The organism is Nocardioides sp. cx-169, from assembly GCF_021083605.1.
GTDB lineage: Bacteria > Actinomycetota > Actinomycetes > Propionibacteriales > Nocardioidaceae > Nocardioides.
Genome location: NZ_JAJNRO010000004.1, coordinates 729,481 through 785,493 on the forward strand (window position 1 = coordinate 729,481; position 56,013 = coordinate 785,493).

Below are 56,013 nucleotides of genomic sequence, written 5' to 3' on the forward strand. Positions count from 1 at the left end.
AGGTGTCGCGCATGAAGCCGATCGCGTCGGCCGCGAACCGGTCCTTTGACCCGAAGGTGTCGCGCCACACGTGCGCCTTGGTCGACAGCCCGGGGACGTCGGCCGCGAACGCCTCGGCGGCGACCCAGCCGTCGTAGCCGATCTCGTGCAGCGCGCGGGCCGTCGCGGCCCAGTGGACCTGGCCGGCACCGAGCACGCCGCGGTTGTTCTCGCTCGCCTGCACGTGCTTGATCGCCGCGCCGTGCGTCGTGATGGCGGCGACCACGTCGTCCTCCTCGGCGTGGGCGTGGTGGGTGTCGTAGAGGACACCGAATGACGGGTGGTCCACGCGCGCGGTCAGCGACGCGGACTGCGCCATGGTGTTGAGCAGGTAGCCCTCGTGCCGGTTGAGGAACTCGACCGCGAGCACCACACCGGCGTCGGCGGCGTGCTCGGCCGCGGACCGCATGACCTCGGCGGACCAGGTCAGCTCCTGCTCGGTCGGGCCGGCGCCGGAGAAGACGGCGTACGCGGTCTGGAAGGGACCGCTGAGCACGGTGCTCCCCAGGGTGTGCGCGGCGTCGATCCCGAACCGGATCTCGTCGAGGCCGCGCCGGCGCACCGCGGCGTCGGGGCTGACCGGGTTCTGCTCGGCGGCGAGGTTGAGGATCGTCGTGCACCCCAGCCCGGCGTCGTCCAGTGCGTGCCGGATCTTCTGGTTGTCGGCGGCGAGTCCCGAGCCGACCGGGATCTCGGCGCCGTCGTACCCCAGCTCGGCCAGGGTCGTGAAGATCGGGTAGTGCTCGGGGGCGACGTCGGTCGTCCAGATGTACATGCCGATGCCGAACTTCATGCGTTTCCCTCCGGGGGAGTGATGGGTGTTCGTAGGGTAGGGCCGGCAGGCCCGCCGGGTGTCCTGAATGCCACCGATCAACCCAGGAGCAGGCGATGCGCGATCCGTACCAGGTGGCCGACGAGACCTTCGTGATCCCCGACGCGGTGCCGGTCCCCGGGATCGGGCTGCTGCCCGTCAACGCGATGGTGGTGCGGGGCGAGCAGCCGATGCTCGTCGACACGCTGGCCACCGTGCACCGGGAGTCCTACCTCGAGCGGGTCTTCGAGATCGTCGAGCCGGAGGACGTGAAGTGGCTCTTCATCAGCCACGAGGACCGCGACCACACCGGCTCGGTCATGCAGGTGATGGAGCGCTGCCCCAACGCCAGGCTGATCACCAACTTCCTCGGGCTGGGCAAGCTGGCCGAGGAGTTCGAGGTCCCGCTCGAGCGGGTCAACCTGCTCAACGACGGCGAGAGCCTCGACATCGGCGACCGCGTCATCGAGGCGATCCGGCCGCCGCTCTACGACTCCTCGGCCACCCGCGGCTTCTACGACCCCAAGACCGACGTCTACTTCTCCGCCGACTGCTTCGGCACCGTGCTCACCGACAACGTGCCGTTCGCCGACGACATGTCGGCGGCCGACATGGAGGAGGGCTTCTACTGGATGAACCGCGCCAACCACATCTGGTTCCACCACATCCCCACGGCGCTGATCGAGGAGCAGGCCGCGCGCATCCGCGCCGTCGACCCGGCGCTGATCGTCACCGGCCACGGGCCGACGTTCCGCCACGACCCGCTGCAGGTCTGCGACTGGATCGCCCGGATCGGGGACATGGAGCCGGTCCCGATGCCCAACCAGGCGGAGTTCGAGAAGTCGCTGGCCGGCGCCTGAGCGTCGTACGACGTCAGCGGCGGCGGCCGCCGAGCCAGCCGAACGCCACGAACTCCGCGAGCAGCAGCCCGACCGAGGCGTAGGGCGCGACGAAGGCCAGCGCCGCGGCGACCAGGGTGACCGCCGGCAGCAGGTACAGGTGGTGGATCCGGCTCCGAGCGAGCAGCTCGGCGGCGTGATCGGGGTGGAGCAGCTGGGCCTCCCGGGTCGCGTGGCGCGCCAGCAGGCCGACGGCGACGGACAGCACGCCGATGTTGACGGCGAAGACCACCGTGGACCATGGCTCGGCGACGCGCTCGGTGCCGATGATGTCGGCGGAGAAGGGCACCAGGGTCACCGCTCCCAGCACCGAGAAGTTGAGCGCCAGCGTCCCGTTGTGGCACTGCCGCAGGTCTGCGGTGATCGAGTGGTGCACCAGCCAGAACCGCGCGATGGCGAGGAAGCTGATCAGCCACGCCAGGAAGACGTGCCAGTCGTCGGCCAGCAGCGCGACGATGGACTCATCCCTCTCGGGCAGCTTCAGCTCGAGCACCAGCAGCGTCAGCACGATGGCGAAGACCCCGTCGCTGAGCGCGCTCATCCGCTCGGTGCCGTAGTGGGCACGAGCCGGAAGGCTCCTGTTCTGCTGCGCCTCGACCGTCATGTCCACCCTCCGTTGTGCGGACCCGCAGTCTAGGAGTCCAGCTGCCCGGATGTGGGCGGATCGTCAGAGACCCGACATGGTGATGATCTGCCTCAGGGTGGTGCCCTCGGCGAGCCGGTCCATGCCGGCGTTGATGTCGGCGAGAGGGATCCGGCTGGAGACGAGCTGCTCGACCGGCAGCCGGCCGGCGCGCCACAGCTCGACGAACCGCGGGATGTCGCGACCGGGGACCGCCGAGCCGAGGTAGCTGCCGACCAGCGAGCGGCCCTCGGCCACCAGCGCGGTGGGGGACAGCTCGATGCGTGCGTCCGGCGAGGGCAGTCCGACCGTGATGGTGGTGCCGCCCGGTCCGGTCAGATCCAGGGCGGTCCGGAGCGCGTGGACGTTCCCGGCGGCCTCGACGACCACGCGCGCCTTCACTCCGGCGGCGACGGAGTCGTCGGCGGAGAGCGCCCGGTGGGCGCCGAGCTCGAGGGCCGTGCGCAGCTTGTCGGCGACCGGGTCGACGGCGACGACGGTGACGTCCTCGTGGGCCAGGGCGGTGAGGACGGCAGCCATGCCGACTCCGCCGAGCCCGACGACCACGACGGTGTCTCCGGGGACCGGCCGGCCGACGTTCACCACGGCCCCGCCTCCGGTGAGCACCGCGCAGCCCATGACGGCGGCGACCTCGGGCGGCACATCCTGGTCGACCCGGACCAGGGAGCGGGCGTCGATGACGGCGTGGGTGGCGAACGCCGAGACGCCGAGGTGATGGTGGACGTCGCCCCCTGCGCGGTGCAGGCGCCGAGCACCCGAGAGCAGGGTGCCCGCTCCGTTGGCCGCCGACCCCGGGACGCAGGGGCGGGTCCCGTCGCCGGCGCACGCCTCGCAGGCCCCGCACCGCGGCAAGAAGGTCGTGACCACCCGGTCGCCCACGGACAGCCCGCCGACCCCCGACCCCAGCTCGGCGACCGTGCCGGCGGCCTCGTGGCCCAGCAGCATGGGCACCGGCCGGACCCGGTTGCCGTCGACGACGGAGAGGTCGGAGTGGCACAGGCCAGCGCACTCCACGGCGACCAGCACCTCGCCGGGGCCGGGCGGGTCCAGCTCGAGCGTCTCGACGGTGATCGGGCGGGAGGCCGCGAAGGGCCGGGCGCGACCGATCTCCTCCAGCACGGCGCCGGTGATCTCCATGGGTGCTCCATCCGTGGGGTACGTGTCTGGGTCAGGCGGGGTGGGGGACCCCATCGTCACATCGGCCGGGTCAGCCCTCTGCGGCACCTTGCCGGTCCGGCAGGTCGCGGGTCCGCCTCACCGCGCGGCCTTCGCGTCGCGGACGAGCGCGCCCCCGATGATCAGCCGCTGGATCTCGCTGGTGCCCTCGTAGAGGCGCAGCAGCCGCACGTCGCGGTAGAGCCGCTCGACGGGCACGTCACGCATGTAGCCGCTGCCACCGTGGACCTGGACGGCCAGGTCGGCGGCCCGCCCGGCCATCTCGGTGCAGAACAGCTTGGCGACGCTCGGCGCGACCCGGCGGTCCGCACCGGTGACGTACTTGCGGGCGGCGTCACGGACCAGGGCGCGACCCGCGTCCAGCCCGACGCGCTGGTCGGCGAGCATCGCCTGGACCAGCTGGAAGTCGCCGATCGGGGTGCCACCTTGCGTGGCGCCGGCGGCGTAGGACACCGACTCGTCGAGCGCCCGCTGTGCGCAGCCCACGGCGAGGGCGGCGATGTGCACCCGACCCCGGGCCAGCGAGGTCATCGCCGCCCGGTAGCCGACCTCGGCGCTGCCGCCGACCAGCGCCTCGGGCCCGACCCGGACGCCGCGGAGCACGACGTCGGCGGTGCTGGAGCCGTCCTGGCCCATCTTGGCGTCCTTGGCCCCGACCGAGAGCCCCGCCGTGTCCGCCGGGACCAGGAACACCGCGATGCCGTTGCCGGACTCGGGGACGGGATGCAGCTTCGCGAACACGACGAAGAGCCCGGCCTGCGGTGCGTTGGTGATGAACTGCTTGGTGCCGTCGAGCACCCAGCCGTCGCCGTCCGGGGTGGCCGAGGTGCGCAGTCCCGCGGGGTTGGAGCCGGCGCCCGGCTCGGTCAGCGCGAACGACGCCAGGATCTCGCCGGAGGCGATCCTCGGCAGCCACCGGGCCTGCTGCTCCTGGGTGCCGAAGCCGACGAGGACCTGCCCGGCGATGCCGTTGTTGGTGCCGAGCATCGACCGAACGGCCAGAGAGGTGTAGCCGAGCTCCATCGCCAGCTCGACGTCCTGGACCAGGTCGAGCCCCAGACCGCCCCAGTCCTGGGGGATCGCATAGCCGAACAGGCCCATGTCGGCGACCTGCGCCCGCAGGTCGTCGGGGACGGCGTCGGACCGCATGATCTCGACCTCGCGCGGCACCACCCGGGTGCGTACGAAGTCGGCGACCTGGCGGTGGACGTCGGCGAACACGTCGTCGGGCACGTCGGGGTTGCCGAGATACATGGGTCCAGCCTCCGGCATCGGACCGCGTGCCGTCGAGCCGCGCTCGGGGAGCGGAAGGCCGGTCACCGGGTCGCGGCGGGCCGGAGCTCCCGGTCGGTGGGCGCGGCCTCGCCGCTGCCCTCGCCCGAGGCGAGGAAAGTCAGGTGGGCGACGTTCGTCGTCTGGCCGTCGACGTCGATGCGGGCCTCGACGAAGCCGGCCGAGCGTCCGCGACGCACCGTGGTGGCGGTGACCGTGAGCCGGGAGCCGCGCACGGGGCGCAGGTACTGCATGCCGGCGTCGGCGAGCTCCAGGCCCTCGCCCATCAGCAGGTCCGCCGCCGTCGCGGCGATGCCGAAGAGCGCTCCGCCCTGCACGTCGCCGATGCGGTTGGCCAGGTGCGGTCCGACCTCCACGGTGCCCACCGCCCGCTCGGCGCTCGTCTCGGACCACTCGAGTCCCAGCAGCTCCCGGGCGACGGGCGAGCCGAGGGCGTTGGCGCGCTTGGCCGCGACCGTGGCGGCGGTGACCGCAGCCGACTCGTCGGGGGTCAGGTCGGCCACCGAGAGCCGCGGCACGGCGCTCGGGCGGCGCTCCCACGGCATCGCCGTGACGCCGGCGCCCGGGGGGATGGGCAAGGTGAGGAACCAGGCTTGGGCCTCCGCGACGGCGCCGTCGCCGGCGTCGGTGAGGTGGGCGTGCACGAGGGCGCGCGTCTCGTCGGCCGAGATCCACACGACCTCACTGAGGCAGGTCACCGCCCCTCGGGGGCGTGAGACCAGCTGGAAGGACAGCGAGGTGGTGGCCAGTCGCTGGTCGCGCGGACCCTGCGCTCGGATGGCGAAGCCCAGGGAGAGGTCGGCCAGCGTCACCAGGGAGGTCACCTCGACGGGCAGGTCGAGCCGGATGTCTCGTGAGAGCACCGTCGACTCCGGGACCAGCCGCATCCGGGTGTGACCCGGCGTGTGGTCCAGCGGGGTCACACCGACGAACTGGCCCCAGAAGTGCAGGCCCAGGGCACGCGTACGGGCAACGGCGCCCAAGGCGGCGGGATGAGGCTCCATGGGCTGATGCTAGAAGTCGCGGACAGGGGGTGCGACGTGCTCGTACCAAAGAATGGAACATCGCATGTGTTCCAATATTTGGAACTCTGGTCATTCAGGGAAGCCCATGGTCCCGCCCGGCCCCTGCGCGGCCCATGAGCCGGAGGGAGTACTCTTCTAGTGGTTGACATCACGTGAAGGCGACTTCCACCGTCAATCGACCGTACGCATATGTTCCGAATAATGGGAGAAAAGTTTGATGGTGGCCGTCACACCCGAGCTCGATGCCAAGCGGTCCGTCCTGGGACGGGCGTTCGACATTCTGGACTGCTTCGTGGGTCCCGAGCCGGAGCAGACCATCTCGACGCTCTGCGACCAGACCGGCCTCCCGCCGGCCACGGTCCACCGGATGCTCGCCACCCTCAGCGAGTGGGGCGCCATCGAGCGCGCCGGACGTGGGCGCTACCGGCTCGGTATGCGCCTGTGGCGCCTCGGCTGGGGCGTGCCAGGGGCTCGCCAGGTCCGCGACGTGGCTCGCCCGTACATGGTCGACCTGTACTCCGCCACCCAGGAGATCGTCGTCCTGGGCTCGCGTGACGGCAACGACGTGCTCCTGGTCGACCAGATCGCCGGCCGCTCCTGCGGGTCGGCCTGGGAGTCCACCCGGCGCTTCCCGATGGGCAGCATCGCCCCCGGCCTGGTCCACCTGGCGCACATGCCCGTCCCGGAGATGCGCGGGCTCGTCGCCGACGGGCACGTGAAGCTGCCCCGGGCGCTTGCCGAGAAGGAGTTCCTCCTGCTGCAGACGCTCGCCGAGATCCGGGCCCATGGCCTCGCGGTGACCCGGGGCCGGCCCGGCGGCCGTGCCTGGATCTCCGCGCCGATCTACGACAGCGGCGGGGAGCTGCGCTCGACGCTCTCCGTCGTGGTGCCCGAGGAGCGCCTGGCCCTGGCGCCCGTGACCCAGCTCGTCCGGCAGGCGGCTCGTGCTGTGTCGCACGGGCTCGGCGCGCGCACCCGACCCGGGCGCCCGAGCGTCACGCCGATCCGGAGGCAGTCAGATGCGTCGTAGCGTCGAGGTGCCCGGCCTCGGGCACGGAGGGCAGCCCATCCCCATGGCATCGGTGGTCAACGGCATCGTCATGACCGGCGGGATCAGCGGCAAGGACCCGGCGACCGGCACCATCCCGGAGGACCCTGCGGCCGAGGTGGCCCAGGCGTTCGCCAACCTGCGCGCCGTGCTCGACGCGGCGGGGGCCAGCCCCGAGGAGGTCGCCAAGGTGACGGTCTTCGTCGGGGACCGGGACATCCGCAGCCACGTGAACCCGCACTGGCTCGAGCTGTTTCCCGACCCCGAGAGTCGCCCCGCTCGGCATACCCTGGAGGCGAACCTGACCGGGATGCGGCTCCAGCTGGAGTGTCTCGCGGTGCTCGGGAGCTGACGCCCCGGTCGGGGGACCCCCCGGGCAGGATCGCTCGACTGCAAAGGAAGACCCGTGTCAGTGCTCGCGAAGGCGACCCAGACCCTCGACTGCCTCGGCGCGGCCGATGGCCCGCTGCGCCTGCGCGACGTGGCCGCCGCGGTCGGCATGCCGAAGTCGTCGACCCACCGGATGCTCAGCGAGCTGACGGCGTTGGGGATCGTCCGTCGCGAGGGCGATCGCTACGCCATCGGCCCCCGCCTTCTGTACTGGGGCGCCATCGCCTCGGAGGGCTACGACCTGCGTGCGTACGCCGAGGCGCCCATGCGGCGCCTCCGGGACCGGCTCGGTGAGAGCGTGCACCTCTACGTGGACGAGGACGGCCACAAGGTGTGCATCGCCTCCGTCGAGTCCCACTACTCCCTGCGCCCCTTCGTGGCGCTCGGCCGTCCGGGCCAGCTCGGGGCCGGCTCGAGCGGCAAGCTCCTGCTGGCCTTCGCAGGCGACGCTCGCCGGCGCGCGGTCCTCGCAGAACTTGCCCGACAGGGTGACCGGCACGCCCCCACGGTGGCCGAGCTGGACCTCATGAGGGAGGATCAGTGGGCAGTCTCCTTCGGTGAGCTCGAGGACGGCGTCGTCGCGGCCGCGACGAGCGTCTGCCACCCGGACGGCCGGCTCGCCGCGGTCATCACCGTCTCGGGGCCCGCGCATCGACTGGTGCCCGAGCGCCTGGGGGAGTTCCGCGAGCCGATGCGCGAGTGCAGCGCGGACATCGCCGCGCTGCTCAAGGCCGACGTCCATCTCGCGGCGGCCGCGAACCGCTGAGCCACGCGCGGGAGCGATCCCCTCGCCCGCCGAGGACGTCACTTCCGCTGGGTGCGAGGACGTCTGGAGCATCGTCGTCGGTCACAGGAGGGTGATCACAACCTGATCGACGATGAGAGAGGAAACCTCGATGGCGGAGATCGTCGTAGGACTCGCTGCTTCACACACCCCCCAGCTGAGCTCCGGCGCGGACCTGTGGGACGACCACGGCGAGCGCGACAAGCGCTCCAGCGCCCTCCTGGGCAGGGACGGCGAGTTCCACACCTACGAGGAGCTGCTCGAGATGGTCGACCCCTCGGTCGCCGACCAGCTGTCCAACGAGGTGTGGGAGGCCAAGTACGAGCGCACCCAGAAGGGCATCGAAGAGCTCAAGCGCCTGCTGGTCGAGGCGAAGCCCGACGTCGCGCTGGTCATCGGCGATGACCAGTGGGAGCTGTTCCAGGCCGAGGGTGTCCCGACCTTCGCGCTGTTCCATGGCGACGAGCTCTGGGACGAGCCACGCACCGGCGAAGCGCTGGAGAAGCTGGCGCCCGGTCTGAAGGCCGCCCAGTGGGCCGCACACGGGGAGACCCGCAACGTCAACAAGACCGACGGCAAGCTGGCCGCGCACCTGACCGCGGCCCTGGCCGAGGCCGAGTTCGACGTCTTCCAGTTCTCCGAGCAGCCGTCCACCCGGTCGCTCGGTCACGCGTTCACGTTCCCGCGCTACCGCCTGGACCTGAGCACCGACATCCCGATCGTGCCGATCTTCATCAACACCTACATCCCGCCGAACGTCCCGAGCGCCTCGCGCTGCTTCCAGCTCGGCCAGGTGATCCGCAAGGCGATCGAGTCCTGGACCCCCGGCGTGCGCGTCGCCGTGATCACCTCCGGCGGCCTGAGCCACTTCGTCATCAACGAGGAGCTCGACCAGCAGGTCCTCGACGGTCTGGTCAAGGGGGACCTGGCGTCCTTCGGCGACCTGCCCCGCAACCAGATGCGCTCCGGCAATTCCGAGATCCTCAACTGGGTCACGGCCGCCGGCATGCTCGAGGGCCTCCAGGCCAGCGTCATCGACTACGTGCCCGGCTACCGCAGCCCGGCCGGCACCGGCACCGGGATGGCCTTCGCCTCCTGGGCGTGACCGGTCACCTCCTCTCCACATACCCCTGAAAGGGAAATACGCATGGCTTACAAGGACACCCTGGTGCTCGACGTGCACGGTCACGTCTCCGCGCCGCCGGCCGCCTACTACATGGCGGTCGCAATGCTCGGCTCGAACCAGCCGATGCCCAGCAACATCGGCAAGCAGGGCGGCAAGGGGGCGACCGAGGAGGAGTTCCGCAAGGCCGCGCAGGTCCACGTGGACTACATCGACGCCCGCAACATCGACGTCCAGGTCCTCGGCCCGCGCCCCTACCTCCAGTTCGGCTGGATGGAGCCGCACATCACGCCGGGCTGGACCCGCTACGTCAACGACATGATCGCCCAGCAGGTCTCCTTCCACCCCGACCGCTTCGTGGGCGCCGCTCAGCTGCCGATGATCGCCGGCGAGCCCGACACCAAGCACGTCCTGGCCGAGCTGGACCGCTGTGTCAACGAGCTCGGGTTCGTGGCGGCCTACGTCTCCCCGGACGTCAGCGGCACTCGTCAGCAGCCCGGCATGGACAGCCGGTGGTTCGACGACCTCTACGCCGCGGCGCAGGACTACGACATCCCGCTGATCGTGCACGGCACCAACACCCTGGACCCGCGCTTCCGCGACGTCCCGATGAACTACCAGCTCGCGTTCCTCACCGAGCAGTACCTGGCCGGGCAGTTCCTCAGTCACGGTGACGTGTTCGAGCGCTTCCCCCGCCTGCGCATCATCATCTGCCACTGCGGCGGCGCGCTGGACCGGTTCATCTCGACCGACCAGCACATCGCGCAGAAGGACCTGTCGGAGAACCTGTTCTACGACAGCTGCGGCTACGACCTGAACTTCCTCGAGGCCGCGATCAAGCAGCGGGGCGTCCCGCGCATGGTCTTCGGCACCGAGGCCCCCGGCTCCGGCGGCGCCGTGCGTCCGGAGACCGGTCGCACGTCGGACGATCTGGTGCCCGTCCTGGACTCCTTCGGGTTCCTGTCCGACGAGGACCGGACCCGGATCCTCCACGACAACCCCCTGAAGGTCGTCCCCGGGATGGCCCGCGCGGGTCGCTACCAGGCATTCCTCGAAGGCGCCGCGGCCGTCGCCCCTTGATCGGCGACCACCGCAGCGACTGCGCCACGGAGGGAGGAGGGGAGGAGGCGACATGCTCAGTGTCGAGGACAACGAGGTGCTGACCCGGACGGGGAGGGGCACGCCGATGGGCGAGCTGTTCCGTCGCTTCTGGATCCCCGCCCTCCTCTCCTCCGAGCTCCCCCAGCAGGGCGGCCCGGCCGTGAAGGTCGGGCTGCTGGGGGAGAAGCTCATCGCCTTCCGCGGCAAGGACGGCAAGCTCAGGGCGTCGAGCCGACGCAGCCGCAGCGGGCCGACGCGTTCCGCCAGCGCTCCCTCGCCGGTGACGGCGCCGCCGGGCAGACCTGGGACGAACTCTTCAACGCCGCGCAACACCAACGACAGGAACTGACCGCATGACATCACCGCTCGAACGCCTCGGCGCTCTCGACAGCTGCGTCGTCTCCGACGCGCTCGACCACCTCGGCATCTCCGGTGCCACCACCGGGATCCGGCCGATGTGGGGGATCCCCAAGGTGGTGGGCTACGCCCGCACGGTCGAGGTCGTCGACGCCGCGGCCGCCGGTGACGTCCGGGGCCGGCACCTGGCCACCCAGACGGTCGTCTCCTCCGGCAGCGAGGACGTCATCGTCATCGCCAACCAGGGGCGTACGAACGTCTCGTGCTGGGGCGACATCCTCACGGCGGCCGCGCAGCAGCGTGGCATCCGCGGCGTCGTCATCGACGGCGCCTGCCGCGACGTCGACGCAATCACCGAGGCGCAGTTCCCGGTCTACGCGCGTGCCGGCGTCCCGGTGACCGCGCGTGGCCGGATCGTCGAGCGGGCCACCGACGTGCCGGTCTCCTTCGGCGGGGTGAGCGTGCGACCCGGCGACCTGGTCATCGCGGACGCGAGCGGCGTGGTCGTGGTCCCGGCCGACCGGGCCGACGACGTCCTCGCGGCGGCCGAGCGGCTGGTCGCGCGGCAGGAGGCGATGCTCGCCGCCGTCCGCGAGGGGCGCTCGGTCGTCGAGGTCATGGCCGACACCCAGTTCAGCTCCGCACTGTCGGGCACCACGTGAACCTCCACCCCCAGTCTTCGGAAGGCAGTGACATGGCAGACACGATGAGCCGGCTGGCCGAGCTCGGCACCGCGACGATCTCCGACGCGCTCGACCGCCTCGGCCTGCCCGGCAGCGCCCACGGCATCGCGCCGCTGGCCAACGGCACGCGCATGGCGGGGCCGGCGTACACGGTGCGGTACGTGCCCGCCGGCGACCCGGCCGGAACGGTGGGCGACTACGTCGACGACATCCCCGACGGCGGAGTGGCGGTCCTGGACAACCAGGGCCGCACCGACGCGACCGTGTGGGGCGATATCCTGACCACCTACGCCCACCGGCACCGGCTCGCCGGTACGGCGATCTGGGGGGTCTGCCGCGACGTGCGCGTGGCCCTGGAGACCGGCTACCCGATGTTCAGCGCGGGTCGCTTCATGCGCACCGGGAAGGACCGGGTTGAGGTGGCAGACGTCCAGGTCCCCGTGGCCCTCGGTGACGTCCAGGTGCGTCCGGGCGACATCGTGGTGGGTGACGACGACGGCGTCGTGGTGATCCCCTCGCACCGGCTGGACGAGGTCTTCGCACTCGCCGAGGACATCGGCACCACCGAGGACGCGATCGCCGCGGCCGTCGTCGACGGGATGTCGATCACCGACGCCCGGGCGAAGTTCGGCTACCACACGCTGCAGCGGAAGGCCTGAGGATGACCACCACACCCGCAGCACCGAGTGACGCGGCGCGCCACGCGGTCACCGACGACCAGCTCGCCGAGCTCGCCGCCTTCGGGGCGGCAACCGCCTACGAGGCGTCCGGACTCGACTGCGCGCTCGACCCGGCCATCCGGCCGGTGTGGAAGGGTGCCCGGCTCGTCGGACGGGCCCTCCCGGTGCGCACGCACCCGGCCGACAACCTGCCGTTGCACCACGCGGTGGCGCAGGCCAGGCCGGGCGACGTGCTGGTCGTGGACGGCCGCGAGGAGCTCTGCGGCTATTGGGGCGAGGTGCTGGCCGTCGCCGCTCAGCAGCGCGGGATCGCCGGCCTCGTCATCGACGGGGGCGTGCGCGACACCGTCGAGCTCGAGGAGCTCGGGTTCGCGGTGTTCTCGCGTGGCGTGTGCGTCCGTCGTACCGGCAAGTTCTGGCCCGGCTCGGTGGGGGACCCCGTGACGGTCGCCGGTGTCCCGGTGGCGCTGGGGGACGCGGTCGTCGCCGACGCAGACGGCGTGCTGGTGCTGCCCCCGTCGGCTCTGGCAGCGACGCTGTCGGCGTCGCGAGCCCGCTTGGACGCCGAGCAGGAGTACCTGACGCGGATCCGCGGCGGAGAGCTCACCCTCGACCTCTACGGGTTCCGCGAGTAACAGCCGACTCGAGTCACCTCCAGACGCCGCCGGGGCCTGGCCCCGGCGGCGTCTGATGCTTCCTTCTCCACTGCCAGTGGCGTGGTTTCCCCCACCGCTGTAGTGAGCGCTGCAGGCCTCGAAATGATCGCTGTGACGCCCAGATCCGGATAAATCACGAGATTGTGTCGTTGCTCTTCCCAGTCTCGAGACTTCCCTGTAGCGTACGATCCAGTCAATGGCGTGACCCACGTCACGCCCGTGTCCTCGCCTCGGGAGACCCGAGGACCCGCCTGGACCACACAAGGAGCACGCATGTCATCAGCACGTCCGAAGGTGGGCCGCACCCGCGCCCGCGCCATCTTGGCCACCGCACTCGCCGGAGCGCTGCTGGCCGCTTGCGGCTCGACCGACGGCGGCAGCGGCGGCGGCGGCGGCGACGGCTCCGGTGCGACCGACGAGGAGCTGAAGGCCGCCCAGGCCCAGATCGAGGAGTGGAGCGCGCCGCTCACGGCTGAGCGCTACCCCGAGGTCGCGCAGCTCGAGAAGCAGGTCGACCTCAAGGGCAAGACCGTCCACCTGATCCCGCTCTCCGACGGCATCCCGGTCATCCACTCGATCGTCGTGGGCGTCCAGCAGGCCCTCGACGAGATCGGCGCCGACTACAAGGTCTGCGACGGCGGCGCCGGCGGCCAGCCGAACCCGACCAGCTGGGGCAACTGCCTGAAGGCGGCCGGCGACCAGGGCGCCGACGCGGTCATGACCCTGTTCATCGACTACGAGGCCGTCGCCACCCAGTTCGACGCGCTCGCCGACAAGGGCATCCCCACCCTCATCGCCGGCGTCGAGGAGAAGGGCATGACGCCGGAGCCCGGCGTCATCGACTTCTACGACAACACCGGTCGCCTCCAGGAGGGCTACGCCTCCCTGTCGGTCTCCGCTCTCGCCCACGTGGGCAAGGACGTCAAGCCGCTGTGGCTGCGCCTGCTCGACTCGACGGCGACCACGGGCTCGAGTGACGCCGGCGTGGAGAAGTTCAAGGAGATCTGCAAGGAGTGCTCGGTCTACACCGCGGACTTCACCACGGCCAACTCGCAGGCCCAGCTCGCGGCGACCGTGAGTGCGGCGCTGGTCCAGAACCCGGACGCGAACGCGGTCATCGTCCCGGTGGACAACTTCGCCCCTCTCGCAATCCAGGGCATCCAGCAGGCCGGTAAGACCGGCAAGGTCAAGGTCGTCACGGGCAGCGGCTCGCTCGACGCCCTGCAGCGGATCAAGGACGGCGCGCAGGTCTCCACCCTGACCGGGCCGATCCAGTACGAGGGATGGCTGTTCACCAACGGGCTCATGCAGCTCCTGGCCGGCCAGAAGGTCGAGAAGGTGACCGCCGCCCTGAGCCGCGACTTCAACGAGAGCAACGTCGGGGAGCTCGACCTCAAGCCCGAGCTCGCGCTGACCGACGACTGGTTCAGCGAGGGGCAGCCCTACATCCCGTCGTTCCTCGCCGCCTGGGGAGTCGCCTGACCATGGCCGCTCGCCTGGAGGCCCTCAAAGTCAGCAAGACCTTCGGTTCGACCACCGTCCTCGACGAGGGCTACCTGGTGGTGGAGCCGGGCGAGATCCACGCACTCGTGGGTCAGAACGGATCGGGGAAGTCGACCCTGGTGAAGATCCTCACCGGGTACCACGCTCCCGACCCGGGGGCCTCCCTCTCGGTGGACGGGCAGCCGCTCGCGCTGCCCGTCCAGTGGCGATCGGCCCAGGCGGCCGGCGTCTCGGTGGTGCACCAGGACATGGGGCTCCTGGACCACCTCACCGTCAGCGAGAACATCGGGGTGGGCGGCTTCGCCCACCACGGGCTGACGCGCAAGATCGACTGGAAGAAGCAGGACGAGGTCGCGCGACGGACCCTGGAGCGCCTCGAGATCCCGGTCGACGTGCACGCGCTGGTGGGCTCGCTCCCCGGCGCCCACCGCGCCAGCGTGGCGATCGCCCGTGCGCTGCGCGACCAGGTGGCGGGGGAGGGCGTGATGATCCTCGACGAGGCGACGCGCTCCCTCCCGCGCGACGAGCTGGCGCGCTTCCACACGCTCCTGCGCCGCATCGCGGCCAGTGGCACCTCGGTGATCATGGTCAGCCACAACCTCGAAGAGGTGCTCAACGTCAGCGACCGGGTCACCGTGCTGCGAGACGGCAAGGTCGCCGGTGGCGGCCTCGAGACCCAGGCGCACTCCGAGCGGGACCTCGCCCGGCTGATGCTGGGCAAGAACGTCGACTCCCTCGCGGGTCGGCGCTCGCAGGTCCAGGCGGGCACCGTGGCGGCGAAGGTCGAGGGGCTCACGCTCGACGGCTTCGCGCCGTTCGACCTCGAGATCGCCAAGGGTGAGGTCGTCGGCATCACAGGTCTGCCGGGCACCGGCTTCGAGCAGGTGCCCTACGCGATCGCCGGGGCGACCCGGCCGGCCGCAGGCAGCCTGACCACGGAGTCCGGGAGCCTGAACCTGGCCAAGGCCCACGTCTCCCAGACGATGAAGGCAGGCGTGGCGCTCGTACCCGAACGTCGTGACCGAGAGGGTCTCGCCGTTGACCTCAGCGTCCGCGACAACCTGGTCCTGCCCAGCCTGCGACGGAAGGGCAAGCCCTGGCACGTCGGGCGGGGCTGGCAGCACAGCATCACCAACGACTTCATCGACAAGCTCGGCATCCGGGCGCGCTCCGGCGAGGACCTCGTCCGTGAGCTGTCGGGCGGCAACCAGCAGAAGGTGCTGTTCGCCAAGTGGCTGTCCCTGGCACCCAACGTGCTGGTGCTCCACGAGCCGACCCAGGCGGTCGACGTCGGCGCCCGCGCCGACCTCCTCAACGCGATCGGCGCGGCAGCGGCCGCCGGGGCCGGGGTCATCCTGGTCAGCACCGAGCCGTCCGACCTCGCCGAAAGCGCGGACCGCGTCCTGGTCCTGCACCCGGGTGCCCCGGCCCGGGAGCTGGTCACGACCGACCCGGACGCCATCCTCAACGCCATCTACTCCGAAGCAACGACTACCGCTGGAGGGCCTCATGCCTGAAGCCGACCCCCTCGTCACCGACGACGCACCCCGCATCTTCGACGACGGGTCCCTTGCGGCCGTCGCCGAGACGCCCGAGGCCGAGAAGCACCATCGTTCGGCCGCCCGCCCGTCGTGGGGCAGCGAGATCCTCAGCCGCTATGCCCTGATCGTGGTGTGGGTGGCGATGGCCGGCTACTTCGCCGTTCGGATGCCCGACACCTTCCTGACCCACGGCTCGTTCTCCTCCATCTTCGGCTCCCAGCAGGTGCTGGTGTTCCTGGCCATGTCGGTCATGGTGACGCTGGTCGTCGGCGAGTTCGACCTCTCGGTGGCCTCGGTCATGGGCCTCTCCGCCACGATCGTCCCGGTCATGGCCGGGGTGCACGGCTGGAACATCTGGGTGGCCTGCCTCGCCGGCCTCGGTGCGGCCATGCTCGCGGGGGTGGTCAACGCGTTCTTCGTCGTCATCCTCGACGTCTCGTCGTTCGTCGTGACGCTGGGCATGGGCACGCTGCTGATCGGCATCTCGCAGTGGATCTCCAACCAGACCATCGTCTCGGTCAACGACCCCAGCCTGTCCAAGCTCTCGATCTACCCGATCTTCGGCATGCCCGTGTCCTTCTACTACGGGATCGCGCTCGCGTTGGTGGTCGCCTACATCCTCGCGTTCACGCCCCTGGGCCGGAGCATGATCTTCGTCGGCGCCAACCGCGAGGTGGCTCGGCTCGCCGGCATCCGGGTCCAGCGCATCCGCTTCGGCGCCTACATCTTCGGCGCACTGCTGTCCGGTCTCGCCGGAGTCATCCTCGTCGCCACCCTGGGTGGGGCGGACTCGTCGACCACGATGGCCTACCTGCTGCCGGCGCTTGCCGCGGTGTTCCTCGGCACGGCGGTCGTGCACCCCGGGTCGTTCAACCCGATCGGGACGATGGTGGCGATCTACTTCCTGCAGACCGGCATCTTCGGTCTCCAGCTCCTGGGCGCCAAGGGCTGGATCACCAACGTCTTCTACGGCGCCGGCCTGGTCATCGCGGTCGCCGTGGCCAAGATCGTCCGAGACCGGTCGACGCGCGCATGATCGCCGTACGGGACGACACACAGCGCAGCACCCGTGCCCCCCTCGAGGTGGTCCGCGAGCACGCCGAGACGCTCCGCGACGAGGCGCTGCTCGGTGACCAGCAGGGACTCATCACGCAGCGGACGGCCGACATCCTGGCCGCCTCGGGCGGGATGAAGCTCCTGTTGGCGCAGGACCTCGGTGGCTACGAGGCCCACCCGAACGACTTCTTCGACTGGGTCATCGCCGTGGGCGAGAACCAGCCGTCGGCCGGGTGGATCACCGGCGTCGTGGGGGTGCACCCCTGGCAGATCTCGATCATGAACGACCAGACCCAGCAAGAGATCTACGGGGAGGGGCCGGACCCGTGGGTCGCCTCGCCGTACGCCCCCTTCGGGCGGGCGCGCCGGGTCGACGGTGGTTACCTGCTCAGCGGCCGCTGGCCCTTCTCGACCGGCACCGACTACTGCGACTGGATCATCCTCGGCGGCATGGTCGCCGACGACCAGGGTGAGGCGCTCACCCCGCCGGACGTGCGGCACTTCGTGCTGCCGCGCCGCGACTACGAGGTCGTTCCCGACTCGTGGAAGGTGCTGGGTCTGAGGGGCACCGGCTCCAAGGACGTCCGCATGGCCGACGTCTTCGTCCCGGACCACCGGGTCTACAGCGCGGTGGACATGTACGGGGGCAAGTACGCCCGGGAGAACCGGCCCGGACAGACGCTGTACCAGATGATGTTCGGCCTGATGTTCCCCGCGGCCATCTCCGCGGGCACGTTCGGCATCCTGCGCGGTGCGGTGCGGGAGTACGCCGAGCACATCGCGGGGCGCGTCACCGTATCCGGCGTCACCTCTCGCACCGATCCGTTCCAGCTGAGCGCACTGGCGCGTGCCGAGTCCGACGTCGAGGCGAGCATCGCCCACTTCCGCTCCCTCGTCGCGGAGGTCTACGACCACGTCTCGCGCGGCCACGAGGTCACCGACGAGCAGCGGCTGCGGTTCCGGCGCGACCAGGTGCGGGCGACCACCCGCTCGATCGCGGCGCTCGACGAGCTGTTCCGGTCCTCCGGCGCCTCCTCGATCCAGGACGGGCACCCGGTGGAGCGATTCCGGCGTGACCTCCACGTCGCCGCGACCCACATGTGCAACGTGCCCGAGGCGGCCTACCAGAACCACGGCAACTGGCGCTTCACCGGCGAGCTCCCCCGGGGGGCCTACTGACTCCGCACGGCGTCCGCACGGCGGCACGGCCGCGGGCCACGCTCGCGGTCGTGTTCGTGTCCAGTGCGCTGATCGGGCTGAACGCCACCATGCTCAACGTCGCCCTGCCCGACGCGGTGGCGGACCTGGGCGCGTCCGCGTTCCAGGGCTCGTGGATGGTGCTGGCCTACATGCTGTTCAGCGGCGCCCTGTTGGTGCTGATGGGGCAGGTCTCGGACCGCTACGACCCCCGTCGCGTCTTCCTCTCCGGACTGATGACCTTCGTCGCCGCCAGCCTCACGCTGGTCGTGGCCCAGGATCCTTGGCTGTTCATCGTCGCCCGCGCCGTCCAGGGCGCCGGCGGCGCCATGCTCCTGGCGAACTCCGCCGCCATCGTGGTGCTGCTCTTCCGCGGCCCCGGGCTCGGCGGCGCCATGGGGGTCTACCTGGCCGGATTCGCCGTGGCCCAGACCGCGGGCCCCAGCATCGGGGGCGTCGCGACGACCCTGGGGTCCTGGCGCTGGATCTTCATCCTCACGCTGGCCGTCGCCGCGCTCACCCTGGCCTTCGCCTGGGGGATCCTCCGCTCCCTGCCGGTGCGGTCGTCACCCAGCCAGGCCGGATCCGCAGTGGACTGGGCCGGCAATGCCTTGATCTTCGCCGCGGTCGCCGCTCTGCTCCTCGGGCTGTCGCGCGCCCAGGACGCGGGCTGGCTGAGTGTCGAGCTGGTCGGGCCCGTGCTCGTCTCGCTCGTGCTGCTCCGACTCCTGCTGGCCGTGGAGCGACGCTCGCGTCACCCGGCGCTCGACCTCGCGCTGCTGCGCAGCCGCAGCTTCACCTCCGCCAACTACGCCGGCGCTGTCCTCATCGTGCCGCGGCTGGTCACGGCCATCCTGATCAGCCTCTACCTCCAAGGAGTGGTGGGGGACGGGCCCGCCGAGGCCGCGCTCAAGATCACCCCGCTGCCGGCGGGGGTCGCGCTCGGCAGCCTCCTCGGCGGCCGGCTGACCCGCTACGACGAGCGGCTGGTCGCCCTCTGCTACTCGGTGGTCGTCCTCGCGGGGGTGGGTGCCCTGCTGACCTGGCTGCTGATCGATGGCCCGACCGCGCTCCTGCTGGTCGCCTTGGCCGTGGTGGGTCTGTCCACGGGGGCCTTCTCCACGGTGAACAGCACGACGATCCTGCACGAGGCGCCGGTGGAGCGGGCCGGCAGCGTCAACGCGGTCCGGACCCTGTTCCAGCTCCTGGGGACCATGGTCGGCACCTCGCTGATGCTGACGCTGGTCGCCGGAGGCCTGGCCGCCGGGCAGGCCGAGCAGTTCCTGGCCGGCGGCCACGACCGGCTGAGCGCATCGACCCAGTCGCTGCTCGACCAGCACTTCGCGCTCGCGTTCGTCGTGATGGCGCTGATGGTGCTGAGCGCCATCGGCGCCTCGGTGCTGTTGGTGCGCAGCCCTCGCGTGAACACCTCGGGATGAGTCTGCCGAAAACCTTGTGGTCCGCGCCACATTCTTCGTACACTTGCTCTGGAGTAATCACTCTAGGGAAGCAATGGCCGAGGCCAGTGATTCCGAGCGAACAGCAGCGACAGTGAGGGTTGAAACCTAATGAGTGACCAGCTGAGCGAGAGCTCGACCAGCCGCTTCGTGCAGACGAAAGAGTGGAATATTCACTACAACGAGGCCGGTGAGGGTGACCGCCACGTCGTCCTGCTGCATGGGAGCGGCCCGGGGGCCACCGGATGGAGCAATTTCAAGCAGAACCTCGGCGCCCTCGCGGACGCCGGCCTGCACGTCTACGCCGTCGACATGCCGGGCTGGGGCAAGTCGGAGACCTGCCCGCCCGACCGCCTCGACCACGTCGAGGTGGCGGTCCAGCTCCTGGACGCGCTGGGGATCGACAAGGCCGCCTTCGTCGGCAACTCCATGGGCGGCATCACCACCCTGCGTCTTGCCGTTGAGCACCCGGACCGCGTCTCGCACATCATCACGATGGGACCGGGCTCCGGCCCGGGTGCCCCCAAGCTCTTCAGCGCGCAGGACGGTCCCTCGGAGGGCATGAAGATCCTGGTGCAGGCCTACCGGGACCCCTCGCCCGAGAACATGAAGAAGATCGTCGAGGTCATGACCTTCGACGCCCGGTTCGTCACCGACGAGCTGGCCCAGGAGCGGGCCGCCAACGCGCAGGCCTACCCCGAGCACCTCGAGAACTACCTGGCCGCCACCGCGAAGTTCGGCGGCATCATCCCGAAGTGGTTCTCACTGGCGGACCTGGCCAAGGTCGAGATCCCCGCCCTGCTCATCCACGGTCGCGACGACCGGGTCGTCAGCTACGAGCACTCGATGCAGCTCGTCGCGACCCTCAAGAACTCCCGGATGGTCCTGCTTGCCCGATGCGGCCACTGGGCCCAGGTCGAGCACGCCGAGCCGTTCAACCGCATGGTCGCCGAGTTCGTCACGGCCTGACCTCCCGGACCTCAACAAGGAGCACACGATGACCGACGTCATGAAGAACATCGCGGCCAGTGCGGACACCCTCCGCGCCGAGGCCGAGGCGAGCGACGCCCTGGGCAAGCTCACCGACACCACCGCCAGGCTCATCAAGGAGTCCGGCATCATGCGCATGCTGCAGCCCAAGGAGTGGGGCGGCTTCGAGTCGCACCCCTCCGACTTCCTCGAGGCAGCCATGGAGATGGGCCACCACCAGCCGTCCGCCGGCTGGGTCAGCGGCGTCGTGGGCCTGCACCCGTGGGAGCTCGGCCAGTTCGACCCGCGCCTGTGCGAGGAGCTGTGGGCCGAGGACCCCGACACCTGGGTCGCCTCGCCGTACGCGCCGTTCGGTCGCGCGATCCCCGTCGACGGCGGCTACCAGCTCAGTGGGCGGTGGACCTACTCCTCGGGCACCGACCACTGCCAGTGGGTGGTCATCGGCGGCATGGTCGCCGATGAGGCGGGCAACCCGCTGCAGCCGCCGCAGGTGCGACACTTCGTGATCCCGCGCGGCGACTACGAGATCGTCGAGGACTCCTGGAACACCCTGGGCCTGCGGGGCACCGGGTCCAAGGACCTCATCCTCAAGGACGTCTTCGTCCCGGACTACCGCACGGTCAGCTCGCCGGACATGAACGAGCTGAAGTACGCCTACCGCCAGGAGGGCAAGCCGCTCTACAGGATCAACTTCCCGGTGATGTTCTCGGCCGGCATCGGCGCCGCCACCCAGGGCGTCGCCCAGGGCGCGCTGATGGTCTACCGCGAGTACCTCGAGCGTCGCGTCGACGCGTTCTCGGGGAGCGCCGCGAAGAAGGAGCCGAGCTTCCTCCTGCTCTACGGGGAGGCCGCCTCCGACATCGCCGCGAGCCGCTCGCACCTGCTGACGTCCATGAGCGAGGTCTACGACTACCTCTCCAAGGGTGGCGAGCTCACCTGGAGCCAGCGGCTGACCTTCCGTCGGGACCAGGTCCGTGCCTCGCGTCGCGCCGTCGACGCGATCGACCGGCTCTACAAGAGCGCCGGCGCCGCCTCGATCCACCGGTCCCTGCCCAACGAGCGCTACTGGCGCGACAGCCAGACGGCTCTCGTGCACATCTGCAACGTGGCGGAGAACATCTACCAGCTCTGGGCCCTCGACGACCTCGGCGACGAGGAGCCGCAGTTCGCGTTCGTCTGAGCCACCGCCCGTACGCCCGATCTTCATCCAGGTCGAAAGAGAGAACAACAACATGATCAAGTCACTTGCCTACGTCGGCGTCCGGTCACCCCGCTACCAGGAGTGGGAGACGTTCGGTCCCGACTTCCTCGGTGCCATGCTCACCGAGCCGGGCCCGGACGGCGCCGTGCGCCTCAAGCTCGACGACGCCCTGTGGCGCCTCCAGATCCACCCCGGCGAGAAGGACGAGACCGCCTACTTCGGCTGGTCCGTGGACTTCGAGGACGACCTCGACACCATGGCCGCGACCCTCGCCGAGGCCGGCGTGGTCGCGACGTTCGGGGACGACGAGCACGCGGCGTCTCGCAGCGTCAACAAGCTGATCTTCTTCGACGACCCGTGGGGCTTCCGTCACGAGATCAGCTGGGCCCAGTCGTTCAAGGTGGCCAGCTTCCGTCCGGGCCGCAACATCGACGGCTTCGTCACGGGCGACCAGGGGCTGGGCCACATCCTGCTGTTCGTCCCCGACATCGAGAAGGGGCACGACTTCTACAGCGGCGTCATGGGCTTCGACCTGTCGGACAAGATCCTGTTCGACGGCTTCAAGGCGCACTTCTACCACGTCAACGCGCGCCACCACACCTTCGCCATCGGGCAGGGGCCGGAGGGCGTCGGCGTCTTCAACCACCTCATGCTGCAGTACAAGAGCATGAACGACGTGGGCACCGGCTGGGACCTGGTCGAGAAGATGGACATCCCGCTCGTGCTGAGCCTGGGACGTCACTCCAACGACCAGATGTTCAGCTTCTACGTCACCACGCCCTCGGGCTTCAACATCGAGTACGGCTACGACGGCATGGAGATCACCGAGAACTGGCAGCCCAAGGTCTTCCACCAGAACCAGATCTGGGGCCACAAGTTCCAGGAGGAGGCGCGCTCGCGCCCGCCGGGGATCGTGCACCCGCTGGCCTGATCGCGGCACGCGCCTGAGGCCTCGGACCCGATCGGGTCCGAGGCCTCATGCCGTGGGCGGCTCGCTACCGGGGGAGACCGGGGAAGTCGCCGTCGTACCAGGCGTGGTAGTCGTGCAGGTGCGAGGTCGCGCCGGGTCCCGCGAGGTCGCGCTCGACACCGGCGGCGGCGTCCTTGACCAGGTCGATCCACGCATTGACGGTGCGGCCGGTGGCACCGCGAGGGAGCTGGCGGACCCGCAGGGTCATCACGATGGCGCCGCTGGGGTCGCGGACGGGCACGACGATCGACCCGAGGTCGTAGAGCTCGTCTTCCACGATGTCCAGCGACTCGTAGAAGCTGGAGAACTGCGAGATCTGCGCGCGCAGCGCCCGCTCGCGAGCGGGCGTGGCCTGGCCGCTGGCGTACTCGATGAGGGCCTCGGACAGGGTCTCGTACTGCTCGTGGCCGCTGGACCCGATGATCGACAGTGCGGCACCGCGGGTGCGGACGGTCTCGAGTCGCTGGCGATAGCGCTCCACCACCTCGGGCTCCTGGGGCAGCGCCCTGGACAGCCACCGCTCCACGACCTCGTTCGGCGCGCCGGCAACCCAGGCCTCGCCGATCGGCGGCATCAGCGGCAGCCGGCGGCCGAGGTGCTCGCTCATGGAGGCGTCGCCGGCGTAGGAGCTGATCGCCGTTGTCAGCTCGTCCGGGCTGATCTGCACCAGGCAGGCAGCCTCGCAGCCGAGCCGCTCGGCCAGCCTCTCGACCGGCCGGCGCGCGGACTCCGCGAGCCGGATCGCCGAGATCAGCTCGGCGTCGCCCTGCGCGGCCATGCCTCGGGGGTTGAAACCCCCGTAGCCGCCCTGGAAGAAGAGCAGGGGAGTGGCCGGCCGGCTCACGGCCATGTCCAGCACCCGGCACAGGACGATGTCGTGGTCGCCCGCCTCGACGACCGTGTCGTCGACGCAGTGCACGTGCGCGACGGCGTCGCTGAGCATGGGGGCGCCGTGGGCGGAGGTCTCCCAGGCGACGCCGTCGAACTTGTCGGGGCGTGGCGCGGCCATCGTGCGGCACAGCTCGAGCTGGTCGTGGGCGAGCACGTTGATGCAGTACGACGGCGCGTTGCGCAGCCGGGCATAGGTGCCCGAGCCCCGCGTGGGCATGAACGTGACCAGCGGCGGATCGAGGGAGACCGCGCTGAAGGTACCGACCACCATCCCGACCGGCTGGTCACCGTCGAACCCGGTGACCACCGCGACGCCCGTAGGGTAGTGGCCCATCACCTCGCGGAAGGTGGCGCCATCGATGGTGGGGGTGGCGTCGTCGCCCATAATCATCCCTTCGCAAGCGCTTCCTTGGAGTGGCCACTACAGACGTGATGGCGGCGCTTGAAGTCCAGATACCGAGTCTAACCTGACCCGTCGTCGAATGCTATGCGCGCGAGCGAGCGTTTCCCTGTAGCGAGGCAAGGCACATTTGGTGCTGTTGCTCGTGGTGGGGGTGTGGTGCAATGGGGCGTGGCCAGGAAGACAGACCGTCGACACCGACAAGGCGACGAGTCCCGTCAGGCCGTGATCGAGGCCACGCTGGACATCGCCTCCGAGCGAGGCTACGACGGCACCACCGTCGCGCTGGTGACCGAGCGGACCGGCCTGCCGGCGAGCTCCATCTACTGGCACTTCGGCAGCAAGGACAAGCTGCTCGCAGCGACGCTAGAGCACAGCTACGACCAGTGGCGTTCGGCGATCGGACCTTGGGCGACCAACGGCGAGCCCGGCCCCTTGCCCGAGAAGCTCGAGTACCGCATGCAGAAGGCCTCGGTCGGATTCGCCATGAACCCCCAGTTCTGGGGGCTCGGGTTGCTCCTCGCGATGCAGCAGCGGGTCGAGGAGCCCGCGGCGCGCCGGATCTTCGTCGACGTCAGGCGGCTGACGACCGAGGGCATCCGCAACGATTGGCGCGAGCTGGTCGACCCGGCCGCGCTCGAGCGGGACCCGACGATCCCGAACCGGCTCGCGGAGTTCTACATGATCCTGATGGACGGGATGTTCGTCCACGTGCGCAGCACGGCCGCCCGGGACGTCCCGCGGATGGTCTCGCTGATCGCCGACGGCATGGCGGCGATGATGCTCGAAGAGGGGTGGGCATCATGACCCCATCGGCCGCGGCGCAGGCCAAGGACGGGGCCGCCCAGGAGGGCTCCAAGGACCGCATCCTGTCCGCGACCGCCGCGCTGGTGCGCGAGCGGGGACTGGACGGCACGACGATCGCGGCCGTGTGCGCGCGATCGGGGCTGCCCGTCTCCTCCATCTACTGGCACTTCGAGGACAAGGACGCCCTGTTCGCCGAGGTCCTCCACACCAGCTACACGAGCTGGCTCGCCGCGGCGCCCCTGGGTGAGGGCGCGGCCGGCAGCCGGGACCTCGCCGAAGTGCTCGAGAGCGCCATCCGATCCTTGCAGGGGATGCCCGACTTCCTGGTCGTCGGCATGCAGCTGCTGCTGGAACGACGCGACCAGTACGAGCGCGCTCGGGTGCTGTTCTCCGAGATCCGGGCCCAGATCGCCGGCATGATCACCGCCTGGCTGCTGGAGGCCCTGCGGCCGCACCCCGACCCGCTGCTGGCACAGGACCTGTCGCGGCTGGTGGTCGCGTTCTCCGACGGCGCACTGGTCGCGGCGCAGGTCGACGAGGGATTCGACGTGGAGGTCTACGTCCAGCTCTTCCTCGGGACCTTCGTGCGCGCCGCGCGGCGCCACAGCGAGCGTCGTTAGGGCGCGAGGTCGGGGCTGGGCTCGAGACCGACCGCGCCGACCTCGGCGACCCAGGCCTCCAGGCCCTCCTGGAAGGCGACGACGCCGGCCTCGGGGAGGGCGATCTCGATGGCCTCGAGGATCTCCTGGGGGGACACGCCGATCTCGAGCGCGACCCGGATGTGGCTGCGGATGTGGGCCTGCGAGGAGCGCATCACCGTGAGGCTGAGGATGAACAGCAGCTCCTTGGTCCTGCGGTCGAGCAGCCGCTGCTCGAGGTACGCCGCGGAGACCAGGCCGTTGGCCGCCTTGAGCACGTCGAAGTCGTGGGCGGCCATCGTCTTGTGATAGCCGAGCACGTACCCGCGCTTGCGGGCCATGTCGTCGATGTAGGCCTGGGCGGCCCCGTCGGCGGGAGTCTCGGCGGGGGTCATGAGGCGTCCTTGTCTCGTACGTAGGGAGCGATCGCGGTGTGATCGGAGCCGGGCGCGAGCTCATCCTCGGCCTCGGCCCACAGCGCGGTGGCGGCAGCGCCGAGCCGGGCCGGGAGGTCGACCTCCTCGCACAGGCTCGAGGCCGTGCGCATGTCCTTGACCAGGAGCGTCAGGCTGAAGCCGGAGTCGAAGGTCTCGGGGACGACGAAGGTGGGGTACTTGTACTGCGTCGACCAGCTGCGGCCGGTCGAGGTGTTGATGACGTCGAGCATGACGTCGTACTCCAGACCGAACCGGCGCCCGGCCTCGATGGCCTCGCTGGAGGCCAGCAGATGGACGCCGGAGAGCAGGTTGTTGAGCGCCTTCAGCGCGTGTCCCGCACCTGGGCCGCCGACGGGCTTGACGGTCCCGAGCTCGGCCAGCAAGCCGCTCACGCGCTCCACTGCCTCGGGCTCGCCGCCCACCATGACGGTGAGCGTGCCCGCCATGGCCCCGACGACGCCGCCGGAGACCGGTGCATCGGTGAGGGCGACTCCGCGCTCGGCCAGCGAGCGCGCCAGCGCGCGGGTGCGCATCGGGTCCGAGGAGCTCATGTCGACGACGGTGGTGCCGGTGGGGAGGACGTCGTGGAGGCCGTCGACGACGGCCTCCACGACCTCGGAGTTCGGCAGCATCAAGACCACGATCGCGGTGCCGTCGACGGCGTCGACGGCAGAGCCCGCGGTCGTGAGTCCGGCCTCCTGTGCTCGGGCCACGGCGCCGGCGTCGACGTCATGGCCGGTCACGCGATGGCCGGCCGCCACCAGCCTCAGCGCCATGGGCAGACCCATGTTGCCGAGGCCGATGAAGGCGAGATGCTGCGCGGTCACAGGCCCCGCTGCTGCAGCGTGTCGGCCAGCGCCGGGGTCAGCTTGTAGGAGTGCCACTCCAAGTAGTGGTCGAAGCCCTCCACACCGTTCTCGCGCCCGACGCCGGAGCCCTTCACGCCACCGAAGGGCGCGGAGAGCGGGACGTCGAAGCTGTTGACCGCGGCCGTGCCGGTGTCGATGCGCTTGGCCAGCTCCAACGCGTGCTCCGGGTCCTTGGAGTGCACGGCACCATGCAGGCCGTACTCGGAGTTGTTGGCGATCGCGACGGCCTCGTCCTCGGTGTCGTAGGGCAGCACCGAGAGCACCGGCCCGAAGATCTCCTCCTGGGCGATGCGCATGTCGCTGGTCACGTCCGCGAACACCGTGGGCTCGATGAACCAGCCACGTTCGAGGCCGGCCGGCACGCCGCCGCCAGCGGCGAGCCGGGCACCCTGCTGGCGACCGCTCTCGATCAGGCCGAGCACCTTGTCGCGCTGGCGCTCGCTGACGACCGGGCCCATGGTGGTGGCCGGGTCCATCGGGTCGCCCAGTACGTGACGGCGTGCGCCCTCGGCCAGTGCCTCGACGATGGCATCCTGCAGGCGGCGGGGGACCACGATGCGGGAGAGCGACGCGCAGATCTGGCCGCTGTTGGCGAACCCGAAGCCGAGCAGCGGCGGGATCACGTCGGCCAGGTCCACGTCGTCGCAGACGATCGCGGCCGACTTGCCACCGAGCTCGAGCTGGAGCCGCTTGAACTGCGGGCCGGCCACCGCGGCGATGCGGGCGCCGGTCGCGGTCGACCCGGTGAAGGCGATCTTCCGCACGTCGGGGTGTGCCACGAGGGCCTCACCCGTCTCGGGGCCGCCCACGACCAGGTTGGCGACGCCCGGCGGCAGCCCGGCGTCGGTGAAGATCCGCATGAGCGCCGCCCCGGTGAGGGGGGACTCCAGCGCCGGCTTCAGCACGATGGTGTTGCCGCACAGCAGCGCCGGGATCAGCTTCTTGAGCTCGTTGCGCACCGGGACGTTCCACGGAACGACGCCGGCGACCACGCCGATCGGCTTGCGCATGACCAGCGCGTCGCCGAGCGAGTCGCGGCGCACCTGCTCGAACACCACCTTCTCCACCGACTCGACGTACATGCGGGTCAGCGGAGCCGACATCGAGAGGTGCTCCGAGTACGGCGCACCGATCGAGAGGGTCCGCAGCCGGGCGAGCTCGGGCGCGCGCTCCTCGATCAGCTCGGCGATGCGCAGCACCACCTGCTGCCGCTCGGCCAGCGGGGTGTCGCGCCAGACCCCGGACTCGTGCGCCAGCCTGGCCGAGCGCACGGCATCGTCGACGTCGGCGCCGTTGGCGAGGGAGACGGTGGCGAAGTACTCCTCGGTCGCCGGGTTCTGGACCTGGAACTCACCGGCGAGACCGTCGCGGGCCTGGCCGTCGATATAGACGCCTGGGACGTGCTCCATGTCAGGACCCGCTCTCGATCAGGTGGGGCAGGTACTCCGCGAGGCCCTCGACGCTCCAGGCGCCGGTGTTGCGCACGAAGGTCGTGGTGCGCTCGACGCGCAGCGGCGGACCGTAGACGCACACGTCGTTGCCCGACGCGTAGAGGAACTGTCCGGTGAAGTCCTTGGCCTCGTCGAGGCACAGGTAGGCGACCGCCGGGGCGATGTACTCGGGCTCCATGTGCATGGAGACCGGCATCCCGCCGAACAGCCGCGTCTCGGCGGCACTCGAGAAGAGCTGGGTCTGCGCACTCGGCAGCAGGCAGTTGACGGTGATCCCGTGCTCGGCGAGCTCGAGGGCCGCGGCCGAGGAGAGGCCCATGATTCCGGCCTTGGCTCCCGAGTAGGCGACCTCGGCGCCGAACAGGCCGCCGCGCGAGGAGACCGTGACGATCCGGCCGCCGTCGCCCTGGGCGATCATCTGCTTGGCCGCGGCGTTGAGGCAGGCGACGTGGCCGTCGAGGTGCACGCCGGTGATGTTGTCCCAGACGTCCTGGCCGATGTCGGTGATGCGGGCGGGGTTGAACGTGCCCGCGCTGGTCACCAGGAAGTCGACGCGGCCGAAGCTCGCGACGGCGACGTCGACGATCGCCTGGGCGCCCGCGAACGTCGCGACGCTGTCGGTGCTCGCGGCACCCTCGCCGCCCGCCGCCACGATCTCGTCGACGACCAACTGTGCGGCGGAGACGCCGTCCTCGCCGACGAAGAAGTCGTTGACGACGACCTTGGCCCCGCGCCGGGCGAGCTCGAGCGCGCACGCGCGGCCGAGGCCGCGTCCGCCACCGGTGACGATGGCCACCTTGTTCGTGTAAGTCTTCATGCCTGCCTCTGCACCTTTCCGATGTCGACCAGGTTGTTGAGGAACTGCCCGACGGTGGCGGAGTCCGCCTCGCCGTCGAAGCGGACCTGGACGTTGGCGTTCTGCATGACCATCGGCATCGAGTAGAAGCCGACGTCGCTGCCCCCGACGTAGACGAACTTTCCGTTGACGCCCTCGGACTCCTCGCCGGCCAGCCACGCGACGGTGGGGCCGAACATGTCGACCTCGCCGGTCGGGGCCGGCACGCCGCCCTGGTAGGCGCCCGGGACGCCGAGCAGGAGGCCGTTGACGCGGACGGAGGTGTCGCGCAGCCCGGCCGAGGCCGCGCTGCTCAGGGAGAGCAGGGCCGCGTTGGCGGCGGACTGCGCCGCTCCGGGGGCGACGAAGGTCGACGCGGAGTTGAGGACGACGATGCGACCGCCGGTGTCCTGGCCGGCCATGACGGCGCTCGCCGCGCGGGTCAGCGCGACCGCGCGGGTGACGTAGGCGGACTTGTAGTCGGTCCAGCTCTCCTCGTCGAGGTCGACGAGCGAGGGCGCGTCGTCCGGGGCCACGGGGGTGACCAGCGCGTCGACGGAGCCGTGCTCCTCGACGATGGCCGCGACGAGCTCCTCCGCGTCGGCGAAGGTGGCGACGGGACGGGTGGTGACCTGGACCTGGCTCCCGAGATCCGCGGCGACCTGGTGGGCCGTCTTGGTCTCCTCGGGGGTCTGGGCCTGGATCACCACGCGGGCGCCGGCGTCGACCAGGGCCCGGATGGCGGGCAGGTTCCTGACCGCACCTCCGGCTACCAGGGCCTGTGTGCCGTTGAGGCTGGACATCGCACTCCTTACTGTTCGTGCTGTCGGCGGCCCAGGGCGTCCCGGTGCTCCGGGACGGCCGCTGGACCGAGGGGGTTCTTCACTTGAGCGCTTGCGGGTTGCAGGCGGAGCCGACGGCTCCGTCCACGAGCAGCGGCGCGGCCACCAGCAGGAACTCGTAGGTCCCGTCGGCGGCGCAGTCGGCGGCGAGCTCGTCGAGGGACCAGAGCTCGCCCATGTGCACGCCGGCGCCCTGCAGCAGCAGTGCGTGGACGGGCGCGTGCTCGCCGAAGGCGGAGGTCTGGGCCGGGATGATCTCGACCGAGAAGGTGTCGGCGGCAACGGCGGTGACGTCGCGCTCCAGGAGCCACGCGGCCGCGGAGACGCCGAGGCCGGTGTTGATCCCGGTGCCCCACTCGGGGCCCCAGTCGCCGGTGCGGGCAGCCAGGCCGAGGCGACCGGTGCGCACGAGCACGAAGTCGCCCTCGCCCACGGTGACGCCCTGGCGCTCACAGCACTGCTGGAGGTCGTCGGCCTCGATGGCCTCGCCGATGTCGAGGTGGTCGCGGCCGGTCAGGGCCGGCACGTCGAGCAGCACGCCGCGCCCGACCATGCGGTCGGCCGCCTCGGTGATCGAGTTGGCCTCGGTGCCGCCGGAGCGCACGTGCTCGGGGCCGCGGTCGTTGTACATGCGGCCGTCGTGGAAGGCGTGGGAGAGCGCGTCCCAGTGGGTCGAGCTCTGCAGCGGCATCACGATCACGTCGTCGGTGAAGCTGATGCCGGAGCCGCCCTCGGCGTAGAAGTGCCGAATGTCATCGCCCGAGCGGGTGAAGGTGTGGACGGGGGCGAAGCGCCCGCCCATGAAGACGGTGGGTCCGTTGGGGCCTATCGGGTGCGCCAACGAGAACACCGCGCCCTTGCGGACCAGGCCCGCGGCGGCGGCGACCCGCTGCGGGGTCACCAGGTTGAGCGCGCCGCGCTCGTCGTCCACGCCCCACCGCCCCCACCGCCGGTGCTCGGCGGCGAGGGCGGCGAAGCGTTCTTCACTGACCGCGAGGTCGCGAGTCGTCATCCGAAGGCCTCTCGAGGCGTGAAGGTGGTGGAGATGTCAGATCAGTCCGGCCGCGAAGTTGTCCACGAGCGTCTTGAAGCGGTCGGCCTGCTCGACCTGGCTCCAGTGGCCGCACTTGGCCAGGATGTACAGGTCGGCGTTGGGCAGGTGCTCGGCGATGTACTTGCTGGCCTCGGGCGGGACGACGGCGTCGTCGCGCCCGTGGATCACCAGGGCGCGCACGTCGATCGCGGCCAGCTCCTCGACCGAGTAACGCGGCGGGTTGCCCACCCGGGCGAAGGTGGCCATGTGGGAGCGGCGGATGTCCTCGCGGTCTGCGATGGTGTAGCGCTCGTGGGAGAGCTCGGCGATGCGGGGGCCGAAGGCCTCCTTGTCGTAGACGAACTCGAGCAGGAGGTCGCCCATGCCCTCGGGGCTGTGGTTGTCGTAGTATCGGACCAGCTTGCCCAGCGCGGGCAGCAGCGGCAGGTCCGGCGCGCCGCCCGAGCCCATGAGGACCATGCTGTGCAGGCGCTCTGGCTGCAGCTGGGCCATGCGGAGCGTGTAGAGACCGCCGAGGGAGTTGCCGAGCGGGATCACCTGGTCGACACCGAGCTCGTCGAGCATCGTGAAGATCTTGTCGATGCGCAGGTCGCGGTTGGCCTCGTAGCCCTGGGGCGAGGGGTCCGGGTGGCTGGAGTCGCCGAAGCCGATGATGTCGGGGGCGATGCAGTGGTACTTCGCGCCGAGCGACTCCAGCATGGCCGTCCAGTTGGAGAGGCCGCTGACACCGGGGCCGGAGCCGTGCAGCATCAGCAGCGAGGGCTGTCCGGGCTTGCGCTCGCCGGACTCGTTGACGCGCATCGTCAGCCCGTCGCCCACCTCGACGTCGTGGGAGCGGATCGCGGCCGGTGCGGCGATGGTGTCAGTCGTCATGTGTGCCTTCTTCTGATTGGCGGACGCGGCGATCGTGGCCTACGTCACTGGAGGGCTCGTTACAGAGAGTGAGGCTAGCCGGGGAAGATGTGCCCGGCAAGGACTTCCAGAATTCGCCCTCGTCTGCATGATGTGCCTTGTCCAAGAACTCTAAGCACCTAGAGCATTCATTACATGGACGGTTTCCGTTGGCCGGGAGGACAGTCGACCCCTCCCGTGGTCGAGCGGGGGAGTGCGCCGGGGCCGCTTCGCGCGGCCGGGGGCCTCACCAGGTCTGGACGAGCTCACGCAGGATCGCGGCCGACTCGCGGCACCGGCCCTCGGGGACCAGGTCGTGGGCCTCCCACAGGCGCGAGCGCAGGCCGGCCAACCTGGCCAGCTCCGTAGCGGAGCCGCTGTGCTCGGCGGCGGTCACCTGGATGTCGACCAGGCTCCACAGGGCGTCGATCTCGCTCTCGCGGTAGATGAGGTCCGCGAAGGACGTCGCCACATCGAGACGGTCGGCGATCGCCAGCAGCGTCTCCGGGTCGAGCGAGGTGACCTGGTAGATGCGGTTGCGGCGGATCCGGCCTCCGTTTCCATGCCGTCACTGTAGGAATCCGGGTCTGCGCACAGAGTGCAGTTCCACTCACTGCGAGGTTGCCAGTGTGGCCCACGAGGGCTGACGAGAGTGGAGCCATGGGTACCGTCCGCGACCAGCTCTTCGAGACGCTGCGCCACCTCGAGATGACCACGATCTTCGCCAACCCGGGTTCGACCGAGGTGGCGCTGCTGACCGACCTGCCCGACGACCTCGACTTCGTGCTCGCGCTGCACGAGAACTCAGTCGTCGCGATGGCCGCGGGCCATGCCCTGGCCGCCGACCGGCCGTCGCTGGTGCTGCTGCACACGACCGCCGGCTTCGGCAACGCGGTCGGGGCCATCGCCACCGCCCGGACCAACCACGCGCCGCTCGTCATCCTGGTGGGCCAGCAGGACCGCCGGCACATCGCCTCGGAGCCGTTCCTGGCCGGACACCTGGACGGTCTCGCGGGTGACTACCCGGTCTCCATCCGGACGCCGGCCTGCGCGCAGGCCATCCCCGGCGCCGTCCAGCGCGCGTACCACGAGGCGGTCCTCGGACGCGGTCCCGCGGTCGTCATCGTCCCGATGGGCGACTGGGACGAGCCCGCGGAGGAGCAGGCGCGTCCGGCGGCCCCGACCGTCGTACGCCGCAGCCAGGCCGCCGACCCGGTCCTGGGGGCCGAGCTGTCGGCGCGCCTGGACGCTGCCCGGCACCCGGCGATCGTGGTCGGTCCCGAGGCCGACTCCCCGGAGGCCTGGCGTGCCATCGCCGCGCTGGCGGACCGGCTCGACGCCCCCGTGTGGCAGGAGTCCTCGGCCTCCCAGGCCGGCTTCGCGCACGACCATCCCCGCTTCCGCGGCCACCTGCCGCCGCTGCGCCCGGGCCTGCGCAAGGCGCTGGCCGACCATGACCTCGTGCTCGTCGTGGGGGGCCCGGCGTTCCGCCAGGGCACCTACCGCCCCGGCCCCTTCGTGGAGCCCGGCACCGACGTCGTGGTCGTGACCCAGCTCGAGGACGTGGCCACCTACAGCGCCGCGGACCTGGTCGTCCTCGGCGACGTGGTCGCCGTCGTCGCCGACCTGGCCGAGCGGGTCGCTCCTCGCGCCGACGCGACGGCCTTCGAGCCGCGCGACCTGACCCACCTGGTGCCTGCGACCGACGGCCCGCTGCGCGCGGAGCACGTCTACGCCGCGGTGGCCGCCCGGCTCCCCGCCGAGTCGACCGTGCTGGAGGAGAGCCCCTCCACGCGGTCCAAGCTGCTCGAGCTGATGCCGGCCCGGGCGCCGTTCGGCTTCCTTACCATCGCCCAGGGCGGCCTCGGCTTCGCGATCCCGGCGTCGACCGGCGTCAAGATGGCGCGCCCCGACCGGCCGGTCGTCGCGATGGTCGGCGACGGCGCCAGCCTCTACGGCATCCAGGCGCTCTGGAGCGCGGCCCACTACCGGGTCGGGACGCTCTACGTGATCCTCAACAACGGCGGCTACGCCGTGATGGACCGGCTTGCCGCCGACCACGGTGGCAAGCCCCCGTGGCCCGGGTTCGGCGAGATCGACCCCGGCCTGCTCGCCCAAGGCTTCGGCTGCGCGTCGATCCGGGTCGAGAGCCACGAGCAGCTGCTCGCGGTGCTCGACGAGGTCGTGCCCACGCTGGGCGAGCGCCGCGAACCTCTCCTGCTCGACGTCCGCGTCGAGTCCTGACACCCCCTCCTGACAACCCGAGTCCCGAGTAAGGAACCCCCATGGCGAAAGACTGGCTGGCCGACGACCTGATCACGGAGGAGCAGGAGTCCATTCGCGACGCCGTCTCCGACCTGGCGCAGAAGTACCCCCAGGAGTACTGGACCGAGCTCGACCGCGCCGAGGAGTACCCGGACGACTGGGTGAAGGAGCTCACCGACAACGGCTGGCTCTCGATGCTCATCCCCGAGGAGTACGGCGGCGGCGGCGCCACGATCAACGAGTCGTGCATCGTGCTGGAGACCCTGAACCGGTGGGGCAACTCGGCCGGACTGATCCACGCGCAGATGTACCAGATGGGCGCGGTCCTGCGGCACGGCAGCGACGAGCAGAAGCAGAAGTGGCTGCCCCAGATCGCCAACGAGGGCCTGCGCCTGCAGTCCTTCGGCGTCACCGAGCCGGACGCCGGCACCGACACCACGCGCATCCGCACGTTCGCCAAGCGCGAGGGCGACCACTACATCGTCAACGGCGGCAAGATCTTCACCTCCCGCTTCCTGCACACCGACCTGATGCTGCTGCTGGTGCGCACCGAGCGCTACGAGGACGTCGAGAAGAAGACCGACGGCATCTCGGTGCTGCTCGTCGACGTGCGCGAGGCCAAGGAGAACGGCCAGATCGAGTCGCGCCCGATCAAGGTGATGAGCAACCACGAGACCAACCAGCTGACGTTCACCAACCTCAAGGTCCCCGTCGAGAACCTCATCGGCGAGGAGGGCAAGGGCTTCAAGGTGATCCTGTCGGGGATGAACTCCGAGCGGGTCAGCGTGGCGTCTGAGTACATCGGCGCCGGCCTCTACTTCATCGACCGTTCGGTGGGCTACGCCAAGGAGCGCGAGGTCTTCGGACGGCTTATCGGCAGCAACCAGGGCATCCAGTTCCCGATCGCCCAGGCCTACGTCGAGCTCAAGGCCGCCAGCGTCATGCGCTGGGAGGCCGCGCGCCTGTACGCCGCCGGCAGCCGCGAGGGCTTCTACGCCAACGCGTGCAAGTTCCTCGCCGCGGACGCCCAGTGGAAGGCCGCGAACGCCGCCATGGACACCTTCGGCGGCTACGGCCTCACCGAGGAGTTCGGCATCGCCCGGAAGTTCCAGAGCTCGCGCGGCTCGCTGATCGCTCCGATCAGCCGCAACCTGATCCTGGCGGGCATCGCCCAGCGCGAGCTCGGCATGCCGCGGTCCTACTGAGCATGGCGGGAGCAGCGATGACCGGCGCGACCGAGACGATCGCGGACTTCGCCACGTCTGCGCGGTCGGGCGTCTCGCCCACCGCGCAGGCGGTGGGGCGGGTCCTCCAGGACACCGTGGCCGTGACCGTGGCGGGGCTCGAGGCCGATGTCGCCGGCCCGCTGCTCTCGTGGCTCGAGGGGGAGCGGGCGCCCGGCGCCGCGGCCCTATGGGGGACCGACGAGACCGCGTCGCCCTCCCAGGCGGCGCTGGTCAACGGCACGCTCTCGCACGCCCTTGACTGGGACGACGCGGTGCCGTCGATGGCCATGCACCCCGGCGCCGTCCTGGTGCCCGCGCTGGTCGCCATGCTGGCGTCCGAGGTCGAGCCGGTGTCGGGCGAGCGCCTGACCCACGCCTTCGACGTCGGCACCGCGGTCTTCCGCGCGGTCTCCGAGGCCCTGCCGCTGGACTACCACTACGGCCGCGGCTGGCACAACACGTCCTCGACGGGCCGGCTCGCCGCCACCGCGGCGCTGGCGCACCTCATCGGGCTCGACGTGGAGCGCACGCGGCATGCCCTCGGGATCGCGGCGTCCGGCGCCGCGGGCAGCCTGGCCAACTTCGGCACGATGACCAAGCCGCTGCACGCCGGTCTGGCGGCCCGCGACGCGGTCGTCGCGGTCGGGCTGGCCCGGCGCGGCTTCACGGCGAACCCCGAGATGCTCGAGACTCGCCGCGGCTTCTTCGCGATGTATGGCGAGAGCTCGCCGGAGCACCTCGGCGCGCTGGGCGAGCGCCTGGCGTTCTGGGAGACCGAGTGGGTCACGGACTGGGCGCTCAAGGTCTACCCGTCCTGCTACGCCACCCATCGGGCCATCGACGCCGCGATCGAGGTGCACCGGCAGGTGGGCGACCCCAGCCGGGTCGCGGCCGTCGAGGTGTCGCTGCCGCACACCTCCACGAGCCCGTTGCTCGACCACCTGCCGACCACCGGCCTCGAGGGAAAGTTCAGCCTCGACTACACGGTGTGCCGGGCCGTGCTCAGCGGTGCGGTCGAGCTCGCGGACTTCACCGACGAGCGGGTCGGCGACCCGCAGGTGCGACGGCTGATGGCGTCGTACCGGCTCGACGCGCGGGTGAGCGAGGCGGCCGAGCACCACACGACCGTCACTGTCACGCTCGACGACGGCTCGGTGCTGCACCACGGCGTCGACGTCACCTACGGCGATGCCCGCAACCCGATCAGCGATGACGATCTGCGCGCCAAGGTCCGCTCCGCTCTCTCGAGCGCCGGGTGGGAGCAGGACGAGGCCGACGAGCTCGCCGACCGGCTCGGGACCATCCCCGCGGCGCCGTCGCTCGGCTGGCTGCAGGACGCGCTGGGGGGACGTCGATGAGCGCCCACGGCCGGCCCACGGTCCGCATCGTCGAGGAGGGCATGCGCGAGGGGATGCAGATCGAGAGCGCCGAGATCACGCTCGACGACAAGCTGCGCCTGCTCGACGCCCTCGGCCGCACGGGCCTGGAGAGCATCAACGTCGGCTCGTTCGTGAGCCCCAAGTGGGTGCCGCAGATGGCGCAGATCGACGAGCTGCTCGCGCGGTTCGAGCCGGTCCCCGGTGTCCACTACTTCGCGCTCGCGCTCAACCAGAGGGGCGTGGAGCGGCGCCAGGAGTACGTCGGCAGCAAGCTCGCGCCCGACTCCGAGATCGGCGTCACCAGCGTCCACCTGTGCGACGTCTTCGTGAAGCGCAACACCGCGCGCGGCCAGGCCGAGGAGCTCGCCGCGATCCCGCAGCGTATCGAGAGCGCGGTGGCCCGTGGGGTCACCGAGGCCTCGATCCGGATCAACGCGGCCTGGGGCTCCAACTGGCTCGGCGGCTTCGACCTCGCCCAGCGCATGGAGCACCTGCACCACCAGGCGGGCGCCTGGAAGGCCGCGGGGGTGCCGGTCACGCACACCTGGATCGGCGACCCGATGAGCTGGAACACGCCCGGCGCGGTCGAGGAGACCATCCGGACGATCACCGAGGAGCTCCCGGAGATCACGACCTTCCACCTGCACCTGCACGACGGGCGCGGCACGGCCCTGCTGTCGGCGTACCAGGCCTTCCGCACGCTGGGCGCCGAGCACACCCTCGTCATCGACTCCTCGATCGGCGGCATGGGCGGCTGCCCCTACTGCGGCAACGGGCGCGCGACCAAGATGATCCCGACCGAGGACCTCGTGCACCTGCTCGAGGGCGAGGGCGTGGAGACCGGCGTCGACCTCGCGGCCCTGATCGAGGCCGCGCACCTCGCGGAGGAGGTCGTCGGGCACGAGCTCTACGGCCACGTCAGCAAGGCCGGTCCCCGGCCCGGACCCGACGCGCTCTACGCCATGGACATGCCGCTGGTCGAGACCATCGAGCAGGCCCAGCACTTCCGCCTCGGCCCGGGCGTCTACGACGACTGCCCCCGGCCGTGGCGTAACCCGATCACGTCACCGGCGCGACCCGAGACCACCCAGGAGCCCACGTCATGACCCACGACCAGATCCCCACCTCCGAGCGCCCCGGCTCGCTGCACGGACTCCGGGTCCTCGAGCTGAGCACCAGCGTCGCCGGGCCGATGTGCGGCCAGGTCCTCGGCGACCTCGGCGCCGAGGTGATCAAGGTCGAGCGCGTCGGCCACGGCGACGACACCCGCGACTGGGCGCCGCCGTCCTGGAACGGCGTCAGCACGGCCTTCCTGGGCCTGAACCGCAACAAGCAGAGCCTCGAGCTCGACTTCAAGACCCCGCGCGGCGCCGAGCTCCTCGAGGAGCTCATCCGCGGCGCCGATGTGCTGGTGCAGAACCTGCGCCCGCAGGCGCTGGCCAAGGCCGGCTTCAGCTGGGAGCGCATGCACGAGCTCAACCCGCGCCTGATCTATCTCGAGATGACCGGTTTCGGCCCGGTCGGCCCGCGCGCCGACGAGCCGGCCTACGACCCGCTGCTGCAGGCCTTCACCGGCATCGTCGCGATGATGCCCGAGGGCTCGGACGGCAGCCCTTCGCGGGTGCCGCTGTCGATCCTCGACAAGGGCACCGCGATGTGGGCGGTGATCGGTGTGCTGGAGGCGCTGCGCCGCCGCGACCAGGAGGGTGTCGGCAGCCACGTCAACGTGTCGCTGCTCAACACCGCTCTGGAGTGGGTCGCGGGCAGCCTGACCAACCAGGCGGCGGGCAACAAGCGCGAGAAGCTCGGCTCGGGCTTCCCCGGTGTGGTGCCCTACGGCGCCTTCCCGACCTCCGACGGTCACATCTTCATCGCTGCCGGCAGCCAGCGCATGTGGCTGCGCCTGTTGGACGCGATCGGCCACCCCGAGCTCGACGAGCGTGAGGGCTTCGGCAGCAACGTCGGTCGCTCCGAGAACCGCGCCGAGGTCATCGCGGCGCTCTCGGAGGTCACCCGTACCTTCGAGCGCGACGAGATCGCCGGGATCCTGCTGGCCGCGGGCGTGCCCAACGCCCCGGTGCGCGCCGCCACCGAGCTGGCCACCGACCCGCAGGTCGTCGCGCTCGGCGCGGTCACGCCGCTGCCGCACCCCGAGGTGCCCGAGTTCGCGGTGGTGGGCCTCCCGATGCAGGTCGACGGCGAGAACCTGCCGCTCACCTCGGCGCCGCCGCTGCTCGGCGCCGACACCCGCGACATCCTCGCCTCGCTCGGCAAGTCCGCCGAGGAGATCGAGGCGCTGCTGGACGAGGGCGTCGTCGGCGCCACCCAGGCACCGGCGCCGGCCGGACAGGGAGGCTGAGCGGTGGGTGAGCTGCTGGGCTCCCGCACGTGGGAGCGTTCGATCTTCTCCGACGGCTGGACCGAGTCGGCACAGACCGTCGACGTCCTCGAGCCCGCCACCGGCCAGGTACTGGCCCAGGTGGGGCTCGCGACGGCCGAGGACCTCGACCGGGCCGTGGCCCGCGCCGCCGAGGCGCAGCGCGAGTGGGCGGCCGTGAGCTACAAGGTGCGCGCCAAGGTGCTCTCCCGCGCAGCGGAGCTGTTCCTCGAGCACGCCGACGAGATCGGGGAGTGGACCGGTCGCGAGACCGGCGCCGTCCGGCCGATGGCCTACGCGCAGGGCGAGACCGGTGCCACCGAGTGCGACGAGGCGGCCGCCCTCGCCGGCGCGCCGTACGGCGAGCTGCTGCGCTCGGCCCAGCCGCGGCTGTCCTTCAGCCGTCAGGTGCCCGTGGGCGTCGTGGGCGTCATCGCGCCGTTCAACGCCCCGATCCTGCTGGCGCTGCGCTCGGTCGCCCCCGCCCTCGCGCTGGGCAACGCCGTGGTCCTCAAGCCCGACCCGCGGACCCCGGTCGTGGGCGGCGTGCTCTTCGCGCGCATCTTCGAGGAGGCCGGCCTGCCGTCCGGGCTGCTGCACGTGCTCACTGGCGGTGCCGACATCGGCGAGGCCCTGGTGCGCCACCCGGCCGTGCCCGTCCTCGCCTTCACCGGCTCCACCCGCGGTGGCCAGGCGATCGCCGCCGCCGCCGCGCCCTACCTCAAGCGGCTGCATCTCGAGCTCGGCGGCAACTCCGCGATGGTCGTGCTCGACGACGCCGACCTGGAGCGTGCGGTCGGCGCCGGGGCCCGCGGCTCGTTCATCCACCAGGGCCAGATCTGCATGGCCACCGGCCGGCACCTGGTGCACGAGAGCATCGCCGGCGACTACGTCGCCGCGCTGGCCGAGGTGGCCCGCTCGATGCCCGTGGGCGACCCGACGCAGGCCGGGGTCGCCATCGGCCCGCTGATCGACGCCTCGCAGCGCGACCGGGTGCACCAGATCGTCACCGACAGTGTCTCCGGCGGCGCGACCGTCGAGGCCGGCGGCACCTACGACGGGCTGTTCTACGCTCCGACCGTGCTGTCCGGCGTCTCGACCAGCACGCCGGCGTACGCGCAGGAGGTCTTCGGACCGGTGGCCCCGGTGATGACGTTCGGCTCCCTCGAGGAGGCGGCCGCTCTGGCGCGCGACTCCGACTACGGGCTCTCGCTCGGCATCATCACCCGCGACGTCATGAAGGGCCTCGCCCTCGCCGACCTGGTCCCCACGGGCCTGGTGCACATCAACGACCAGACGATCAACGACGAGGCGGTGGTGCCGTTCGGCGGCGTCGGCCTGTCGGGCAACGGCGCCCGGCACGGCGGCCAGCGCGCCAACCTCGAGGCGTTCACCGACACCCAGTGGGTGACGGTGCGCGCCGAGCCACCCGCCTGACCTTCCCTCACCCCTTCCACTCCCAGGAGAAGCCATGACCGAGTCCGTGCTGACCATCGAGGACCACGGCAAGGTGCGTCTGCTGACGCTGAACCGACCCGAGGTCCGCAACGCCCTCAACGGCGAGCTCAACGACGCCCTCGTCCAGGCCCTGATCGAGGCCGACCACGACCCCGACGTCTACGTCATCGCGATCACCGGCACCGGCACCAGCTTCTGCTCGGGCGCCGACCTCAAGGGCGCGCGCGACATGGCCGACCAGGGCAAGCCGTTCTACGGCCCGCTGCACAACAACCGGCGCAGCCTGATGGAGGTCATGATCGACACCCGCAAGCCGACGGTCGGGATCATCAACGGCCCGGCGATGGCAGGCGGCTTCGAGCTGGCCCTGTCCTGCGACATGCGGGTCGCTGCCCCGACGGCGTTCTTCGGCGTGCCGGAGTCCAAGCGGGCCCGTGGCGCCCACTTCGCCTCGGTGATGCTGCCCGTGACCGTGCCCCCGGGCATCGCGATGGAGTGGCTCTACACCGGCCGCCGGATCTCCCTCGAGGAGGCCGAGCGCTGGGGCCTGGTGAACAAGGTGCTGGCCGGTGAGGACGTCGTGCAGGAGGGCCTGGACTGGCTCGGGGACGTCGTCTCGTCGGCGCCGCTGTCGCTGCAGCGCCTCAAGCTCACCTACCGCAAGACCGCGGGGCTGCCCCCGCACAGCGCGATCCGCATGGACGCGGGGCCGGACGTCTACCTGTCCGAGGACCAGAAGGAAGGGGCCCGGGCGTTCCTCGAGCGCCGCGAGCCCCAGTGGCAGGGACGCTGAGGCCTTCTCGGCGCCGTACGCCGCGATGACCCTCGGCGACATGGGGGCCGAGATCATCGAGGTCGAGCGGTGCGACGGCGGTGACGAGGCGCGGCGCATGGGGCCGCACGTGGCGCGGGGGAGAGCTACCTGTTCGCGATGGCCAACCGCAACAAACGGGTCCTCCACGGACACGGACCGGCGTTCCGGCCCACGGCACCGATGCCTCGTGATCGGCGTCGCATCACGGCACGCTGATCACACCGACCCTCCCGAGCCAGGCACCCACCTGCCGGCGCAAGAACGCGCCGCCCGCCCGGCCGGACCCGTCCAGAGAGGACCCCGTCCATGACCCTCGACCTCACGTTCGAGTCGACCAGCCGCTTCGTCTCCCTGCCCTCCGGCAAGGTCCACTACAACCAGGCCGGCGAAGGCCCCCCGGTCCTCCTCCTGCACGGCAGCGGCCCTGGCGCCACCGGCTGGAGCAACTTCGGGCCGAACATCGTCGAGCTCGCCGAGAGGTTCACCTGCTACGCCGTCGACATGCCGGGCTGGGGTGAGTCGGACGCCGTCACCCCCGACAAGCGCAACCACGTGCAGACCGCCCTGGAGTTCCTGGACGAGCTGGGCATCGACAAGGCGGCGTTCATCGGCAACTCGATGGGCGGTGCCACCACGATCCGCTTCGCCGTCGAGCACCCCGAGCGCCAGTCACACCTCATCACGATGGGCGCCGGTGCCGCCGGGGTGAAGATCTTCGGCGCCGGAGACGGCCCCACCGAGGGCCTCAAGATCCTGCAGAAGGGCTACCGCGAGCCGTCGATGGAGACGATGCTCGAGCTCGTCGACGTGATGAGCTACGACTCCGGCGACCAGCGCGAGGAGCGCGCCCGCGTGCGCCTGGAGAGCCTGCTCAAGCACCCCGACCACGTCGCCAACTTCCTGGCCGGGGCTCGCAACAAGCGGGACTGGCCCACCGAGGAGCAGGTCGCGGGGATCCGCGTTCCGGCCCTGCTGATCCATGGCCGCGACGACCGCGTCGTGCACTTCGAGAACTCCCTGCGGCTGGTCGCTCTCATCCCCGACTCCCGGCTGCTGCTGCTCAACCGCTGCGGCCACTGGGCCCAGGTGGAGCACGCGGAGGAGTTCAACCGCGTCGTCTCGGACTTCATCGAGAACAACTGAGGATCCCTTCGGCCCCTCGGGGGGCGGGGGAGAGGAGCAGCACCATGGCGACGGCCTCGACGGCGCTCGCGGCGAAGGCGACCGGGCGCGGCGCGTCCGGTCGCCCTCCGCTCACGCGCGACGCCGAGGACCTCAAGTACCGCGAGGTTCTTGGGCACTACCCCACCGGCGTGGTCGTCGTGACCGGCATCGACGCCGCGGGGCAGCCGGTCGGCATGACCATCGGCTCCTTCACCTCGGTCTCGCTCGACCCCCCGCTGATCGCCTTCCTGCCGACGCGCACCTCGCGGACCTTCGAGCGACTGCGCACGGCGTCGTCCTTCTGCGTCAACGTGCTCGCCGCCGACCAGGAGTCGGTGTGCCGCAGCTTCGCGACGCCCGGCGCCAGGCCGTTCGACGACCTGGGCTGGACCCCGGCCCCCGGGGGCGCCCCGATCCTCGACGACGTGGTGGCGTGGATCGAGTGCCGCTACCACGACGTGACCCCGGCCGGCGACCACGTCCTCGCCCTCGGCCTGGTCGAGCGCCTGCGGGTCACCCGGGCCGTCCAGCCGCTGCTGTTCTTCCAGGGCGGCTACGGACGCTTCGTGCCGAGCTCCATGATGGCGCTGCCCGAGGCGGACCTGATCAAGGGGGTGCGGCTGGCGGAGCTGGCGCGTCCCGAGATGGACCGGCTGGCTCGCGGCCTGGCGGTCGAGTGCTCGCTCTTGGCGCGCGGCGGCGGCGACCTCGTGATCGTGGCGGTGAGCACTGCGCCGGGCACGTCCACCCGCGCCGCGCCGGGCCACCGGGTGCCGTTGCGCCCGCCGCTGGGCGACCTGTACGTCGCCTGGCGCGGCCCGGACGAGGTCGACGCCTGGCTGGCCGCTGCGGGGAGGGACCGGCGCGAGGCATACCGCCAGCGGCTGGCCACCGCCCGGGGGCGGGGGTGGTCGATGGCGATGGTCGGCGAGGATGCGGACACGCGGCTGCACGACCTCCTCCGGGAGAACTCCTCGGGCCGGCTGACGCCGTCGCGGCACCGGGAGATCGAGCGGGAGATCGAGCGGCTCTCCGCGGCCTACGAGCCTGTCGAGGTGGTGGCAGGGCGCCGCTACGACGTGCAGTCCATCGTCGCGCCGATCTTCGGGGTCGACGGCGAGGTGGCCCAGGTGCTGCGGCTGAGCCGGCTGCCGCGCGACGTCGACGGCGCTCGGGTGGAGGAGTGGATCTGCGCGCTCACCGCGGCCGCCGAGCGGGTGACGGTCGCCTACCGTGCCGCCCCGGCCGACGCGGATGGGTGAGCCCGCCGCAGCCCGTGGGCTCGCCTACTCCGTACGCGCCTTCCGGCACCGCGACTACCTGATCTTCTGGTGCGGCGCACTGGCTTCCAACGTCGGCACCTGGCTCACCAACCTCGCGGTCCCCTACGTCCTCTACGAGCTCACTCAGAGCGCTTTCTGGGTCGGACTGGCGACGCTCGCGCAGCTCCTGCCCCAGGTGCTCTTCGCACCCTTGGGCGGCGGCCTAGCCGATCGCTTCGACCGCAGGCGGCTGCTGCTGGCGACGCAGACCGGAGGCGCGCTCGCGGCCGGCGGGCTCTGCGCGCTGTGGCTCGCCGGCGTGCGCGAGCCACTGGCGATCATGGCCGTGACGGGCCTCAGCGGTCTCTTCAACGGCCTCAACCTCCCGAGCTGGCAGTCGTTCGTCAACGACCTGGTCCCCCGTGCGGACCTCACCTCCGCGATCGCCCTCAACTCCTTGCAGTTCAACGCCGCCCGCTCGATCGGGCCGGCCATCGCGGGCCTGCTGCTGGCTACCCTCGGGCCAGGGTGGGCGTTCCTCTTCAACGCTCTGTCGTTCGGGTTCGTGATCTGGGCCCTGTCCATGGTCCGCGCGCGGCCGCGTCCGGGCGCCGTCGCGAGCACCGCGAAGACCCCCCGCGGCTTCGTCCAGGCGCTGCGCTACGTCGGCGGCCAGCGGGGCATCCAGGTGGCGATCATCGTCTCGGTGATGATCGGGTTCTTCGGCAACCCCATCTTCGGGTTCACCGTGGTCTTCGCCGACGAGGTCTTCGGCGTCGGCGCGGTCGGCCTGGGGCTGCTCAACGCCGCGCTCGGCATCGGCTCCTTGCTCGCGGCGCCGCTCATCTCCGGCGGGTTCCTGCGTCTCACACTGTCCCGCACGGTCCGCTGGGCACTGCCGTTGCATGCCGTGGGGATGCTCGGCTTCGCCGTAGCCCCCAACCTGCTGCTGGGCGCGCTGGCGCTGATGCTCGTGGGGGCGTCGTTCCTGGCGGTGGTCTCCACCGCCAACACCGCGATCCAGCTGATCGTGGCCGACCAGGTGCGCGGTCGCGTCCTCGCGGTACGGATCATGATCTTCACGGCCAGCTTTCCGCTCGGAGCGCTGGCGCAGGGCTGGCTCTCGGATCGGATCGGACCGCAGGCCACGGTCGCAGGGTCAGCCCTCGTGCTCGGGGCCGTCGCGCTCGCCTTCAGCGCCTGGCGCGGCGGCGCCGTGCTGGCACGCCTCGACGACCCGCCCGATCGCGGCGATCCGTCGTCTGATCGTCCCGTTCCGCGGGACGGAACGCTGCGGGCTTGCGCTCCGGGCTCCGAGGCGTGACGCTGGTCACCGCCGACGACGTGGTCGGCAACTCGAGGGAGGATGCGATGTCGGTGCAGCCCATGCCCGTGGGGGGAATCTCCGCGGTTCAGGCATTGCCGGAGCCCCCGGCGGAGGAAGACGGCCCCGCGGTGACCTCGGTGAGCAAGGCCCTGCGCCTGCTCGCGTCGTTCCGCAGGGTGGGACCCGTTGCGGGGGTGAGTGAGCTCGCGCGGCTGACCGGGCTGCCCAAGTCCACCGCGTTCCGCCTGCTGGCCCAGCTCGAGGCGAGCGGCTACCTGGAGCGCTCCGGCACCGACTACCGGCTCGACCGGATGCTCTTCGAGCTGGGCAACTGCGTCCCCATGTGCAGTCACGGCGATCTGCGCAGCGTCGCCGGTCCGTTCCTCAGCGACCTCTTCCTGCGCAGCCGCTACGTCGTTCACCTCGGCGTCCTCGACGGGGTGGACGTGCTCTACCTCGACAAGATCCACGGTCACGGCAACGTCAAGGTGCCCACCAAGGTCGGCGGTCGGATGCGCGCGTCCTGCTCGGCCCTCGGCAAGGCGATGCTCCCGTTCGGGCACCGCGAGGCGGTCGAGCTGATCCTCCAGGAGGGCCTGGCCCGGCGTACCCGGCACTCGATCGCGGCCCCCGGGCTCTTCGTGTCCGAGCTCGGCCAGGTGCGCAAGCACGGCGTCGCCTTCGACCGCGAGGAGGCGGCGCTGGGCCTGACCTGCGTAGCCGCTCCGATCATCAGCCACGGCACCGCGGTCGCCGCGGTGTCGGTGTCCGGGCCGACCGGGCGCTTCGACCCTCCGGCGCTGGCCAAGCAGGTCCAGTCGGCCGCACGGGAGATCTCCGCCCTCTACGCCCGCCACCTGCACGACCAAGGGCTGCAGGCCCTGCCCGGCTGAGCCCGGTTCCGACCCGTGGCACACATCACTACACCTGGCCCGCCGCCGGGTCGATCATCGGTGCGCCGGTCCGATCGGACGCCGGCGACCAGCCAGTGAGGGAGCGGCACATGACCGAGGTGCTCGAGCGGATCGAGAAGCAGGGCGACTTCCTGGCGGAGACCGGGCCGGAGTGCGAGGCCCTGGGACGGCTCACCGACGAGGTGGCCGACCGTCTGCGCTGGACCGGGGTCACCCGCATGCTCCAGCCGACCGAGTTCGGCGGTGACGAGGTGCACCCCGTGGAGTTCTTCGAGGCTGTGCTCGCGGTCGGCGCCAAGTCGGGAGCGGCCGGCTGGGTCTCGAGCGTGGTCGGCGTGCACCCGTGGGAGATGGCGATGTGCGACCACGATCTGCAGCAGACCGTATGGGGCGAGGACCCCGACACCTGGATCGCCTCGCCGTACGCCCCGATGGGCCGGGCCCGTCCCGAGGGCGACGGCTGGCTGCTCAGCGGCCGCTGGTCGTTCTCGTCGGGCACCGACCACTGCCAGTGGATCTTCCTGGGCGGGATGGTGACCGACGCCGACGGCGTGGTGAGCGACCCGGCTCGCGCGATGCGCCACTTCATCCTGCCGCGCTCGGACTACGAGATCGTCCAGGACTCCTGGGATGTGATCGGGCTCGAGGGCACCGGCAGCAAGGACATCGTCATCAAGGACGCCTACATCAGCCCGGACCGGCTGGTGGATCCGCAGGCGCTCCCGATGGCCGAGCTGCGCCGTGCCAACCCGCTCTACCGGATGCCGTTCCCCACCATGTTCTCCGGCGCGATCACCGCCGGCACCCTGGCGATCGCCGAGGGCGCGCTCAACGCCTTCGTCGAGCACACCCGCGAGCGGGTCGACGCCCGCGGCGCGGCCGTCGCCAGCAGCCCGCACCAGCTCGCCGTCCTCGGTGCCGCGTCGGCGGACATCGCGGCCAGCCGGCTGCAGTTCCTCAACGACATCAACCGGGTCTACGAGGCGGGCACCAAGGACGCGCTCACCCCGGCCCTGCGCCTGGAGGTGCGGCGCAACCAGGTGCGCTCGGTGCGCCGCGCGGTCGATGCCGTGGACGAGCTGTTCATGCACGCCGGAGGCGGGGCGCTGCGGCGCGATGCGCCGTTCCAGCGGTTCTGGCGCGACATCCACGCCGCCATGAACCACATCAACAACGCCGCGGAGCTCACGTACGAGGGCTACGGGCTGCAGCTTTTCGGCCAGCCGGTCCCGGCCGGCGTGAGGTACTGATGAGGCTCGAGACCGCCCAGCGGCTGCTGGCGTCGGTGCACGCCGCGGCCACCGAGTCGTCGCTGCGGGTCAGCATCGTGGTGGTCGACGCCCGGGGGATCGAGGTCGCCAGCGCCCGCATGGACGAGGCCACCTGGTTCACCCTCGGCATCGCCCGCAGCAAGGCGCGTTCGGCGGTCGCCTTCGGCCGCCCGTCGGCGGACCTCGGTGCCATGCGCGAGGCCCACCCCGACGTGTGGCGCCTCGCCGACGACCAGCTGCCCTTCGAGGCCACGACCCTGCCCGGCGGGATCCTGGTCCACGACGCCGAGGGGGCCGTCGTCGGCGCCATCGGCGTCAGCGGCGCGGCCCCGGAGGAGGACGTCCGCGTCGCCCAGGGAGCCGTCTCGGACCTGGCCGCAGGCCACGATTCCGACGTGCCGAGTCGCGGCACGGGCCTGTAGGGACCATTCGCGGAGCGCACCTACGCTCCCACATGACGCGCGTCACATCGGACGGCGCCGTCGACTCGAGCAGGAGGACACATGCGGATCGCTGCTATCCGGCTCGCCCATCTCATCGGAGTGCTCCTGGGCGTGACGTTCCTCGTCTACGTCCTCTTGGACCTGCTCCCCGGGGACACCGCCGAGGTCATCGTGGCCTCCAGCGACACGCCGTCCGCGGAGGCGGTCGAGGCGGTGCGCAAGAGCCTGGGCCTGGACCAGCCGCTCCTGGAGCGCTACTTCTCCTGGCTCGGTGGGCTGCTGCAGGGCGACCTGGGTCAGTCCTACCGCACAGGGGAGACGGTGCTCGCCGCCGTGGCCGACCGGCTGCCGGTGACGCTACAGCTGCTGGTCATGGCCGAGGTCGTCTCGCTCGCCATCGCCATCCCGCTGGCGACCATCGCCGCCAACCGGCGCGACTCCTGGATCGACCGGGTGGTCGCGGTCGTGACCTTCGGCTTCCAGGCGCTGCCGCACTTCATGGTCGCGGTGCTGCTGGTGTTCCTGCTGGCCGTCAAGCTGCAGATCCTGCCGGCGCTCGGCTTCGTGCCGCTCTCGGAGGACGTCGGCGAGAGCATCAAGTCGCTGCTGATACCGACGCTCGCGCTCTCGGCGGGCCTGATCCCGGTCTATCTGAGGATCCTGCGCACCGAGATGATCCGCACGCTGCAGGAGGACTACATCCTGCTGGCGCGCTCGGTGGGCCTCAAGCCGTCGACGATCCTCACTCGCTACGCGCTCAAGCCCTCGCTGCCGACCCTGATCACCGTCGTGGGCGTCAACATCGGCCACCTGGTCGGCGGCACGATCGTGATCGAGCTGATCTGCGGCCTGCCTGGCGTCGGGACGCTGCTGTTCAGCAGCATCAACGGCCGCGACTACGTGATGGTCCAGGGGCTGATCCTGTTGATCGCCTCCACCTACGTCGTTGCCAACTTCCTCGTCGACATCGTCTACACCGTCCTCGACCCAAGGGTGCGCGCATGACCATGACCCCGACCGCAGGCGACTCGACCGACCTCACGGCGGCGGGCGTCGGCATCGCCCCGCCCGCCCCACGCCGCGCCCGGCGCCGGGTCCGTTGGGTGAGCGTCGTATCCGGCGCCTGGATCCTGCTGCTGCTCATCGGTGCGTTCGCCTTCCCGCTCCTGCCGCTGCCGGACCCCGACCGCAGCGACTACCTCGCCATCGCCGTGCCGCCCGGCCACGTCGACCACTGGCTCGGCACCGACTCGATCGGCAGGGACATGCTCAGCCGGCTGCTGGTCGGCGGGCGGGTGAGCCTGACCGTCGGCATCGGCGGCACCGCCGTCGCGGTGCTCGTGGGCGCGGTGCTCGGTCTGCTCTCCGGTTACGTCGGCGGCTGGGTGTCCCGGGTCATCAACGGCCTCATGGACATCCTGCTGGCGTTCCCCTCGCTGGTGGCGCTGATCGCGCTGAGCGTGTTCATGGGCTCGGGCCTCACGACCATCATCATCGGGATCGGGTTCATCGCCGCGCCGCAGGTGGCCCGGGTGACCCGGGCCGCCACCCTGGGCTTCGCCGACCGGGAGTTCGTGATCGCCGCACGCGGGATGGGCGCCGGGAGCTGGCGGATCCTGCGCCGCGAGATCGTGCCCAACGTCGTCGGCCCGGTCATCGCGTTCGCCACCGTCCTGGTGGCGGTCGCGATCGTGGCCGAGGGCTCGCTGAGCTTCCTGGGCCTCGGCGTGCCGCCGCCGACCTCCAGCTGGGGCACGATGATGGGCGACGGTCGCTCCGACATCGACTCCGCGCCTCACATCGCCCTGCTGCCCGCCGGCGCCATGTTCGTGACCCTCCTGGCGCTGTACTTCCTGGCCGAGGAGCTCAACCGCAGGTTCGACATCAAGGAGGCAGCCCTGTGAGCGCCCCCCTGCTCGAGGTCGAAGGCCTCGAGATGCACTTCAGCACCGCCCGCGGCGTCGCCCAGGTCATCAACGGCGTCGACCTGTGCATCGGCGAGGGCGAGGTGCACGGCCTGGTCGGCGAGAGCGGCTCGGGCAAGTCGGTCACCGCGCGCTCGATCCTCGGCATCCTGCCCCAGCGCAGCATCGCCCACCGCGCCGGCCGGATCGGCTACCGCGGACGCGACCTGGCCACCCTGTCGGAGAAGGAGATGCGGCAGGAGATCCGCGGCCAGCAGATCGCCATGGTCTTCCAGGACCCGATGACCGCGCTCAACCCGGTCATGCGGATCGGCCAGCAGCTCGCGCTGCCCATCCGCCGTCACCGCGGCGTCTCCAAGCGGGAGGCGCTCGCCCGCGCGGTCGAGCTGCTGCGCCAGGTGGACCTGCCCGACCCCGAGGGCCGGCTGCGCTCGTTCCCCCACGAGCTCTCCGGAGGCCAGCGCCAGCGGGTGATGATCGCGATCGCCCTGGCCTGCGACCCCCAGCTGCTCATCGCCGACGAGCCCACCACCGCGCTGGACGTCACGGTCCAGGCGCAGATCCTGGACCTCTTCGACGAGCTGCGCGAGGAGCGCGGCCTGGCGATCCTCATGGTCTCCCACGACCTCGGCCTGATCGCCGAGCGCTGCGACCAGGTCTCGGTGATGTATGCCGGCGAGGTCGTCGAGCGCGGCGGCGCGCGTGATGTCTTCGAGCACGGCCGGCACCCCTACACCCGCCTGCTCGAGGGCGCCCGCCCGCGCCTGGAGGACCCGCCGCACACGGTGCTCAACACGATCAGCGGCCGGGCGCCCAACCTGGTCGACCGCCCGGTCGGCTGCCCGTTCCGCGCCCGCTGCCCGCGGGCCCTCGACGTCTGCGCCCACGTCCGGCCGCCGCTGAGCGTCGACGACGGCACCGTCTCGGCCGCCGCCTGCCACAACCCGGTGCCGGTCGACCTGCCCGACCCGTCGGGCGAGCGGCCGGCACCGAACCTCGAGGGGAGCCCCCGATGAGCACCACCCAGGCTGTCACGACCGAGACCGCGCGCGACGAGCGGCGCACGATCCTCTCGGCCCGCGACATCGTCGTCGAGTACCGCACCGCCAAGGGCGCCCCCGTGCGCGCCGTGCGCGGGGTGGACCTAGACCTACTCAAGGGCGAGACCCTGGGCGTCGTGGGGGAGTCAGGCTGCGGGAAGTCCTCGCTGGGCAAGTCCCTGGTTCAGCTGCCGCCGCCGACCTCCGGCGAGGTGCTGCTGGACGGCGACCCCCTGACCGGTCTGAGCGAGCGTCGCCTGCGCCCGCTGCGGCGCCGCATCCAGCTGGTCTTCCAGGACCCCATCTCCTCGCTCAACCCACGACGCACGGCGCTGGAGATCGTGGCCGACCCGCTGCGCCTGATGGGCGACCGGGACCCCAGGGCGGGCGCACTGGCCGCCCTCGAGGACGTCGGTGTCGACGAGCGGATGGCCGACCGGCGTCCCCACGAGCTTTCGGGCGGGCAGTGCCAGCGCATCTCGATCGCCCGCGCGGTCGTGCAGAACCCGGAGGTGCTGATCTGCGACGAGCCGGTCTCGGCGCTCGACGTGTCGGTCCAGGCCGCGGTGCTCAACCTCCTGGAGAAGATGAAGGCCGAGCACCACCTGTCGATGATCTTCATCTCCCACGACCTCGCGGTCGTCAAGAACATCAGCGACCGGGTGGCGGTGATGTACCTCGGCAAGATCTGCGAGATCGCCCCCGCCACCGACCTGTATGCCCGGCCGCTGCACCACTACACGACGCTGCTGCTCGACTCCATCCCCAACCCGGGGGCGGAGCGTAAGCCCCGCCGGGCCCGCAACGAGATCTCCCGCAAGGCGCCCACCGAGGGCTGCCCCTTCGCGTCGCGCTGCCCCGCGGCGACCGAGCTGTGCCGCACGACCGAGCCGGAGCTGGTCGAGATGGAGCCCGGTCACCTCGTGGCCTGTCACCACCCCGTGGTCTAGCGACTTCGCCGGGCGTTCCGTCCGCTGGCACCGCGAGGTTCCCGGTGCGAAGTGTGACACCCATCATACCGAGCACGGCCCTCTCCCCGGGCCTGCCGACTTCAGTCAAGGAGTATCGTGATCCACACCACGCACCACGCCAGAGGCGGCCTCGTCGCCGGGGTCCTGGCGGCTGCTCTCGTGCTGACCGCCTGCAGCGGTGGCGAGAGCAAGCCGCCCGCGGACGCGTCCAGCGCCAACAAGGTCGTCGCCGAGGGAGAGGGTGTCTCCCTCAACGAGTACGGCGGCGCCCAGCTCGAGCGGAGCGAGGCCAAGAAGGGCGGCTCGGTCCGGCTCGGCATGATGGCGCCCGTCGACACCCTCGACCCGGTCATGGCTCTGTCCACCCCGGGCCTCAACGCGGCCTCGGCGATCTTCGACACGCTGATGGAGGTCGGCCCCCAGGGTGAGGCGATCCCGGGGATGGCCGAGTCGCTGGAGTCCGAGGACCAGGTGACCTGGACGATGAAGCTGCGCGAAGGCGTCAAGTTCACCGACGGCACGCCCTACGATGCGGACGCCGTCGTGGCCCACCTCAAGCGCTACACCGCCCCCGAGTCGCAGGGTCGCCAGGCCGGCGTCGCGCGCCAGATCGTGGAAATGAACGTCGTGGACCCGCTGACCCTCGAGATGAAGCTGGCCGCTCCCTCGGTGGAGCTCCCCACCATCTTCACCTCGTCGGCGGGCATGGTGCCCTCCCCGACCGCGGTGAGCAAGGCCGGAGCGGGCTTCGGCCAGAAGCCCGTCGGCGCCGGTGCCTTCAAGCTGAAGTCCTTCCAGCCCGGCGGCGACCTCGTGCTCGAGCGCAACGACGGCTACCGCGACCCCGAGCTGCCCTACCTCGACGAGGTCGTCATGGTCACCGCGACCGACACCGAGGCCCGTCTGAGCGCCCTCAAGGCCGGCAGCCTCGACCTGGCGCCGACCCAGTCGGTCACGGACTTCGAGGACGCCCGCGCGGCGGACCTCACGGTCCTGCAGCAGCCGGCGTACACGTACTTCTACCTGGCCCTCAACACCTCCAAGCCGCCCTTCGACGACGAGCGCGTCCGCAAGGCGCTGCTGCTCGGTGTCGACCGCCAGGCCCTGGCGACCGCGGTCTTCGAGGGCAAGCAGCCCCCCATGGAGGGCTACTTCACGGCCAACCACCCCGAGTACGTCGAGACCGACTTCCCGGAGTTCGACGCGGCAGAGGCCAAGGAGCTCGTCGAGGAGTACGTCGGCGAGGGCGGGGACCCCACGTTCGAGCTGACCAGCACGTCGCCGCCGGAGTTCCAGCGCCAGGCCAGCGTCCTGCAGCAGATGCTCTCCGACATCGGCCTCGAGATGAAGATCCGCGTCAGCGACCAGCCGACGATGATCACCGAGGCGGTCGCAGGCAACTACACCGCGCAGCTGCGGTTCATCGGAGTCTCGCTGCAGGCCACCACGGACCTGCAGGGCCGCTTCCACTCCAAGTCCCCGGCCAACATCGCTTTCGGTGGTGACCCGGAGGTCGACAAGCTCATCGAGCAGCTCATCGTGACGCCGGTCGAGGAGCGTGGGGACCTGTACCGCCAGGTCCAGGAGTCGCTGACCCGCTGGATGCCCGCGACCCCGACGGTCGGCCAGGTCGGCGGCTGGATCGCCAGCGACAAGGTCGGCGGCTTCCCCGGCAGCAAGGGCGAGCAGACCGTCGACATCATCGACATGCGCCACATCTGGGCCAGCTGACCCAGCCGAGTCGAGGCCGGGCCGGGCCGGGGCACACGCCCCGGTCCGGCCTCTTCTGATTCCGACGCGCGGCACGGCCTGACCCACGGTGCTCGGCACCGGGCGCAGAATCGAACCGCTCACCCCCGCACGCCGTGAGGACACGACGATGAACACGCAGCCGCAGGACCAGACCGCCAAGGCGACCGGGAGCGTCGAGCCCCTGCACTTTCGCGAGACGCTCGGCCACTACCCGACCGGGGTGGTGATCGTGACCGGGGTCGACGCGGGCGGCGAGCCCGTCGGCATGGTCGTCGGCTCCTTCACCTCCGTCTCGCTGCACCCCCCGCTCGTCGCGTTCCTGCCCCAGCGCGACTCGGGCACGTTCGCGCGCCTGCGCGACGCGTCCTCCTTCTGCGTCAACGTCCTCGCCGCCGACCAGGAGGACCTGTGCCGCCGGTTCGCGCAGCGCCGCGACGACAAGTTCGACGGCGTCGACTGGCATCCGGCACCGGGCGGGGCGCCCATCCTCGATGGAGCGGTCGCGTGGATCGAGTGCGACTACCAGTCCGTCGTCGAGGCGGGGGACCACTTCGTCGTCATCGGCCACGTGACCGGCATGGACGTCCTGCGCCCGACGCTGCCGCTGCTGTTCTTCCAAGGCGGCTACGGCCGCTTCACCCTGCCCTCGCTGCTCGCGCAGGTGGAGCCGGACCTGATCCAGGGCATCCGGCTCGCCGAGGTGGCGCGCGACCAGATCGAGATGGTGGCCGGCGAGCTCGAGGCCGAATGCAGCGTGACCGCCTGCGTGGGGGAGGACGCCGTCTTCGTCGCCCTCGCGAGCGGGTCGGCCAGACCTAGCCGGATCTCACTGGGCTTCCGGGTGCCGCTGGTGCCGCCCCTGGGGGCCGTGTACATCTCGCACTCCGGCTCGGTGGCCGTCAACGAGTGGCTGCACCGGCTGCCGGAGACCGACGAGGCGACCCGGGAGGCGTACGTCGGGCAGCTCGAGCGCGTGCGCGAGCGGGGCTACTCGCTCTCGCTGCGCGGCACGCACAACGACCGGGAGATGTTCGAGGCGATCCGCGACTACTCCTCGGTCGACCGGCTGCCGGAGCACGAGCGACGGTTCAAGGCGATCATCCAGGAGACCGCGGCGCTCTACGAGCCGGACATCGAGCCGGGCGGCAGCTACGACCTGCACTCCATCGTGGTGCCGGTCGAGGGACCGATGCAGCAGGTGCAGATCGCGCTGCGGCTCTCCAACATGGCCAGGGGCATCGACGGCCGGGAGGTGGAGCGGTGGGTGGAGCGCCTGAAGCAGGCGGCGGCGGTCGTCTCCGCCCGACTGATCGAGCTGGACGGCCAGCCGGCCGAGGGGACCGATGGGCTTTTCCACTCCGTGGCACGAGACATTGGCCGTGGCGTCGCCGATGCCGAATGGTGAGGGCACCACGAGCTCGACACCCCAGGGAGACACCATGACCGCCACCGTGAGGAGCCTCGGCTACGCCGTGCTCGGATGCCCCGACCTGGCGGAGTGGCGCAGGTTCGCCTCCGGCACGCTGGGACTGCAGGTCGTCGAGCACGAGGAGGGGGTGCTGCGGCTGCGGATGGACGAGTACCTCTACCGCCTCCAGATCGAGCAGGGTGGGCCCTCCGGCGTGCGCGTGCTCGGGTGGGAGGTCGCCGGCCCTGCCGAGCTCACCGAGCTCGCGGCCCGCGTCGAGGGGCTCGGCATCGCGGTCGAGCGGCCCGGCCAGGAGGCCGCGCGCGCCCGCAACGTGACCGACCTGGTCAGGTTCGTCGACCCCGACGGCCTGGTGAGCGTCGAGCTGTTCTACGGCCTCACCAACGCGCTCACCCCGTTCGTGTCGCCGACCGGCACCGAGTTCGTCGCCGGACGCCTGGGCCTCGGCCACGCCTTCCAGCTGGTCAAGGACCCGGAGGCCTTCCAGCGCCTGTACCAGGACGTGCTCGGCTTCCGCCTCAGCGACCACATCGAGGTCAACGAGACGACGGTCGCGAGCTTCTTCCACTGCAACCCGCGCCACCACTCCTTCGCGTTCGTGCCCGTTGCCAACGACGACCGCAACCGCCCGGTGGGCGTGGGGCACCTGATGCTCGAGTCCACCGACATCGACGGCGTCGGCCGGGCCATTGACGCGCTGAGCGCCGGCGGGGACAAGATGACCGCGACGCTGGGCAAGCACACCAACGACAAGATGATCTCCTTCTACGTCGAGTCGCCGTCCGGCACGGGCATCGAGTACGGCACCGGGGGCATCGAGATCGACGACGCCACCTGGACACCGACCCGCTACCAGTCGGCCCACTACTGGGGCCACGAGCGATGAGTCGCGCCACCGACCGGGTCGCCCCGATCGCCGACATCCTGCGCAAGGACGCCGCCAACTGCGACCGCGCCGGCCAACTGACCGCGGTCACCGAGGACGCGGTGCGCAGCACCGGCGTCGTGAAGATGCTGCAGCCCAAGGACTTCGGCGGGACCGAGGACCACCCGACCGAGTTCATGGAGACGGTCCTGGAGATCGCCTCGCACTCACCCTCCGCGGGCTGGGTCGCCGGTGTCGTGGGCGTGCACCCGCACGAGGTGGCGCTCGGCGAGCGCCGCATGCAGGAGGAGATCTGGGGCGACGACCCGGAGACCTGGATCGCCTCGCCGTACGCGCCGATGGGCCGGGCCCGCCCGGTCGAGGGTGGCTACG

55 protein-coding genes and 1 pseudogene (2 of these 56 cut by a window edge) are annotated in these 56,013 nt (G+C 71.0%); 42 read left to right on the forward strand and 14 right to left on the reverse strand.

The genetic code is table 11. The features are described from left to right. On the reverse strand, window positions 1-832 hold the 5' portion of the coding sequence (locus LRP67_RS09295; RefSeq protein WP_231269880.1) for a sugar phosphate isomerase/epimerase. It extends 23 nt beyond the left edge of the window; 832 of the gene's 855 nt are visible here — the first part of the coding sequence; it begins with the start codon at window positions 830-832; its stop codon lies off the left edge, out of view. A gap of 95 nt (window positions 833-927) precedes the next feature. Between LRP67_RS09295 and LRP67_RS09300 the strand changes: the two genes are divergently transcribed. Further along, on the forward strand, window positions 928-1,710 hold the full coding sequence (locus LRP67_RS09300) for an MBL fold metallo-hydrolase (RefSeq protein WP_231269881.1): 783 nt from the start codon (window positions 928-930) through the stop codon (window positions 1,708-1,710). A 13-nt stretch (window positions 1,711-1,723) separates the two neighbouring features. Here LRP67_RS09300 and LRP67_RS09305 read toward each other — a convergent pair whose 3' ends face one another. The 4 genes from LRP67_RS09305 to LRP67_RS09320 form a co-directional block, all read right to left on the reverse strand. Next, window positions 1,724-2,353: a TMEM175 family protein gene (locus tag LRP67_RS09305; protein WP_231269882.1), complete on the reverse strand. Its 630-nt coding sequence runs from the start codon at window positions 2,351-2,353 to the stop codon at window positions 1,724-1,726. A 63-nt stretch (window positions 2,354-2,416) separates the two neighbouring features. After that, window positions 2,417-3,529 carry an alcohol dehydrogenase catalytic domain-containing protein gene (locus LRP67_RS09310; RefSeq protein WP_231269883.1) on the reverse strand — a complete coding sequence of 371 codons (1,113 nt, stop codon included), beginning with the start codon at window positions 3,527-3,529 and terminating at the stop codon, window positions 2,417-2,419. Window positions 3,530-3,646: 117 nt separating this feature from the next. Then, window positions 3,647-4,822: an acyl-CoA dehydrogenase family protein gene (locus tag LRP67_RS09315; RefSeq protein WP_231269884.1), complete on the reverse strand. Its 1,176-nt coding sequence runs from the start codon at window positions 4,820-4,822 to the stop codon at window positions 3,647-3,649. 62 nt (window positions 4,823-4,884) lie between these two features. Beyond that, entirely contained in the window at window positions 4,885-5,865 is a 981-nt protein-coding gene (locus LRP67_RS09320; protein ID WP_231269885.1) for an acyl-CoA thioesterase domain-containing protein, read from the reverse strand. Between the two features lie 238 nt (window positions 5,866-6,103). On the opposite strand from LRP67_RS09320, the gene LRP67_RS09325 reads away from it, so the two are divergent. The 17 genes from LRP67_RS09325 to LRP67_RS09405 all read left to right on the forward strand — a co-directional run bounded on the left by LRP67_RS09325 (window position 6,104) and on the right by LRP67_RS09405 (window position 22,584). Continuing rightward, window positions 6,104-6,916 (forward strand): IclR family transcriptional regulator, encoded by an 813-nt coding sequence (locus tag LRP67_RS09325; protein ID WP_231269886.1) that lies wholly within the window; start codon window positions 6,104-6,106, stop codon window positions 6,914-6,916. Next, window positions 6,906-7,286 (forward strand): RidA family protein, encoded by a 381-nt coding sequence (locus LRP67_RS09330; protein WP_231269887.1) that lies wholly within the window; start codon window positions 6,906-6,908, stop codon window positions 7,284-7,286. The genes LRP67_RS09325 and LRP67_RS09330 overlap by 11 nt, the downstream gene beginning before the upstream one ends. 54 nt (window positions 7,287-7,340) lie before the next feature. Further along, window positions 7,341-8,090, forward strand: a complete 750-nt coding sequence (locus LRP67_RS09335) for an IclR family transcriptional regulator (RefSeq protein WP_231269888.1) — start codon at window positions 7,341-7,343, stop codon at window positions 8,088-8,090. A gap of 112 nt (window positions 8,091-8,202) precedes the next feature. Continuing rightward, window positions 8,203-9,213: a hypothetical protein gene (locus LRP67_RS09340; RefSeq protein WP_231269889.1), complete on the forward strand. Its 1,011-nt coding sequence runs from the start codon at window positions 8,203-8,205 to the stop codon at window positions 9,211-9,213. Window positions 9,214-9,255: 42 nt separating this feature from the next. Beyond that, complete coding sequence (locus tag LRP67_RS09345) at window positions 9,256-10,311, forward strand: amidohydrolase family protein (RefSeq protein WP_231269890.1); 1,056 nt, start codon at window positions 9,256-9,258, stop codon at window positions 10,309-10,311. Window positions 10,312-10,363: 52 nt separating this feature from the next. Next, complete coding sequence (locus tag LRP67_RS09350; RefSeq protein WP_231269891.1) at window positions 10,364-10,681, forward strand: hypothetical protein; 318 nt, start codon at window positions 10,364-10,366, stop codon at window positions 10,679-10,681. Window positions 10,682-10,685: 4 nt separating this feature from the next. Then, complete coding sequence (locus tag LRP67_RS09355) at window positions 10,686-11,351, forward strand: RraA family protein (RefSeq protein ID WP_231269892.1); 666 nt, start codon at window positions 10,686-10,688, stop codon at window positions 11,349-11,351. 32 nt (window positions 11,352-11,383) lie between these two features. Continuing rightward, the gene (locus LRP67_RS09360) at window positions 11,384-12,031 is read left to right on the forward strand and encodes an RraA family protein (protein WP_231269893.1); all 648 of its coding nucleotides are present in this window, start codon (window positions 11,384-11,386) and stop codon (window positions 12,029-12,031) included. 2 nt (window positions 12,032-12,033) lie between these two features. Continuing rightward, window positions 12,034-12,687 carry a 4-carboxy-4-hydroxy-2-oxoadipate aldolase/oxaloacetate decarboxylase gene (locus tag LRP67_RS09365; protein WP_231269894.1) on the forward strand — a complete coding sequence of 218 codons (654 nt, stop codon included), beginning with the start codon at window positions 12,034-12,036 and terminating at the stop codon, window positions 12,685-12,687. Window positions 12,688-12,981: 294 nt separating this feature from the next. Next, window positions 12,982-14,190, forward strand: coding sequence for a substrate-binding domain-containing protein (locus tag LRP67_RS09370; RefSeq protein ID WP_231269895.1), 1,209 nt, complete (start codon window positions 12,982-12,984; stop codon window positions 14,188-14,190). Window positions 14,191-14,192: 2 nt separating this feature from the next. Further along, complete coding sequence (locus tag LRP67_RS09375; RefSeq protein ID WP_231269896.1) at window positions 14,193-15,728, forward strand: sugar ABC transporter ATP-binding protein; 1,536 nt, start codon at window positions 14,193-14,195, stop codon at window positions 15,726-15,728. After that, window positions 15,721-16,788 carry an ABC transporter permease gene (locus tag LRP67_RS09380; RefSeq protein ID WP_231269897.1) on the forward strand — a complete coding sequence of 356 codons (1,068 nt, stop codon included), beginning with the start codon at window positions 15,721-15,723 and terminating at the stop codon, window positions 16,786-16,788. The genes LRP67_RS09375 and LRP67_RS09380 overlap by 8 nt, the downstream gene beginning before the upstream one ends. Further along, window positions 16,785-17,987 carry a hydroxylase gene (locus LRP67_RS09385; RefSeq protein WP_231269898.1) on the forward strand — a complete coding sequence of 401 codons (1,203 nt, stop codon included), beginning with the start codon at window positions 16,785-16,787 and terminating at the stop codon, window positions 17,985-17,987. The genes LRP67_RS09380 and LRP67_RS09385 overlap by 4 nt, the downstream gene beginning before the upstream one ends. A gap of 50 nt (window positions 17,988-18,037) precedes the next feature. Continuing rightward, entirely contained in the window at window positions 18,038-19,444 is a 1,407-nt protein-coding gene (locus LRP67_RS09390; protein WP_231269899.1) for an MFS transporter, read from the forward strand. A gap of 129 nt (window positions 19,445-19,573) precedes the next feature. Then, a complete protein-coding gene (locus LRP67_RS09395) occupies window positions 19,574-20,431 on the forward strand; it encodes an alpha/beta fold hydrolase (RefSeq protein ID WP_231269900.1) in 858 nt (285 codons plus the stop codon). A gap of 28 nt (window positions 20,432-20,459) precedes the next feature. Further along, a complete protein-coding gene (locus LRP67_RS09400; RefSeq protein ID WP_231269901.1) occupies window positions 20,460-21,632 on the forward strand; it encodes a hydroxylase in 1,173 nt (390 codons plus the stop codon). A gap of 52 nt (window positions 21,633-21,684) precedes the next feature. Then, window positions 21,685-22,584 (forward strand): VOC family protein, encoded by a 900-nt coding sequence (locus tag LRP67_RS09405; RefSeq protein ID WP_231269902.1) that lies wholly within the window; start codon window positions 21,685-21,687, stop codon window positions 22,582-22,584. A 64-nt stretch (window positions 22,585-22,648) separates the two neighbouring features. On the opposite strand, the gene LRP67_RS09410 is transcribed toward LRP67_RS09405, so the two are convergent. Further along, window positions 22,649-23,899, reverse strand: coding sequence for a flavin reductase (locus LRP67_RS09410; protein ID WP_231269903.1), 1,251 nt, complete (start codon window positions 23,897-23,899; stop codon window positions 22,649-22,651). A gap of 240 nt (window positions 23,900-24,139) precedes the next feature. On the opposite strand from LRP67_RS09410, the gene LRP67_RS09415 reads away from it, so the two are divergent. Both LRP67_RS09415 and LRP67_RS09420 read left to right on the forward strand, forming a co-directional pair. Beyond that, window positions 24,140-24,721, forward strand: a complete 582-nt coding sequence (locus LRP67_RS09415) for a TetR/AcrR family transcriptional regulator (protein ID WP_231269904.1) — start codon at window positions 24,140-24,142, stop codon at window positions 24,719-24,721. Further along, complete coding sequence (locus LRP67_RS09420; RefSeq protein ID WP_231269905.1) at window positions 24,718-25,341, forward strand: TetR/AcrR family transcriptional regulator; 624 nt, start codon at window positions 24,718-24,720, stop codon at window positions 25,339-25,341. Before LRP67_RS09415 ends, LRP67_RS09420 begins: the two co-directional genes overlap by 4 nt. Here LRP67_RS09420 and LRP67_RS09425 read toward each other — a convergent pair. The 8 genes from LRP67_RS09425 to LRP67_RS09460 form a co-directional block, all read right to left on the reverse strand. Next, entirely contained in the window at window positions 25,338-25,754 is a 417-nt protein-coding gene (locus LRP67_RS09425) for a carboxymuconolactone decarboxylase family protein (protein ID WP_231269906.1), read from the reverse strand. The genes LRP67_RS09420 and LRP67_RS09425 overlap by 4 nt on opposite strands. After that, the gene (locus tag LRP67_RS21845; protein ID WP_231269907.1) at window positions 25,751-26,623 is read right to left on the reverse strand and encodes an NAD(P)-dependent oxidoreductase; all 873 of its coding nucleotides are present in this window, start codon (window positions 26,621-26,623) and stop codon (window positions 25,751-25,753) included. The genes LRP67_RS09425 and LRP67_RS21845 overlap by 4 nt, the downstream gene beginning before the upstream one ends. Continuing rightward, window positions 26,620-28,074, reverse strand: coding sequence for an aldehyde dehydrogenase family protein (locus LRP67_RS09435; RefSeq protein ID WP_231269908.1), 1,455 nt, complete (start codon window positions 28,072-28,074; stop codon window positions 26,620-26,622). Before LRP67_RS09435 ends, LRP67_RS21845 begins: the two co-directional genes overlap by 4 nt. A 1-nt stretch (window position 28,075) precedes the next feature. Next, on the reverse strand, window positions 28,076-28,933 hold the full coding sequence (locus LRP67_RS09440; RefSeq protein WP_231269909.1) for an SDR family NAD(P)-dependent oxidoreductase: 858 nt from the start codon (window positions 28,931-28,933) through the stop codon (window positions 28,076-28,078). Further along, window positions 28,930-29,754, reverse strand: a complete 825-nt coding sequence (locus LRP67_RS09445; RefSeq protein WP_231269910.1) for an SDR family oxidoreductase — start codon at window positions 29,752-29,754, stop codon at window positions 28,930-28,932. The genes LRP67_RS09440 and LRP67_RS09445 overlap by 4 nt, the downstream gene beginning before the upstream one ends. 79 nt (window positions 29,755-29,833) lie before the next feature. Further along, entirely contained in the window at window positions 29,834-30,805 is a 972-nt protein-coding gene (locus tag LRP67_RS09450) for a cyclase family protein (RefSeq protein ID WP_231269911.1), read from the reverse strand. Between the two features lie 36 nt (window positions 30,806-30,841). Beyond that, complete coding sequence (locus LRP67_RS09455; RefSeq protein WP_231269912.1) at window positions 30,842-31,720, reverse strand: alpha/beta fold hydrolase; 879 nt, start codon at window positions 31,718-31,720, stop codon at window positions 30,842-30,844. Between the two features lie 265 nt (window positions 31,721-31,985). Beyond that, window positions 31,986-32,210: a hypothetical protein gene (locus LRP67_RS09460; protein WP_231269913.1), complete on the reverse strand. Its 225-nt coding sequence runs from the start codon at window positions 32,208-32,210 to the stop codon at window positions 31,986-31,988. 188 nt (window positions 32,211-32,398) lie between these two features. Between LRP67_RS09460 and LRP67_RS09465 the strand changes: the two genes are divergently transcribed. The 22 genes and pseudogenes from LRP67_RS09465 to LRP67_RS09565 form a co-directional block, all read left to right on the forward strand. Continuing rightward, window positions 32,399-33,982 (forward strand): thiamine pyrophosphate-dependent enzyme, encoded by a 1,584-nt coding sequence (locus tag LRP67_RS09465; protein WP_231269914.1) that lies wholly within the window; start codon window positions 32,399-32,401, stop codon window positions 33,980-33,982. A 41-nt stretch (window positions 33,983-34,023) separates the two neighbouring features. Next, complete coding sequence (locus LRP67_RS09470) at window positions 34,024-35,208, forward strand: acyl-CoA dehydrogenase family protein (RefSeq protein WP_231269915.1); 1,185 nt, start codon at window positions 34,024-34,026, stop codon at window positions 35,206-35,208. Between the two features lie 17 nt (window positions 35,209-35,225). Next, window positions 35,226-36,587, forward strand: a complete 1,362-nt coding sequence (locus LRP67_RS09475; RefSeq protein WP_231269916.1) for an MmgE/PrpD family protein — start codon at window positions 35,226-35,228, stop codon at window positions 36,585-36,587. Further along, entirely contained in the window at window positions 36,584-37,714 is a 1,131-nt protein-coding gene (locus LRP67_RS09480; protein ID WP_231269917.1) for a citramalate synthase, read from the forward strand. Before LRP67_RS09475 ends, LRP67_RS09480 begins: the two co-directional genes overlap by 4 nt. Next, a complete protein-coding gene (locus LRP67_RS09485; protein WP_231269918.1) occupies window positions 37,711-38,967 on the forward strand; it encodes a CaiB/BaiF CoA-transferase family protein in 1,257 nt (418 codons plus the stop codon). The genes LRP67_RS09480 and LRP67_RS09485 overlap by 4 nt, the downstream gene beginning before the upstream one ends. Before the next feature lie 3 nt (window positions 38,968-38,970). Continuing rightward, entirely contained in the window at window positions 38,971-40,422 is a 1,452-nt protein-coding gene (locus LRP67_RS09490) for a benzaldehyde dehydrogenase (RefSeq protein WP_231269919.1), read from the forward strand. Window positions 40,423-40,456: 34 nt separating this feature from the next. Next, the gene (locus LRP67_RS09495) at window positions 40,457-41,236 is read left to right on the forward strand and encodes an enoyl-CoA hydratase/isomerase family protein (RefSeq protein ID WP_231269920.1); all 780 of its coding nucleotides are present in this window, start codon (window positions 40,457-40,459) and stop codon (window positions 41,234-41,236) included. 16 nt (window positions 41,237-41,252) lie between these two features. Beyond that, window positions 41,253-41,567 (forward strand): annotated as a pseudogene (locus tag LRP67_RS22055) (CoA transferase); the annotation flags it as partial. Beyond that, on the forward strand, window positions 41,564-42,400 hold the full coding sequence (locus LRP67_RS09500; protein WP_231269921.1) for an alpha/beta fold hydrolase: 837 nt from the start codon (window positions 41,564-41,566) through the stop codon (window positions 42,398-42,400). The pseudogene LRP67_RS22055 and the gene LRP67_RS09500, both read left to right, overlap by 4 nt. A 44-nt stretch (window positions 42,401-42,444) precedes the next feature. Continuing rightward, window positions 42,445-43,683 carry a flavin reductase gene (locus LRP67_RS09505; protein WP_231269922.1) on the forward strand — a complete coding sequence of 413 codons (1,239 nt, stop codon included), beginning with the start codon at window positions 42,445-42,447 and terminating at the stop codon, window positions 43,681-43,683. Then, window positions 43,676-45,007, forward strand: a complete 1,332-nt coding sequence (locus LRP67_RS09510; protein WP_231269923.1) for an MFS transporter — start codon at window positions 43,676-43,678, stop codon at window positions 45,005-45,007. Before LRP67_RS09505 ends, LRP67_RS09510 begins: the two co-directional genes overlap by 8 nt. Continuing rightward, window positions 45,004-45,903 (forward strand): IclR family transcriptional regulator, encoded by a 900-nt coding sequence (locus tag LRP67_RS09515; RefSeq protein WP_231269924.1) that lies wholly within the window; start codon window positions 45,004-45,006, stop codon window positions 45,901-45,903. Before LRP67_RS09510 ends, LRP67_RS09515 begins: the two co-directional genes overlap by 4 nt. A 110-nt stretch (window positions 45,904-46,013) precedes the next feature. Beyond that, window positions 46,014-47,174, forward strand: a complete 1,161-nt coding sequence (locus LRP67_RS09520; protein WP_231269925.1) for an acyl-CoA dehydrogenase family protein — start codon at window positions 46,014-46,016, stop codon at window positions 47,172-47,174. After that, entirely contained in the window at window positions 47,174-47,617 is a 444-nt protein-coding gene (locus LRP67_RS09525; protein WP_231269926.1) for a heme-binding protein, read from the forward strand. The genes LRP67_RS09520 and LRP67_RS09525 overlap by 1 nt, the downstream gene beginning before the upstream one ends. Before the next feature lie 81 nt (window positions 47,618-47,698). Continuing rightward, window positions 47,699-48,643, forward strand: coding sequence for an ABC transporter permease (locus tag LRP67_RS09530; protein WP_231269927.1), 945 nt, complete (start codon window positions 47,699-47,701; stop codon window positions 48,641-48,643). Next, complete coding sequence (locus tag LRP67_RS09535; protein ID WP_231269928.1) at window positions 48,640-49,542, forward strand: ABC transporter permease; 903 nt, start codon at window positions 48,640-48,642, stop codon at window positions 49,540-49,542. Before LRP67_RS09530 ends, LRP67_RS09535 begins: the two co-directional genes overlap by 4 nt. After that, window positions 49,539-50,579, forward strand: coding sequence for an ABC transporter ATP-binding protein (locus LRP67_RS09540; RefSeq protein ID WP_231269929.1), 1,041 nt, complete (start codon window positions 49,539-49,541; stop codon window positions 50,577-50,579). The genes LRP67_RS09535 and LRP67_RS09540 overlap by 4 nt, the downstream gene beginning before the upstream one ends. Next, window positions 50,576-51,553 carry an ABC transporter ATP-binding protein gene (locus tag LRP67_RS09545; RefSeq protein WP_231269930.1) on the forward strand — a complete coding sequence of 326 codons (978 nt, stop codon included), beginning with the start codon at window positions 50,576-50,578 and terminating at the stop codon, window positions 51,551-51,553. The genes LRP67_RS09540 and LRP67_RS09545 overlap by 4 nt, the downstream gene beginning before the upstream one ends. A gap of 117 nt (window positions 51,554-51,670) precedes the next feature. Beyond that, a complete protein-coding gene (locus LRP67_RS09550) occupies window positions 51,671-53,305 on the forward strand; it encodes an ABC transporter substrate-binding protein (RefSeq protein ID WP_231269931.1) in 1,635 nt (544 codons plus the stop codon). 148 nt (window positions 53,306-53,453) lie between these two features. Further along, a complete protein-coding gene (locus tag LRP67_RS09555) occupies window positions 53,454-54,731 on the forward strand; it encodes a flavin reductase (protein WP_231269932.1) in 1,278 nt (425 codons plus the stop codon). A gap of 34 nt (window positions 54,732-54,765) precedes the next feature. Further along, window positions 54,766-55,641 (forward strand): VOC family protein, encoded by an 876-nt coding sequence (locus LRP67_RS09560; protein ID WP_231269933.1) that lies wholly within the window; start codon window positions 54,766-54,768, stop codon window positions 55,639-55,641. Beyond that, on the forward strand, window positions 55,638-56,013 hold the beginning of the coding sequence (locus LRP67_RS09565) for an acyl-CoA dehydrogenase family protein (RefSeq protein WP_231269934.1). The gene runs 797 nt beyond the window's last position; the window shows 376 of its 1,173 coding nt (coding positions 1-376); its start codon is at window positions 55,638-55,640; its stop codon lies off the right edge, out of view. Before LRP67_RS09560 ends, LRP67_RS09565 begins: the two co-directional genes overlap by 4 nt.

Coding starts and splice junctions, on each gene's coding strand:
- LRP67_RS09300 (WP_231269881.1), top strand. CDS start 928: ATGCGCGATCCGTACCAGGTGGCCGACGAGACCTTCGTGATCCCCGAC.
- LRP67_RS09305 (WP_231269882.1), bottom strand. CDS start 2,353: ATGACGGTCGAGGCGCAGCAGAACAGGAGCCTTCCGGCTCGTGCCCAC.
- LRP67_RS09310 (WP_231269883.1), bottom strand. CDS start 3,529: ATGGAGATCACCGGCGCCGTGCTGGAGGAGATCGGTCGCGCCCGGCCC.
- LRP67_RS09315 (WP_231269884.1), bottom strand. CDS start 4,822: ATGTATCTCGGCAACCCCGACGTGCCCGACGACGTGTTCGCCGACGTC.
- LRP67_RS09320 (WP_231269885.1), bottom strand. CDS start 5,865: ATGGAGCCTCATCCCGCCGCCTTGGGCGCCGTTGCCCGTACGCGTGCC.
- LRP67_RS09325 (WP_231269886.1), top strand. CDS start 6,104: ATGGTGGCCGTCACACCCGAGCTCGATGCCAAGCGGTCCGTCCTGGGA.
- LRP67_RS09330 (WP_231269887.1), top strand. CDS start 6,906: ATGCGTCGTAGCGTCGAGGTGCCCGGCCTCGGGCACGGAGGGCAGCCC.
- LRP67_RS09340 (WP_231269889.1), top strand. CDS start 8,203: ATGAGAGAGGAAACCTCGATGGCGGAGATCGTCGTAGGACTCGCTGCT.
- LRP67_RS09345 (WP_231269890.1), top strand. CDS start 9,256: ATGGCTTACAAGGACACCCTGGTGCTCGACGTGCACGGTCACGTCTCC.
- LRP67_RS09350 (WP_231269891.1), top strand. CDS start 10,364: ATGCTCAGTGTCGAGGACAACGAGGTGCTGACCCGGACGGGGAGGGGC.
- LRP67_RS09355 (WP_231269892.1), top strand. CDS start 10,686: ATGACATCACCGCTCGAACGCCTCGGCGCTCTCGACAGCTGCGTCGTC.
- LRP67_RS09360 (WP_231269893.1), top strand. CDS start 11,384: ATGGCAGACACGATGAGCCGGCTGGCCGAGCTCGGCACCGCGACGATC.
- LRP67_RS09365 (WP_231269894.1), top strand. CDS start 12,034: ATGACCACCACACCCGCAGCACCGAGTGACGCGGCGCGCCACGCGGTC.
- LRP67_RS09370 (WP_231269895.1), top strand. CDS start 12,982: ATGTCATCAGCACGTCCGAAGGTGGGCCGCACCCGCGCCCGCGCCATC.
- LRP67_RS09375 (WP_231269896.1), top strand. CDS start 14,193: ATGGCCGCTCGCCTGGAGGCCCTCAAAGTCAGCAAGACCTTCGGTTCG.
- LRP67_RS09380 (WP_231269897.1), top strand. CDS start 15,721: ATGCCTGAAGCCGACCCCCTCGTCACCGACGACGCACCCCGCATCTTC.
- LRP67_RS09385 (WP_231269898.1), top strand. CDS start 16,785: ATGATCGCCGTACGGGACGACACACAGCGCAGCACCCGTGCCCCCCTC.
- LRP67_RS09395 (WP_231269900.1), top strand. CDS start 19,574: ATGAGTGACCAGCTGAGCGAGAGCTCGACCAGCCGCTTCGTGCAGACG.
- LRP67_RS09400 (WP_231269901.1), top strand. CDS start 20,460: ATGACCGACGTCATGAAGAACATCGCGGCCAGTGCGGACACCCTCCGC.
- LRP67_RS09405 (WP_231269902.1), top strand. CDS start 21,685: ATGATCAAGTCACTTGCCTACGTCGGCGTCCGGTCACCCCGCTACCAG.
- LRP67_RS09410 (WP_231269903.1), bottom strand. CDS start 23,899: ATGGGCGACGACGCCACCCCCACCATCGATGGCGCCACCTTCCGCGAG.
- LRP67_RS09420 (WP_231269905.1), top strand. CDS start 24,718: ATGACCCCATCGGCCGCGGCGCAGGCCAAGGACGGGGCCGCCCAGGAG.
- LRP67_RS09425 (WP_231269906.1), bottom strand. CDS start 25,754: ATGACCCCCGCCGAGACTCCCGCCGACGGGGCCGCCCAGGCCTACATC.
- LRP67_RS09435 (WP_231269908.1), bottom strand. CDS start 28,074: ATGGAGCACGTCCCAGGCGTCTATATCGACGGCCAGGCCCGCGACGGT.
- LRP67_RS09440 (WP_231269909.1), bottom strand. CDS start 28,933: ATGAAGACTTACACGAACAAGGTGGCCATCGTCACCGGTGGCGGACGC.
- LRP67_RS09445 (WP_231269910.1), bottom strand. CDS start 29,754: ATGTCCAGCCTCAACGGCACACAGGCCCTGGTAGCCGGAGGTGCGGTC.
- LRP67_RS09450 (WP_231269911.1), bottom strand. CDS start 30,805: ATGACGACTCGCGACCTCGCGGTCAGTGAAGAACGCTTCGCCGCCCTC.
- LRP67_RS09455 (WP_231269912.1), bottom strand. CDS start 31,720: ATGACGACTGACACCATCGCCGCACCGGCCGCGATCCGCTCCCACGAC.
- LRP67_RS09465 (WP_231269914.1), top strand. CDS start 32,399: ATGGGTACCGTCCGCGACCAGCTCTTCGAGACGCTGCGCCACCTCGAG.
- LRP67_RS09470 (WP_231269915.1), top strand. CDS start 34,024: ATGGCGAAAGACTGGCTGGCCGACGACCTGATCACGGAGGAGCAGGAG.
- LRP67_RS09475 (WP_231269916.1), top strand. CDS start 35,226: ATGACCGGCGCGACCGAGACGATCGCGGACTTCGCCACGTCTGCGCGG.
- LRP67_RS09480 (WP_231269917.1), top strand. CDS start 36,584: ATGAGCGCCCACGGCCGGCCCACGGTCCGCATCGTCGAGGAGGGCATG.
- LRP67_RS09485 (WP_231269918.1), top strand. CDS start 37,711: ATGACCCACGACCAGATCCCCACCTCCGAGCGCCCCGGCTCGCTGCAC.
- LRP67_RS09495 (WP_231269920.1), top strand. CDS start 40,457: ATGACCGAGTCCGTGCTGACCATCGAGGACCACGGCAAGGTGCGTCTG.
- LRP67_RS09500 (WP_231269921.1), top strand. CDS start 41,564: ATGACCCTCGACCTCACGTTCGAGTCGACCAGCCGCTTCGTCTCCCTG.
- LRP67_RS09505 (WP_231269922.1), top strand. CDS start 42,445: ATGGCGACGGCCTCGACGGCGCTCGCGGCGAAGGCGACCGGGCGCGGC.
- LRP67_RS09510 (WP_231269923.1), top strand. CDS start 43,676: ATGGGTGAGCCCGCCGCAGCCCGTGGGCTCGCCTACTCCGTACGCGCC.
- LRP67_RS09520 (WP_231269925.1), top strand. CDS start 46,014: ATGACCGAGGTGCTCGAGCGGATCGAGAAGCAGGGCGACTTCCTGGCG.
- LRP67_RS09525 (WP_231269926.1), top strand. CDS start 47,174: ATGAGGCTCGAGACCGCCCAGCGGCTGCTGGCGTCGGTGCACGCCGCG.
- LRP67_RS09530 (WP_231269927.1), top strand. CDS start 47,699: ATGCGGATCGCTGCTATCCGGCTCGCCCATCTCATCGGAGTGCTCCTG.
- LRP67_RS09535 (WP_231269928.1), top strand. CDS start 48,640: ATGACCATGACCCCGACCGCAGGCGACTCGACCGACCTCACGGCGGCG.
- LRP67_RS09545 (WP_231269930.1), top strand. CDS start 50,576: ATGAGCACCACCCAGGCTGTCACGACCGAGACCGCGCGCGACGAGCGG.
- LRP67_RS09555 (WP_231269932.1), top strand. CDS start 53,454: ATGAACACGCAGCCGCAGGACCAGACCGCCAAGGCGACCGGGAGCGTC.
- LRP67_RS09560 (WP_231269933.1), top strand. CDS start 54,766: ATGACCGCCACCGTGAGGAGCCTCGGCTACGCCGTGCTCGGATGCCCC.